At 62.2% G+C, this 55,866-nt stretch carries 49 protein-coding genes and 2 pseudogenes; 20 read left to right on the forward strand and 31 right to left on the reverse strand.

Features of this window, described 5'->3' with window-relative positions; all coding sequences use genetic code 11:
• A pseudogene (locus FBY03_RS19515) lies at positions 1–92 on the forward strand (ISL3 family transposase); the annotation flags it as partial.
• 106 nt (positions 93–198) lie between these two features.
• Here FBY03_RS19515 and FBY03_RS19520 read toward each other — a convergent pair.
• Both FBY03_RS19520 and FBY03_RS19525 read right to left on the reverse strand, forming a co-directional pair.
• The gene (locus FBY03_RS19520) at positions 199–1,140 is read right to left on the reverse strand and encodes a DMT family transporter (protein ID WP_147174018.1); all 942 of its coding nucleotides are present in this window, start codon (positions 1,138–1,140) and stop codon (positions 199–201) included.
• 98 nt (positions 1,141–1,238) lie between these two features.
• A complete protein-coding gene (locus FBY03_RS19525) occupies positions 1,239–2,450 on the reverse strand; it encodes an aromatic ring-hydroxylating dioxygenase subunit alpha (protein WP_147174019.1) in 1,212 nt (403 codons plus the stop codon).
• 402 nt (positions 2,451–2,852) lie between these two features.
• Here FBY03_RS19525 and FBY03_RS19530 point away from each other — a divergent pair, with 402 nt between their 5' ends.
• From FBY03_RS19530 to FBY03_RS19550, 5 genes are all read left to right on the forward strand, one after another.
• A complete protein-coding gene (locus FBY03_RS19530; protein WP_147174020.1) occupies positions 2,853–3,803 on the forward strand; it encodes a LysR family transcriptional regulator in 951 nt (316 codons plus the stop codon).
• Between the two features lie 309 nt (positions 3,804–4,112).
• Positions 4,113–5,003 (forward strand): dihydrodipicolinate synthase family protein, encoded by an 891-nt coding sequence (locus FBY03_RS19535; RefSeq protein WP_025165141.1) that lies wholly within the window; start codon positions 4,113–4,115, stop codon positions 5,001–5,003.
• Between the two features lie 28 nt (positions 5,004–5,031).
• Entirely contained in the window at positions 5,032–6,360 is a 1,329-nt protein-coding gene (locus FBY03_RS19540) for an FAD-binding oxidoreductase (RefSeq protein ID WP_147174021.1), read from the forward strand.
• Between the two features lie 27 nt (positions 6,361–6,387).
• Complete coding sequence (locus FBY03_RS19545; protein WP_147174022.1) at positions 6,388–7,890, forward strand: aldehyde dehydrogenase; 1,503 nt, start codon at positions 6,388–6,390, stop codon at positions 7,888–7,890.
• A 123-nt stretch (positions 7,891–8,013) separates the two neighbouring features.
• Positions 8,014–9,123, forward strand: coding sequence for a hybrid-cluster NAD(P)-dependent oxidoreductase (locus FBY03_RS19550; RefSeq protein ID WP_147174023.1), 1,110 nt, complete (start codon positions 8,014–8,016; stop codon positions 9,121–9,123).
• 42 nt (positions 9,124–9,165) lie between these two features.
• Here the strand turns inward: FBY03_RS19550 and FBY03_RS19555 are convergent, their stop codons facing one another.
• Positions 9,166–9,852 (reverse strand): type 1 glutamine amidotransferase domain-containing protein, encoded by a 687-nt coding sequence (locus FBY03_RS19555; protein WP_147174024.1) that lies wholly within the window; start codon positions 9,850–9,852, stop codon positions 9,166–9,168.
• A 234-nt stretch (positions 9,853–10,086) separates the two neighbouring features.
• Between FBY03_RS19555 and FBY03_RS19560 the strand changes: the two genes are divergently transcribed.
• The gene (locus FBY03_RS19560) at positions 10,087–11,217 is read left to right on the forward strand and encodes a M14-type cytosolic carboxypeptidase (protein ID WP_147174025.1); all 1,131 of its coding nucleotides are present in this window, start codon (positions 10,087–10,089) and stop codon (positions 11,215–11,217) included.
• Positions 11,218–11,232: 15 nt separating this feature from the next.
• On the opposite strand, the gene FBY03_RS19565 is transcribed toward FBY03_RS19560, so the two are convergent.
• The 6 genes from FBY03_RS19565 to ppc all read right to left on the reverse strand — a co-directional run bounded on the left by FBY03_RS19565 (position 11,233) and on the right by ppc (position 18,293).
• The gene (locus FBY03_RS19565; protein WP_147174026.1) at positions 11,233–12,093 is read right to left on the reverse strand and encodes a DUF72 domain-containing protein; all 861 of its coding nucleotides are present in this window, start codon (positions 12,091–12,093) and stop codon (positions 11,233–11,235) included.
• A gap of 14 nt (positions 12,094–12,107) precedes the next feature.
• Positions 12,108–12,449, reverse strand: a complete 342-nt coding sequence (locus tag FBY03_RS19570; RefSeq protein ID WP_147174027.1) for a hypothetical protein — start codon at positions 12,447–12,449, stop codon at positions 12,108–12,110.
• A gap of 262 nt (positions 12,450–12,711) precedes the next feature.
• Positions 12,712–13,392, reverse strand: a complete 681-nt coding sequence (gene tsaB, locus FBY03_RS19575; protein WP_147174028.1) for a tRNA (adenosine(37)-N6)-threonylcarbamoyltransferase complex dimerization subunit type 1 TsaB — start codon at positions 13,390–13,392, stop codon at positions 12,712–12,714.
• Positions 13,393–13,516: 124 nt separating this feature from the next.
• Complete coding sequence (locus tag FBY03_RS19580; RefSeq protein WP_218570806.1) at positions 13,517–14,575, reverse strand: haloacid dehalogenase-like hydrolase; 1,059 nt, start codon at positions 14,573–14,575, stop codon at positions 13,517–13,519.
• Positions 14,576–14,759: 184 nt separating this feature from the next.
• On the reverse strand, positions 14,760–15,407 hold the full coding sequence (adk, locus tag FBY03_RS19585; RefSeq protein ID WP_147174029.1) for an adenylate kinase: 648 nt from the start codon (positions 15,405–15,407) through the stop codon (positions 14,760–14,762).
• A 249-nt stretch (positions 15,408–15,656) separates the two neighbouring features.
• Entirely contained in the window at positions 15,657–18,293 is a 2,637-nt protein-coding gene (gene ppc, locus FBY03_RS19590) for a phosphoenolpyruvate carboxylase (RefSeq protein ID WP_147174030.1), read from the reverse strand.
• Positions 18,294–18,487: 194 nt separating this feature from the next.
• Between ppc and FBY03_RS19595 the strand changes: the two genes are divergently transcribed.
• On the forward strand, positions 18,488–18,832 hold the full coding sequence (locus FBY03_RS19595; RefSeq protein WP_025165129.1) for a hypothetical protein: 345 nt from the start codon (positions 18,488–18,490) through the stop codon (positions 18,830–18,832).
• Between the two features lie 104 nt (positions 18,833–18,936).
• Here FBY03_RS19595 and FBY03_RS19600 read toward each other — a convergent pair whose 3' ends face one another.
• The 7 genes from FBY03_RS19600 to prfB form a co-directional block, all read right to left on the reverse strand.
• On the reverse strand, positions 18,937–19,260 hold the full coding sequence (locus FBY03_RS19600) for a hypothetical protein (protein ID WP_147174031.1): 324 nt from the start codon (positions 19,258–19,260) through the stop codon (positions 18,937–18,939).
• Positions 19,261–19,460: 200 nt separating this feature from the next.
• On the reverse strand, positions 19,461–20,207 hold the full coding sequence (locus tag FBY03_RS19605) for a TIGR00266 family protein (protein ID WP_147174032.1): 747 nt from the start codon (positions 20,205–20,207) through the stop codon (positions 19,461–19,463).
• Positions 20,208–20,447: 240 nt separating this feature from the next.
• Positions 20,448–21,743, reverse strand: a complete 1,296-nt coding sequence (locus FBY03_RS19610) for a flavohemoglobin expression-modulating QEGLA motif protein (RefSeq protein ID WP_178090722.1) — start codon at positions 21,741–21,743, stop codon at positions 20,448–20,450.
• Between the two features lie 30 nt (positions 21,744–21,773).
• On the reverse strand, positions 21,774–22,325 hold the full coding sequence (locus FBY03_RS19615) for a hypothetical protein (RefSeq protein ID WP_147174033.1): 552 nt from the start codon (positions 22,323–22,325) through the stop codon (positions 21,774–21,776).
• Between the two features lie 92 nt (positions 22,326–22,417).
• Positions 22,418–23,131, reverse strand: a complete 714-nt coding sequence (locus FBY03_RS19620; RefSeq protein WP_147174034.1) for a TetR/AcrR family transcriptional regulator — start codon at positions 23,129–23,131, stop codon at positions 22,418–22,420.
• Positions 23,132–23,259: 128 nt separating this feature from the next.
• Positions 23,260–24,762: a lysine--tRNA ligase gene (lysS, locus tag FBY03_RS19625; protein ID WP_025165123.1), complete on the reverse strand. Its 1,503-nt coding sequence runs from the start codon at positions 24,760–24,762 to the stop codon at positions 23,260–23,262.
• An 81-nt stretch (positions 24,763–24,843) separates the two neighbouring features.
• Positions 24,844–25,939, reverse strand: a protein-coding gene (prfB, locus tag FBY03_RS19630; RefSeq protein WP_147174035.1) for a peptide chain release factor 2 whose coding sequence is annotated in 2 segments (ribosomal slippage) — positions 24,844–25,866 and positions 25,868–25,939 — 1,095 coding nt in all. Because the reading frame shifts where the segments join, the coding sequence is not laid out codon by codon here.
• Between the two features lie 461 nt (positions 25,940–26,400).
• Here prfB and ydcS point away from each other — a divergent pair.
• The 7 genes from ydcS to FBY03_RS19665 all read left to right on the forward strand — a co-directional run bounded on the left by ydcS (position 26,401) and on the right by FBY03_RS19665 (position 34,693).
• Positions 26,401–27,552, forward strand: coding sequence for a putative ABC transporter substrate-binding protein YdcS (gene ydcS, locus FBY03_RS19635; protein WP_147174036.1), 1,152 nt, complete (start codon positions 26,401–26,403; stop codon positions 27,550–27,552).
• 285 nt (positions 27,553–27,837) lie between these two features.
• Positions 27,838–28,881, forward strand: coding sequence for an ABC transporter ATP-binding protein (locus FBY03_RS19640; RefSeq protein WP_147174037.1), 1,044 nt, complete (start codon positions 27,838–27,840; stop codon positions 28,879–28,881).
• Between the two features lies 1 nt (position 28,882).
• Entirely contained in the window at positions 28,883–29,833 is a 951-nt protein-coding gene (locus FBY03_RS19645; protein WP_147174038.1) for an ABC transporter permease, read from the forward strand.
• Positions 29,823–30,647: an ABC transporter permease gene (locus FBY03_RS19650; RefSeq protein WP_147174039.1), complete on the forward strand. Its 825-nt coding sequence runs from the start codon at positions 29,823–29,825 to the stop codon at positions 30,645–30,647. The genes FBY03_RS19645 and FBY03_RS19650 overlap by 11 nt, the downstream gene beginning before the upstream one ends.
• A gap of 164 nt (positions 30,648–30,811) precedes the next feature.
• The gene (locus FBY03_RS19655) at positions 30,812–32,236 is read left to right on the forward strand and encodes a gamma-aminobutyraldehyde dehydrogenase (protein WP_147174040.1); all 1,425 of its coding nucleotides are present in this window, start codon (positions 30,812–30,814) and stop codon (positions 32,234–32,236) included.
• An 81-nt stretch (positions 32,237–32,317) separates the two neighbouring features.
• Positions 32,318–32,794: an ester cyclase gene (locus FBY03_RS19660; protein WP_147174041.1), complete on the forward strand. Its 477-nt coding sequence runs from the start codon at positions 32,318–32,320 to the stop codon at positions 32,792–32,794.
• A 246-nt stretch (positions 32,795–33,040) separates the two neighbouring features.
• On the forward strand, positions 33,041–34,693 hold the full coding sequence (locus FBY03_RS19665) for a GGDEF domain-containing protein (protein ID WP_147174042.1): 1,653 nt from the start codon (positions 33,041–33,043) through the stop codon (positions 34,691–34,693).
• 24 nt (positions 34,694–34,717) lie between these two features.
• Here FBY03_RS19665 and recJ read toward each other — a convergent pair whose 3' ends face one another.
• Positions 34,718–36,433, reverse strand: a complete 1,716-nt coding sequence (gene recJ, locus FBY03_RS19670) for a single-stranded-DNA-specific exonuclease RecJ (protein WP_147174043.1) — start codon at positions 36,431–36,433, stop codon at positions 34,718–34,720.
• Positions 36,434–36,521: 88 nt separating this feature from the next.
• On the reverse strand, positions 36,522–37,061 hold the full coding sequence (locus FBY03_RS19675; RefSeq protein ID WP_147174044.1) for a YaeQ family protein: 540 nt from the start codon (positions 37,059–37,061) through the stop codon (positions 36,522–36,524).
• Between the two features lie 96 nt (positions 37,062–37,157).
• Here FBY03_RS19675 and FBY03_RS19680 point away from each other — a divergent pair, with 96 nt between their 5' ends.
• Together FBY03_RS19680 and FBY03_RS19685 are read left to right on the forward strand one after the other, a co-directional pair.
• Positions 37,158–38,357: a CaiB/BaiF CoA-transferase family protein gene (locus FBY03_RS19680; protein WP_147174045.1), complete on the forward strand. Its 1,200-nt coding sequence runs from the start codon at positions 37,158–37,160 to the stop codon at positions 38,355–38,357.
• Between the two features lie 90 nt (positions 38,358–38,447).
• Entirely contained in the window at positions 38,448–39,161 is a 714-nt protein-coding gene (locus tag FBY03_RS19685; protein WP_147174046.1) for an endonuclease, read from the forward strand.
• 70 nt (positions 39,162–39,231) lie between these two features.
• Here FBY03_RS19685 and gtfA read toward each other — a convergent pair whose 3' ends face one another.
• The 5 genes from gtfA to xerD all read right to left on the reverse strand — a co-directional run bounded on the left by gtfA (position 39,232) and on the right by xerD (position 45,450).
• Positions 39,232–40,674 (reverse strand): sucrose phosphorylase, encoded by a 1,443-nt coding sequence (gene gtfA, locus FBY03_RS19690; protein ID WP_147174047.1) that lies wholly within the window; start codon positions 40,672–40,674, stop codon positions 39,232–39,234.
• Positions 40,675–40,826: 152 nt separating this feature from the next.
• Entirely contained in the window at positions 40,827–42,248 is a 1,422-nt protein-coding gene (gene thrC, locus FBY03_RS19695) for a threonine synthase (protein ID WP_147174048.1), read from the reverse strand.
• Positions 42,249–42,316: 68 nt separating this feature from the next.
• The gene (locus tag FBY03_RS19700) at positions 42,317–43,621 is read right to left on the reverse strand and encodes a homoserine dehydrogenase (protein WP_147174049.1); all 1,305 of its coding nucleotides are present in this window, start codon (positions 43,619–43,621) and stop codon (positions 42,317–42,319) included.
• 113 nt (positions 43,622–43,734) lie between these two features.
• Positions 43,735–44,460, reverse strand: coding sequence for a DsbC family protein (locus FBY03_RS19705; protein ID WP_147174050.1), 726 nt, complete (start codon positions 44,458–44,460; stop codon positions 43,735–43,737).
• 93 nt (positions 44,461–44,553) lie between these two features.
• Positions 44,554–45,450 (reverse strand): site-specific tyrosine recombinase XerD, encoded by an 897-nt coding sequence (gene xerD, locus FBY03_RS19710; RefSeq protein ID WP_147174051.1) that lies wholly within the window; start codon positions 45,448–45,450, stop codon positions 44,554–44,556.
• Between the two features lie 97 nt (positions 45,451–45,547).
• Between xerD and FBY03_RS19715 the strand changes: the two genes are divergently transcribed.
• Positions 45,548–47,416: a sodium:proton antiporter gene (locus FBY03_RS19715; RefSeq protein ID WP_147174052.1), complete on the forward strand. Its 1,869-nt coding sequence runs from the start codon at positions 45,548–45,550 to the stop codon at positions 47,414–47,416.
• A gap of 44 nt (positions 47,417–47,460) precedes the next feature.
• On the opposite strand, the pseudogene FBY03_RS19720 reads toward FBY03_RS19715, so the two are convergent.
• From FBY03_RS19720 to ffh, 6 genes and pseudogenes are all read right to left on the reverse strand, one after another.
• Positions 47,461–47,890 (reverse strand): annotated as a pseudogene (locus FBY03_RS19720) (acyl-CoA thioesterase).
• Between the two features lie 174 nt (positions 47,891–48,064).
• Positions 48,065–48,415 carry a 50S ribosomal protein L19 gene (gene rplS / locus FBY03_RS19725; RefSeq protein ID WP_147174053.1) on the reverse strand — a complete coding sequence of 117 codons (351 nt, stop codon included), beginning with the start codon at positions 48,413–48,415 and terminating at the stop codon, positions 48,065–48,067.
• A 42-nt stretch (positions 48,416–48,457) separates the two neighbouring features.
• A complete protein-coding gene (trmD, locus tag FBY03_RS19730; protein WP_147174054.1) occupies positions 48,458–49,210 on the reverse strand; it encodes a tRNA (guanosine(37)-N1)-methyltransferase TrmD in 753 nt (250 codons plus the stop codon).
• 5 nt (positions 49,211–49,215) lie between these two features.
• Complete coding sequence (rimM, locus tag FBY03_RS19735) at positions 49,216–49,752, reverse strand: ribosome maturation factor RimM (RefSeq protein WP_147174055.1); 537 nt, start codon at positions 49,750–49,752, stop codon at positions 49,216–49,218.
• 7 nt (positions 49,753–49,759) lie between these two features.
• Positions 49,760–50,011: a 30S ribosomal protein S16 gene (gene rpsP / locus FBY03_RS19740; RefSeq protein WP_025165100.1), complete on the reverse strand. Its 252-nt coding sequence runs from the start codon at positions 50,009–50,011 to the stop codon at positions 49,760–49,762.
• A 187-nt stretch (positions 50,012–50,198) separates the two neighbouring features.
• Positions 50,199–51,575 (reverse strand): signal recognition particle protein, encoded by a 1,377-nt coding sequence (gene ffh / locus FBY03_RS19745; RefSeq protein ID WP_147174056.1) that lies wholly within the window; start codon positions 51,573–51,575, stop codon positions 50,199–50,201.
• 158 nt (positions 51,576–51,733) lie between these two features.
• Here ffh and FBY03_RS19750 point away from each other — a divergent pair, with 158 nt between their 5' ends.
• Both FBY03_RS19750 and FBY03_RS19755 read left to right on the forward strand, forming a co-directional pair.
• Positions 51,734–52,534, forward strand: coding sequence for an inner membrane protein YpjD (locus FBY03_RS19750; protein ID WP_147174057.1), 801 nt, complete (start codon positions 51,734–51,736; stop codon positions 52,532–52,534).
• 10 nt (positions 52,535–52,544) lie between these two features.
• Positions 52,545–53,843: an HlyC/CorC family transporter gene (locus FBY03_RS19755; protein ID WP_147174058.1), complete on the forward strand. Its 1,299-nt coding sequence runs from the start codon at positions 52,545–52,547 to the stop codon at positions 53,841–53,843.
• Here FBY03_RS19755 and FBY03_RS19760 read toward each other — a convergent pair.
• Entirely contained in the window at positions 53,800–54,555 is a 756-nt protein-coding gene (locus tag FBY03_RS19760; RefSeq protein WP_147174059.1) for an SGNH/GDSL hydrolase family protein, read from the reverse strand. The two genes, FBY03_RS19755 and FBY03_RS19760, sit on opposite strands and share 44 nt — an antisense overlap.
• Positions 54,552–55,733, reverse strand: a complete 1,182-nt coding sequence (gene purT, locus FBY03_RS19765) for a formate-dependent phosphoribosylglycinamide formyltransferase (RefSeq protein WP_147174060.1) — start codon at positions 55,731–55,733, stop codon at positions 54,552–54,554. Before purT ends, FBY03_RS19760 begins: the two co-directional genes overlap by 4 nt.
• Positions 55,734–55,866 lie beyond the last annotated feature (133 nt).

The following is a 55,866-nucleotide window of genomic DNA, read 5'->3' on the forward strand; positions in this document are numbered from 1 at the left end:
TCAAGGTGATCAAGCGTATGGCCTATGGCTTCAGGGACTCGGACTACTTCTTCCTGAAAATCAAGGCCGCCTTCCCCGGGAAAGCGCGATGAACCATAAAAAAGCCCCCGACAGCTTCAGCTTCGAGGGACTTTTTTTGTCTGGCGATTGCCCCCTGTCCTGACTGCGCCGTTGGGCGCAAACAGGCGAGACCGAGCACTAAAGGATGTCGTCTGGTTCCTCCGCCACAGGTACAGGCACCAGGCTCGGCTCCGGCAAGGTGCCGCCCTGGCGCGACAGGATGATCGCCGCAGTCACCACCAGCAGACCGCCGCCGAGCATGCCGGCGCTGATGTGCTCGCCGATCAGCAGTACAGCGATGGTCACCGCCACCACCGGCTCCAGGGTCGACAGGGTGGAGGCTGCGGAGGAGCCGATCAGCGGCGAGCCGGCGAGAAAGGCGGCGACCGGCAGGATGGTGGCGAACAGCGCCAGGCCCAGGGTCGCCCACCAGGCCGGCGCCCCGGACGGCAGGGTCGCGCCCGAGTAGAGCGCGGCTACGCAGAAGGTCAAGGCGCAGCCCATAAGCACCATGGCCGCCGAGGCCAGCGGCTGCTCGTGACGAATACTGTGGGTGCCGTAGACGATCGCCGACCCATAGCTCAGGGCGGAGAACAATGCCCAGAGCACCCCGCTCATCTCGCCATGCAGGCTCAGGCCGGTGGCCAGCAGCACACCGCCCAGCGCCAGCACCAGGCTGATCAGCTTGAGGACACTGGTGCGCTCGCCCAGGTAGGCGATGGAGATCGCGGTGACGAAAGCCGGGAAGGAGAACATCAGAATCACCGCCAGGCTCACCGAGGTGCTGCGGCTGGCGGTGTAGTAGCCCAGCGCCGCCAGGCCGTAGCCGACGCCCACCAAGAGGTTCTGCCGGGCCAGGCGCCCTCGCGGCAGGCGTACCCCGCGCAGGCGCAGGAACAGCAGCAGGATCGCCGCGGCGATGGCGAAGCGCACCAGCAGCAGGCCCACCGGGTCGGCGCCGGCGGCATAGGCGTACTGGGCGAACAGCGGCTGCAGGCCGTAGCAGAAGGCCGACAGCAGCACGAGAATGAAGCCTCTGGCATAGCCACTGCCGAGTAGCGAGGTGGAAACAGCCTGCATCACCGCTCTCCCTTTCCAGGAAACACCGTGGAAAACCAAAAACCCCGCATGACCAGCAGTGGCCATACGGGGCGATTTTTCGACCACCAAACGCCACGCTAGTCGGCCAATTTGCGCGCCATGGTCGCGCAGTACCAATCATCGAACTGGCACACGCCGTTCTCGGCGATCGAGGAATAGGGGCCCGGCTGATAGGCCGGCGAGTTGACCCCGGCCTGGGTGCCTTCGACCAAGCGACGGTCCTGGTCGTTGGTGGCCAGCCAGACCCGGGTCAGGGTCTCCATGTCATAGTCGATGCCTTCCTGGGCATCTTTGGGCACCAGCCATTTGGTGGTCACCAGGGTTTCGTTCGGCCCCTGCGGCAGCACGCGGAAGCTCAGGGCGTGGTCGCCGAGGAAGTGGTTCCAGGTCGAGGGATAGTTGAAGTACAGCAGCGCGCCGATGTTCTCCACCCCGCTGGTATCCAGGCGCCGCGCCACCGCCGGTTTGCCGTTCATGGTGTAGCTGACAGCGCCGGACGACAGCGGAATCCGGGTCATGCGGAACTGACCGTCTTCGTCCATCACCAGACGGCTGGGCAGTCCGCCTGCTTCGCAGCGATCCCAGTGCTCGACCAGTTCAGGGTCCTCGGTACCGCCGACTCCGGCCACCGAGAGGTTCTCGACAAAGGAATTCATCAACTCGGGGTGGGTACCGTCGCAATGGAAGCATTCGCGGTTGTTCTCGAACACCAGCTTCCAGTTGCCCTTCTCCACCAGGTTGGACTCGAACGCCACCTTACAGTCATCGAGGTTGTGCGGAGCGATAAAGGGTGACACGGCGGCGCGGAACTTCTCGAAGTCCGGCGCCTGCTCGGCCACGCAGACGTAGATATAGCTGTTGACCACCTCGCAGTGGGCCGCATTGAGGCCGTACTCGGCGGTATTGAAGTCCGGCCCCATGTTGCCGGCGAACAGCAGCTTGCCATCCAGGTCGAAGGTCCACTTGTGATAGGGGCAGACCAGCTTGGCGACCTTGCCGCTGGCCTCGCTGCAGACCTTGGAGCCGCGATGGCGGCAGGCGTTGTGCAAGGCGCGGATCTGTCCGTCGCCACCGCGCACTACTACTACCGGGTAGTCGCCGATCTGCAGGGTCAGGTACTGGCCCGGCCTCTCCAGTTCGAAGGTGTGCCCGGCGAAGATCCACTCCTTGTGCCAGATCTGCTCCAGGTCCTGACGATAGACCTCGAGGTCGCTGTACAAAGCCGTTGGCAGCGCATGACGCGGCTTACGCAGCTGGATGAGTTCTGCAACCTTGGCTTTATTGTTCACTGTGTAGGCACTCCACGGTTAATCCAGGCGATCGACTAGTGGTCTGTACGGCTAGTTGGTTAACTCAAGTTCGGATGGCTGAGGTCCTGAGACAAGGCGCTGCGACGAGTCATAGCAGGCTATGGCGAGGAGCGGCAACGCAGTATCAGGGACTCAGACGCCGAAATTGACTAATTGAACCAGCCACACAGGCCACTCGGCTCTTTCCCGACTTCTAATGTCGGCGTCCTGTGCGTTAATAAATTTGGCTGCGGCAATCCAGGCTATTGCCTGGCGATGCTTTCGGATAATCTCCAGAACCAGCACCAGCTTGATCACCGCTATCACCACTGTCGAAAGTTTAGAGTGCGGGCTTATTTGGCAGAACCGACTTTTTATTCAGGATATTGAATACCTGCCGTTATGGTTAAACACACCGAACCCGATCAGTCGCTGATCAAGATGCCGTCGCTACGCGCAGTCAAATCCTTTGTCGCGGCCGCTAAATACCAGAACTTCACTCGCGCCGCCGAGGCCCTGTGCGTGACCCAGGCGGCGATCAGCCGGCAGATTCGCGAGCTGGAAACCTACCTCGGTGCCGAGCTGTTCACCCGCGCCGGCCGCGCCGTGGAGCTGACCGCCGCCGGTTCGATCTTCTACGATGCCGCGCAGCTGTCATTCGTCAACATTGCCCAGGCGGCCGAGCGCATCCGCAGCAACAACGCCGGCAAACGGGTACTGACCCTGTGCTGCTCACCGGCGTTTTCCGCGCTGTGGCTGGCCCATCGCCTGCCGAGCTTCTTCAGCAGCAACCCGGATATCGACCTCAACCTGATTACCACGCAGAACTTCCTGTCCATGGAGCCTGGCGTGCGCCCGGACATCTTCATCACCAAGATGGCCAAGATTCGTTCGGGTTACCGCAGCCTGCCGCTGTTCCACGACATCATCTACCCGGTGTGCACCCCGCATTATCTCGAGCAGCACCCGGAGTTGCGCAGCCTCGAAGGCCTGCGCGACAGCGTACTGCTCAACCTCAGCCCCTATGGCCGCTCGCAGGTGGCCGAGCATGTCGACTGGGGCGTGTGGCTGGCCTTTCATGACATCGATATCGAGACGCGCGCCCACGACAGCCCGCACTTCTTCAACGCCAACGACTACAACATGCTGGTGCAGATGGTGCTCAACCATCAGGGCGTGGCGCTTGGCTGGAACCACCTGGTCGGCCACCTGGTCGCCCAGGGCCTGCTGGTGCGGCCGGTTGAGCAGGAAGTGGTGCACAAGGAAAGCCTGCACTACCTGACCTTCAGCGAAGACAAGGAAGATGACGAGGCCTGCTGCCGACTGCGCGACTGGCTGATGCAACAGTTTTAACAGGCCGTTGAAAACTACCTACGTTGCCGATACGGCGTTAAAAACGGCCTGTTAATTACCTGCAGTTATCAATAACCCCAACATCAGGTTATTGATATTACCCTCCCTCTTTCAGGGTCGTTAATCACACACCCCCTCATTTAAAAACCTGCCCCGTGCAGGTTTTTTTATGCCTGGAATTTGTCGCCGACCCATAACCTTTGATTATGAATTGCCGCCCCTAAATGTTGCTTATTGCCACGACTAAAACGGCCGTAATCTTTTTCTCGAAATCACAACACATTCAATCTCTTCCAGTCAGGTGACCGCATGAACTTCGATGGTGTTTGGACTCCGGTAGTAACGCCCTTCAACCAAGACGGCGCGATAGATTTCTCAGCCTTGAGCGCGGTGATCGACAGCCTGATCGGTCACGGTGTACACGGCCTGATCATCGGCGGCACCACCGGCGAGTATTACGCCCTGAGCAATGCCGAACGTAAGCAGTTGTTCGACGTGGTCAGCGAACAGGCCAAGGGCCGCATCACCCTGATGGCCGGGATCAACGCCACCAGCACCGAAGAAAGCCTCGACCTGGGGCACTACGCCAAGGCCGCCGGTTTCGACGCCATCCTCCTGGCAGCCCCCTACTACTGCCAGCCGACCCAGGAAGAACTGCTGGCCCACGCCCTGTGCGTGGATGACGCCCTGGACATGCCGACCATGCTCTACAACTTCCCGGCACGCACCGGCACGCCGATGAGCTTCGAATTCATCGATGGCCTCAAGGGTCGGCCGAATTTCCAGGCGATCAAGGAGAGCACCGGCTCGGTCGAGCGCATGCACACCCTGACCCAGGACTACGCCGGCCAGCTGCAGGTCAGCTGCGGCATGGACGATCAGATTCTCGAGTTTTTCACCTGGGGCGCACGTAGCTGGGTCGGCGGCGCCTCCAACTTCCTCGCCCCCGAGCACGTGGCCCTGTACCAGGCCTGCGTGGTCGAGCAGGACATGATCAAGGGCCGTGAACTGGCCCAGCGCCTGCTGCCGATGCTCAACCTGCTGGAGCAAGGCGGCAAGTTCTGCCAGTACATCAAGCAGGGCTGCGAATTTGCTGGCCTGCCCGTCGGCCAGACTCGCCGTCCATTACTGCCACTGAATGAGGCCGAAAAAGCCGCCTTCAAGCAGACCTATGAGCAGCTGATTGCCCACCGCAGTTAACCCTTCAGGCGTCTAGGAGGCATTCTCTATGCAGCTGCACTGTAATTTCCTGCCCCAGGACGATGGGCACTGCGGTTGGTACGAGACCCTGCCGCCAGCGCCGCCAAGCACGCCGCTGCGCGGCACGGTGCAGGCCGACTGGGTGGTGCTCGGCGCCGGCTACGCCGGCCTGGCCGCCGCCCGCCGCCTGGCTGAGCTGCAACCGGACGCAAGCATTGCCCTGATCGATGCCAAGCGCGTCGGTTTTGGCGCGGCCGGGCGCAATTCCGGTTTCATGGTCGACCTGCCCCATGACCTGACCTCGCACAGCTACACCAGCAGCCAGGAGGCCGATCACAAGATCATCCGCCTCAGCCGCGGCGCCATCGACTACACCCGAGAGATCGTCCAGCGCCACGGCATCCAGTGCGACTGGCGCGAACAAGGCAAGCTGCACGGTGCGGCCAACGAACGCGGCAGCCAGGCACTGACCGAGTTCGCCAAGGGCCTCAGCGCCCTGGGCGAACCCTACCGCCTGCTCGATGCCGGGCAGATGAAGGCCGTCACCGGTAGCGACTTCTACCAGGCCGGCCTGCATGCCCCTGGCGCCGTGCTGGTGCAACCGGCGGCGCTGTCGCGCGGCCTCGGCCAGAGCCTGCCGGCCAACGTGCGGTTGTTCGAAGAAAGCCCGGTGCTGGATATCAAAGTGGGCAAGCCCCACGTGCTGACCACCGCCCACGGTAGCATCACGGCGCCACGCATGGTGCTGGCCAACAACGCCTATGCCTCGAACTTCGGCCAACTCGGGCTCAAGGGTCGCCTGTTGCCGGTCTACACCTACGGCAGCATGACCCGCCAACTGACCCCCGAGGAGCTCGCGCGTCTCGGTGGCGAGGAAAGCTGGGGACTGATTCCGGCCGACCCGCTGGGTTCCACCGTGCGCCGGCTGGCCAATGGACGCATCTGCGTGCGCAACTCCTTCACCTACAACCCCGAGGTGCAGGCCTCGGCCAGCACGCTGCAACGGGTGCTCAGGGCCCATCGCAAGTCCTTCGAGCGGCGCTTCCCGATGCTCCCGGAGGTCGACTTCGAATACACCTGGGGCGGCGCCCTGTGCATCTCGCGCAACAACGGCTCGCAATTCGGCGAGATCGCTCCCGGGGTGTTCAGCGCGGTGTGCTGCAACGGCCTGGGCCTGACCCGCAGCACCATCGCCGGCAAGTTGATCGCCGAGTACGCCCTGGGCGTGGACAGCGACCTGCTGGACATCATGCTGGAACAGCCAAAACCCTCACGCAATCCGCCCGAACCACTGCTGGGCCTCGGTGTGCGCTCGTCCATCGCCTGGAAAGAGTGGACCGCCGGCGTAGAACTCTGAAACTTTTCAACCTTCAGGAGAACCACAATGACTGACGCCCTCACCCGCAGCGCTATCGACCAGCAGGTCGAGCGCCTGGAGTACCGCAACCAGGCCTTTATCAACGGCCGCTTCGTCGCCGCCCGCTCGGGCGCCACCTTCAGCACCCTGAATCCGGCCACCGGCCAGATACTGTGCGAAGTCGCCGCCTGCGACGCCGAGGATGTCGACCTGGCCGTGCAGGCCGCCCGCGCCGCCTTCGACGCCGGTGTCTGGTCCCAGTTGGCCCCGACCGAGCGCAAGGCGACGATGATCCGCTTCGCCGAGCTGATCGATGCCAATCGCCTGGAACTCTCGGTATTGGAGTCCCTGGAAGCCGGCAAGCCGGTCGGCGAGTGCTACGCCATCGACATCCCCGACACCGCCAACACCATCCGCTGGCACGCCGAGGCCGGCGACAAGCTGTATGACGCCCTGTCGCCCTCCGCCCCCGGCAACATCGGCATGATCAAGCGCGAACCGATTGGCGTGGTCGGCGCCGTGCTGCCGTGGAACTTCCCCTGCATGATGGCCGGCTGGAAGCTGGGCCCGGCGCTGATCACCGGCAACAGCGTGATCCTCAAGCCGGCCGAGCTGACCTCCCTGGCCACCCTGCGCCTGGCCGAACTGGCCTTCGAGGCCGGCATTCCGGCTGGCGTGCTCAACGTGGTGCCGGGCCTGGGCCACAGCGCCGGCAAGGCCATCGGCCTGCACCCGGACATCGACCTGACCGCCTTCACCGGCTCCACCGAGGTCGGCCGGCTGTTTCTCGAATACTCGGCCAAGAGCAACCTCAAGCGCGTGGTGCTGGAGTGCGGTGGCAAGAACCCGCAGGTGGTCATGGGCGATGCCGGCGACCTCCAGGCGGTGGCCAGCAACGTGCTCAGCGCGGCGTTCTGGAACATGGGCGAGAACTGCTCGGCCGGCTCGCGGCTGATCGTCCATCGTTCGCTCAAGGACGCGCTGCTCGAGGAAATGCTCAGCCAGCTCGCAGACTGGGCCACCGGCGACCCGCTGGACCCGAACGTGCGCCTCGGCGCGCTGATCGAGCAGGCGCACATGGAAAAAGTCCTGGGCCATATCGAGCAGGCCAAGGCCGAAGGCTGCAAGCTGATTACCGGCGGCGTGCGCCTGCATGCCGAGAGCGGCGGCTATTTCGTCGCGCCGACCATCTTCGACGCCAGCAGCAACAGCGCTTCGATAGCGCAGGATGAGATTTTCGGCCCGGTGCTGGCGGTGATCGTCTTCGACACCGAGGAAGAAGCCATCGCCATCGCCAACGACACCTGCTACGGCCTGGCCGCCTCGCTGTGGACCGCCAATATCAACACGGCGCACCGCATGGCCGCGGCGATCCGCGCCGGCACAGTGTCGGTCAACTGCTTCTCCGAGGGCGACATCAGCACCCCGTTCGGCGGCTACAAGCAGTCCGGCTTCGGCGGCCGCGACAAGTCGATCTACGCCCACGACCAGTACTGCGAGCTGAAGACCACCTGGATTCAGCTGTCCTAGCAGGTCGTCAAACAGGGCAAGCGTAGCCCGGTCGCCGAACCGGCCGGAGCGCTGCATGATCAACCTAACCCCCTCCCCGCACCCAGCGGCGAGGGGGTTCGACCCTATTGCCGAGAATCGCTCATGAACAGTCTCGCCAGCAGTGAATACCTCAACCCGGTCAGCACCCAGACCTGGGCCAATGGCCGCCATCTGGTGCGCTGCCTCAAGGTCATCCGGGAAACCTCAGACGTCGTCACCTACTGCTTCAGCATGCAGGAGCCGGTGCTGTTCTTCTTCAAGCCGGGGCAGTTCGTCACCCTGGAACTGGAGATCGACGGCGAGCAGGTGATGCGCTCCTACACCATCTCCAGCGCGCCCTCGATCCCCTACAGCTTCTCCATCACGGTCAAGCGCGTGCCCGGCGGCCGGGTGTCGAACTGGCTGCACGAGCAGCTCAAGGAAGGCGAAGTGCTCGCCGTGCACGGCCCGGTCGGGCAGTTCAACTGCATCGACTACCCGGCCGACAAGGTGCTGCTGCTCTCCGGCGGCGTCGGCATCACTCCGGTGATGTCCATGGCGCGCTGGTTCTTCAACACCAACACAGAGGTCGACATGGTGTTCGCCCACAGCGCGCGCACCCCGGCCGACATCATCTACCGCGCCGAGCTGGACTACATGTCCACGCGAATCGACAACTTCAAGCTGCACCTGATCTGCGAGCGCAACGAAACCGGGCAGATCTGGGGCGGCTACCGCGGTTTTCTCAGTCGCGAGATGCTGCAGCTGATCGCCGCGGACTTCCTCGATCGCGAGGTGTTCTGCTGCGGGCCGGCGCCTTACATGAAAGCCGTGCGCCGTCTGCTCGGCGAGGCTGGCTACGACATGTCGCGTTACCACGAGGAGTCCTTCGGCGCGACGCCCGACGAGGACATCGCCAGCGCCGAAGAACAGGCCGCCGTGGCCTTGGTTCAGGCCGAGCAGCCGCAAGTGAGCCATTGGGTGACCTTCAGCGACTCCGGCAAGTCGGTGCAGGCCGAACTGGGCACTACCCTCTACGAGGCTGCCGCCAGCGCCGGCCTGACCATCCCCAAAGCCTGCGGCATGGGCATCTGCGGCACCTGCAAGGTGCGCGTGGTGACTGGCGAGACGGCCATGGAGCACAACGGCGGCATCTCCGAAGAGGAAGTCGCCGAGGGTTATGTGCTGAGCTGCTGCACCCGGGTCACCGGCAATGTCGAGGTGCGGTACTAGTGCCTGCGCCAGCGGCTAAGCGCTGACGCGAGGCAGCACGGGTCACTCCAGGTCGAGCAGCAGGTTGAGCAGCGCCTTGGCCGTGTATTCGGACGAGGCTGGGTTCTGCCCGGTGATCAGCAAACCATCGGTGACCACGTAGGTATGCCAGTCGTCCGCCTTGGCGTACAGGCCGCCGTTGGCCTGGAGCATGTCCTCGACCAGGAAGGGCACCACATCGGTCAGTTGCACCGCGGCTTCCTCGCTGTTGCTGAAACCGGTGACGCGCTTGCCGTTGACCAGTGGCTGGCCATCGGCGCCCTTGGTATGGCGGAAGATAGCCGGCGCGTGACAGACCGCGCTGACCGGCTTGCCGGCACCATAGAAGGCTTCGATCAGGGCGATGGAGTGAGCGTCTTCGGCCAGGTCCCAGAGTGGCCCGTGGCCGCCGGGGTAAAACACCGCGTCGTAGTCATCGGCGCTAATGCCCGCCAATTGCTGGGTATCGGCCAGCGCGGCCTGCGCCTCAGGGTCGCCGCGAAAGCGCTCGGTGGCCGGGGTTTGTGCGTCCGCTTCATCACTCTTCGGGTCCAGTGGCGGCTGACCGCCCTTGGGCGAGGCCAGGGTCAGCTCGGCGTCGGCATCCTTGAACACGTAATAGGGCGCGGCGAACTCCTCCAGCCAGAAGCCGGTTTTCTTGCCGGTGTTGCCGAGTTGATCGTGGGACGTCAAAACCATCAGAATTTTCATGCTGTCCTCTCCTTGCTACCGGCTAGTTATCGGCGCCGACGCGGATTACCAGCTTACCGAAGTTCTTGTCTTCCAGTAGGCCGATAAAGGCTTGGAGTATGGATAGCATTATGCACATGACTCGACAGGGCCACTGCTGGGAATCCATCTGTGTTTGTCGCCTTATCCGTTTTCATTCGCCAGCAGACCTGCAATCCTTGCAGCCTTCGATCGGGTATCTGCCTAGAGGTGACCATGAACATCAGCTCGGACTTCGACAGCGGCAACATCGAGGTAATCGATGCCAGTAACCCACAGCAGGTGCTGCTGGCGATGCGCCCCGACCTGAACAGCCATCATTTTCAGTGGTTCCACTTCAAGGTCGACGGCCTGAGCCCTGGCCAGCACTACGGCTTCAGCCTGAACAATGCCGGCGAATCCGCCTACAACCAGGCCTGGAGCGGTTACCACGCGGCCGCCTCCTATGACCAGGTCAACTGGTTTCGCGTGCCGAGTCGCTTCGAGCAAGGCGCCCTGCATTTCGCCATCGAACCGCGCGAAGCCCAGGTCTGGTTCGCCTACTTCGAGCCTTACAGCCGCGAACGCCACGCCTGGCTGATCGAGCAGGCGCTGAGCACGGCTGGCGCCGAATTGTTCGCCTGCGGCACGAGCATCGAGGGCCGCGCCATCGAGTTGCTGCGCATCAGCCGTAACCCGGATGCTCAGCGCAAGCTGTGGATCATCGCCCAGCAGCACCCCGGCGAGCACATGGCCGAATGGTTCATGGAGGGCGTGATCGAGCGCCTGCAGAATCGCGAAGACGCCGAGCTGAACGCCTTGCTGGACAAGGCTGATCTCTACCTGGTGCCGAACATGAACCCGGATGGCGCCTTCCGCGGCCATCTGCGCACCAACGCCGCCGGTCAGGATCTCAACCGCGCCTGGCAGTCGGCCAGCGAGGCACGCAGCCCCGAGGTCTTCTTCGTCCAGCAGCAGATGCGCCGGGTCGGTGTCGACCTGTTCCTCGACATCCATGGCGATGAGGAAATCCCCCACGTGTTCACCGCAGGCTGCGAAGGCAACCCCGGTTACAGCCCACGCCAGGAGCGACTGGAAAGCGAGTTTCGCCGCCGCCTGCTGGCGATAGGCGCGGAATTCCAGACCGAGCATGGCTACCCGCGTGACGAACCGGGCCAGGCCAACCTGACCCTGGCCTGCAACGCGGTGGGCGAGGAGTTCGACTGCCTGTCCTTCACCATCGAGATGCCCTTCAAGGACCACGACGACAGGCCCAACCCCGTGACCGCCTGGGACGGCAAACGCTCCAAGCAACTGGGCAAGGATGTGCTCAGCGTCGCCGCCAGCATGGTCGACCAGTTGCGTTAAGCCCAGGGCTGCCGCTCAGAGCAGGTCGAGTTGTTCGAGTTCGGCCTCGACCATGGGCTCGGGCAAGGCTGGCAAACCGGGTAACCGTTGCATCAACTGACCGTGAAAGCGCCGCGCCAGTTGCGGCGCCAGATGGTTATCCGAGGTGTGCAGGAAGACGTAGGGGCTTCGCCCTTCCTCGATCCAGGCCGCGACCTTATCCAGCCAGGGCGCCATGAAGCAGTCATTGGCCGCGAGTTGCGGGTGGCCGATGAAACGCAGCTGCGGCGCCTGGCTGAACGCCGTCGGGCGCAACGGCAAGCGCGGCTTCTTCGCCTGGGCATGCAGCACCGCCGGCTCGCGGGATGGGCAGCTGAACAAGGCCCGCGCATCCAGGCAGATGCGTTCGATGCCACGCCCCAGCAACAGGCGGTTGAGCGCCCGTTCCTCCTCGCCCTTGGCGAAAAAGGCCGGATGGCGCACCTCGACGGCCAGCGCCGAGTCGCCCCAGTGTTGGATAAACGCCGCCAACTCCGCCAGCCGTCCGGGGCCGAAACTGGCCGGTAACTGCAACCAGTAGGGGGCAACGCGCGGGCCCAGCGGCGCCAGCAGCGTGCGGAAGTCATCGGCGGCAGCCAGCTGCCCGCGCAAGTCCCCCGAGTGACTGATATCGCGCGGCAGTTTGGCGCAGAAGCGAAAATCCGCCGGCATGCGTTCGGCCCAGCGCGCCAGGGTCTGTGCGGAAGGTCGTGCATAGAAGGTGGTATTGCCTTCGACGGCATTGAACAGCTGACTGTAGAGCGGCAGAAAATCCGCGCTGCGGGCATCTACCGGGTACAGCGAGGAACGCCAGGCCGGTTCACTCCAGGACGGGCAACCGAGGTAGTAAGGCAGCATCAGGCTATGTTGACCTAGGCGTAGAGGTCGAGACCCAGCACCTGCTGCGCGTCGGGCTCAGCGACCAAGGACGCGGTACTGCTGTAACTGGCGATCGCCTGGGCGGCGCGACTGCTCAACCCGGGCTGATAGACCGAGTCATTCAGGCGGGCGGGCAAACTGTCGGTGCTGCCAGTGGAGGCCTGCACCCGACGCAATTGCGCGGCCTGCTCCAAACCCTGGCTGGTCGCAGGTGTTGCCGGTTGCTCACGACGTTGTTCTATCTCACGCTGGGCTTCGCGAAAAGGCGTCACCGCCGTCCCCGAGCGGGGGCCGCGGTCAAGCGAGTAAGAAGGAATGGAACCGTCGATGCGCATCTATTACTGCCCGGCGTAGTTCGCCTCGCAGGCCGTTGAAAAACTACTGCGCTCGGCTAAACGGCGTTGAAATCAGCCTCAAAATGCTCATGTACAACTCGTACACTGCGCTTTCTCAGCTGATTTCGCCTTGCCTAGCCATCGCTCGCTACATTTTTCAACGGCCTGCTAATGCGTGAGGATATTCAGACCATTTAACCCTCGTCTGCCGCACTTGGCAATCGAGGTGCCGAAACCTGGGCCCGCCAGCGACTGACGGCCTTCATGGCGCGGCTTTAGGCGTCGCGACCTTATCACGCAGATAGACCGGCTGAGCCTGGTCGGCCACCACCGCCTCCCCCCGCGCCCAGGCGAAGCGCGCCAGGCTGAGCAGGTCTTCGGCATGCGGCAACATGGCGCCATCCTGAGCACTCACCTGCGGCGCAAGCCGCGCGGCATAAGCACCCCAACCGGTACCGGCGCCGAACCAGTCGCCAGCCGCATCACGCGGCAAGCTCGCCTGCTCCGGCGGCAGCACGGACTCGACGCCAAGCAGGCGCATTTCGCCCTGCTCGGCGCGGTAGCAGCCCCAATAGACCTCATCCATGCGCGCGTCGATGGCCGCGGCCACCTGACTCGCGCCATGCTCGCGCAGCGCGCGCTGGGCCAGCACCGCGAGATTGGACACCGGCAATACCGGACGTTCCAGGGCAAAGGCCAGGCCTTGCACCACGCCAATGGCGATGCGCACGCCGGTAAAGGCGCCCGGGCCCCGGCCGAAGGCGATGGCGTCCAGCGCCGACAGCGGCACGCCGGCTTCGTCGAGCAGAGCCTTGATCATCGGCAACAGGCGCTGGGCATGCAGGCGCGGAATGACTTCGTAATGGCTGAGCACCGTGCCGTCATGCAGCAGGGCAACGGAGCAGGCTTCGGTAGCGGTATCGAGGGCCAGCAGAGTGGTCATGGCAACAGGCAGACAAACGAATGGGCGGGCATTAAACCGGTTTGCCGGCTTTTTTGCCAGCCACCGACCCGTCATTGCGACGGGCCGGGGCACGGATTCACCCGGATAGGTGAGCGGCAGAGCCTCAGTGCAGCTGGTCAGGCGTAACCACGATCCAGTTCTTGTCGGCGTTCACCGGCAGACCCAGCTCGCCCTGGCGCTTGGCCGCAGACGCCTGCCAGTCCTTGACCTGCTGGGTGTACTTGGCCTTGCGGTCGACCCAGATGCGCAGACCGCCTTTGCTGGTGTCGGTCGCATTGAACAGCATGTAGCCATCGGACAGCGGCGTGTCGCCGGCGACCAGCACTGGCATCTTCCACTGGTCGATCCAGCCGAAGATGGTGCCGAGCTTGCCTTCATACCAGGTCATCGGGTTCATCAAAAAAGGCGTCACTTCCAGGTCGAGGTTGTTCGCCGGGTCATAACTGCCCTTCTGCACCTGCAGCCGCGAGGTGGTCAGGGCCCCGCTCTTGCGATCCTTGAGCAGCATGTTGACGCCGATCACGTTGGCCGGCTTGACGTTATAGCCGTACTGCGGGTCGCTGGCGATCATCCGCACCAGCTCTTCGCTGGCCGCGCTGATCACATAGACCTCGATACCGTTTTCCTGCAGGCGGTTGTAGAGCTCCTGCATGCCGGCGAAGGGTTTCGGTGGGTTGACGCTGCCCTCGACCACCTTGTCGCCGTCGTAGTACTTCAGCGGGATCGGCTTGCCATAGGCCATGACCTCATCGACGTAGCCCTTCAGCTCACGCAGGGTGAAGCCGGAGAAAATCTGCGCCACCCAGGGGTAGCAGACCAGGTTGTCCACTTCGCACAGGCGGTAGTAGTAGCTGTTGAGGCTTTCCTTGAACTCGGCCGTGTCCTTGAACGGAATCAACTTGAGCGAGGGGTCCATCTTCTCGCGGGTGAGAATGCCCTTCATCTCCAGGTAAGGCAGCAGGGACTCTTCGATGTCGAACTGATAGGTGGTGTTGTCCATATCGAAGACCGCATAGGCGCCTTTGTTGGCATTCGCCGCGATCATCTTGTCGATCTTCGCGGCCGCTTCGGCCGGCCAGTGTTGCAGTTCGGTAGCGGCCGCGGCGCCCAGGGACGCAACGCTCATGGTCAATCCGATCATCCACGCCTGCATAGCTCTCATGTGTTCTCCTACTTCCGTTTAATGAAGAATTAGGCCTATCTGGTATAGACCAGGCACCTGAGGCTAGTCTGCCTGAACAAGATTACTGTTCTGAGAACGACCCCGACTTAACCGCCCACACCACGCCCGCGACAGAAACGAAAACGGCCCGCAAACGGGCCGTTTTTGACAAGGTGTAACCGACTCAGCTGAGCGCGGCCAGGACCTTGGCGGTGATCTCGTCCACCGAACCGACGCCGGCGATGGCGCTGTACTTCGGCGTGCCTTCAGCGGCGGCCAGCTTCTGGTAGAAGTCGACCAGCGGCTTGGTCTGCGAGTGGTAGACCGACAGGCGGTGGCGCACGGTTTCTTCCTTGTCGTCCTCACGCTGAATCAGCGCTTCGCCGGTTTCGTCGTCTTTACCGGCGACTTCCGGCGGGTTGTGCTCGGTGTGGTAGACCCGCCCGGAGCCCGGATGCACACGGCGCCCGGCGATGCGACCGACGATTTCCTCGTCGTCGACGGCAATTTCCACCACGTAATCGATGCTCACACCGGCTTCCTTCAGGGCTTCGGCCTGCGGAATGGTGCGTGGGAAGCCATCGAAGAGGAAACCCTTGGCGCAATCGGCCTCGGTGATGCGCTCCTTGACCAGATTGATGATCAGGTCATCGGAGACCAGCCCGCCTGCGTCCATGACGCTCTTGGCTTTCAGGCCCAGTTCGGTTCCGGCCTTGACCGCAGCACGCAACATGTCGCCGGTGGAGATTTGCGGAATACCAAACTTCTTGGTGATGAAACCAGCCTGGGTACCTTTACCGGCACCGGGCGCTCCCAGCAGAATCACGCGCATCGATGTGCTCCTCAAGATTTAAGTGAAAATCGTCGGACTCGCCTCATGGGGCCAATCTCTGAATGGTTCGGGCGGCAATGGCCTAAGCTGCAAGGCTGCCAAAAGGCTGACCAAGATACACAGCGCACCCCCACCACACAAGCCACCTAAAGTCGGATACGCCAGGGCCTTTCGGACGCCCTCCGATAGCCCGGCGCAGGTCGTTTTGGGCGCCTCGAATGCGCTATCCCAGGTTCCTCGCCAGGGGCGCTAGCCGGTGTTGCGCAAGCCGGCGGCAATCCCCGCGACACTGACCAACAGCGCCTGTTCCAGAGGGCTGTCGGCCTGGTTTTCACGCGTTCTGGAGCGGGCCAACAGCTCGGTCTGAAGCAGGTGCAAAGGGTCCAGATAGGTGTTGCGCACACTGATCGCCTCCAGGGTCTCGGGACTGTGCGCCAGCAGCTGCGACTGCCCGGTCAGCCCCAGCACCGCGGCACTGGCCTGCGACAATAGGTCGCGTAAATGCTCACCCAAAGGACGCAAGGAGGGCTCGACCAGACGCTCGTCGTACAGCTCGGCGATCGCCCCGTCGGCCTTGGCCAGGACCATTTCCAGCATGTCGATGCGGGTGCGGAAGAACGGCCAGTGCTCGCGCATCTGCCCCAGCAACTGGCTTTCGCCACGCTGCAAGGCGTTGGCCAGGGCGTGCTCCCAACCGAGCCAGGCCGGCAGCATCAGCCGGGTTTGGGTCCAGGCGAAGATCCACGGAATCGCCCGCAGACTCTCGACCCCACCGGCACGGCGCTTGGCCGGGCGACTGCCCAGAGGCAGACGCCCGAGCTCCTGCTCCGGGGTGGCCTGGCGAAAGTATTCGACGAACTGCGGATGCTCACGCACGACACCGCGGTAGGCGCTGACGCCATCGGCGGCCAGCCGGTCCATCAACTCCCGCCAGGCCGGTTCCGGCGTTGGCGGCGGCTGCAGGGTGGCCTCCAGCACGGCCGCCAGGTAGAGATTGAGGTTCTGTTCGGCGATGTCCGGCAAGCCGAACTTGAACCGGATCATTTCGCCCTGTTCGGTGGTACGAAAGCGCCCGGCCACGGAACCCGGGGGTTGCGAGAGGATCGCCGCATGGGCCGGACCGCCGCCACGGCCAACGGTGCCGCCACGACCATGGAACAACAGCAACTCGACCTGCTGCTCGCTGCACACCTGTACCAAGGTCTCCTGCGCCCGATACTGCGCCCAGGCCGCCGCCGTGGTGCCGGCGTCCTTGGCCGAGTCGGAATAACCGATCATCACCTCCTGCGGACCATGTAAGCGGGCTCGATAGCCCGGCAGATTGAGCAGGCGCTCGATCACCGGCCCGGCCTGATCCAGATCGGCGAGGGTCTCGAACAGCGGCACCACACGCATCGGCCGCTGCAAGCCGGCTTCTTTCAACAGCAACTGTACGGCCAGCACATCGGAGGGCGCGCCGGCCATGGAGATCACGTAGGAACCCAGAGAGGCGGCGGGGGCGGTAGCCACTTCCCGACAGGTGGCGAGCACTTCGGCGGTTTCCGCACTGGGCTTGAAGTGCGTCGGCAATAGCGGCCGGCGGTTATCCAACTCCGTCATGAGAAATTTCAGGCGCGCCTCTTCGTCCCACTCGGCGTAATGCCCGAGGCCCAGATAATCGGTGATCTCATTCAGCGCGGCACTGTGACGACTGGCATCTTGGCGCACATCCAGGCGCACTAAAAACAGACCGAAGGTCACGGCCCGGCGCAGACAGTCGAGCAACGGGCCATCGGCGATCACCCCCATGCCGCAGTCGTGCAAGGACTGGTAGCAGCACTGCAAGGGCTCGAGTAACTCGCGGTTGTCCTGCAATACCGCTGGCGATACGGCCGGCTGGCCGTGCAGTGCCTCCTGCGCCCAGCTCCGGGTTGCCCGCAGGCGCTCACGCAGTTGCTTGAGCAGGCTGCGGTAGGGTTCGGTGCTGTCGCCTACCTGCGCGCGCAACTCTGGGTTGGCCTGTTGCATGGACAACTCTGCGGCCAATTGTTCGATGTCACGCAGGTACAGGTCGGCGGCCATCCAGCGCGCCAGCAACAACACTTCGCGGCTCACCGCGGCCGTCACATTGGGGTTGCCGTCGCGGTCGCCGCCCATCCAGGAGGCGAAGCGGATCGGCGCCGCCGCCAGCGGCAAGCGCAGCCCGGTCGCAGCGTGCAAGGCCTGATCGGCCTTGCGCAGAAAGTTCGGCACTGCCTGCCACAGCGAATGCTCGATCACCGCGAAGCCCCACTTGGCTTCATCCACCGGGCTCGGCCGGCTGCGGCGGATTTCTTCGGTATGCCAGGCCTCGGCGATCAGCCGCTGCAAGCGCGCGGCGACCTGCTCGCGCTCGGCGCTGGACAAGTCGCTGTGGTCTTGCGCCGCCAGTTGCGCGGCGATGGCGTCGTACTTCTGGATCAGGGTGCGTCGCGCCACTTCGGTCGGGTGGGCGGTCAACACCAGCTCGATGTCCAGGCGGCCGAGCTGGCGCGCCAAGGCATCGGCACTGTGTCCCTTGGCCAACAGCCGCTGCAACAGTTCGGGCAGCACGCGCGACTCGAAGGGCTCGGGCTCGTTGGCGCCACGCCGACGGATGCGATGGTATTGCTCGGCGATATTGGCCAGGTTGAGGAACTGGTTGAAGGCGCGCGCCACCGGCAGCAATTCGTCGTCGTTCAATTGATCGAGGGCGGCACTGAGCTGTTCGGCACCGGCAGCCGAGCCACGTCGAGCGGTTTTTGCGCCCTTACGGATGCGTTCGATCTTGCCGAGAAAGGCCGCGCCATACTGCACATTGATGGTATTGCCCAACAGCTCGCCGAGCTGATGCACGTCCTCGCGCAAACGCGCGTCGATTTCCGCCATGACCGATCCTCCGCTGATACCTGAAAACCAAGAGTGCCCAGCGCGGCAAGTTCTTACAAGGGCACGACGCAGAGCCTCTACGCGCCGCAAAGCAGTCTAGGCTTAAAACAGGGTCTGGCCCCAAGCAAAAGGTCGGCCCGAGCAAACGGAATAGCACAAGCGCCAACTACACATAGGCGAAGGACGAGGTAGTTATGAAGATTCGCGAGCTTGTCCACCATTGGGAACAGAACTCCAAGGGTCGTCTGACCCGCAGCACCTACCAGATCCACCTCGATCTGGAAGCTGCGGCGCGTTTGGCGGCCCTGACTGAGATGTACCCCAAGCACCACACCGAAGAGTTGCTCGGCGAGCTGATCGGCGCGGCGTTGGAAGAAATGGAAGCCAGCCTGCCCTACGTCAAAGGCAGCCAGGTAGTGGCAACCGATGAACAGGGCGATCCCTTGTATGAAGACATTGGTCCGACCCCACGCTTCCTCGCCTTGTCACGCAAGTACCTGCGTGAGCTCAGCCTGCAACAGGACAGTGCCGAGCACTGAGAGGCTGTGAAAAAACTCTCGCCTACTGCGACCGCTTCCAAACGCCCGCTAGGGTGTTGATATTTTCACAACCTCTGACGGTTGCCGGTAAACACCGGCAACCGTCACTGCGCGGCGCTGGGGGTTTGTTCACCCATGCAGCGCACGGCCTGTTTTTTGTTATCCACCAGCACGCCGGTAAGCCCCTTCTGCTCAAGATCGAACAGCACCAGCACGCCATCGACGCACTGCGCCACTTGGTTGGCCGGCTTCAACGAGACCTTGTAGTCCTCGCCGGGAACGGTCTTGAGCATGGTGAAATCGGCCAACAGCAAGGCATCCTGCGGCTGGGCGAAGTGCACATAACCGTAGTACGTGAGCACCGCCACGGTCGCGCAGATGCTGCCGATACCGGTAAGAATCAAGGGGATTGCGTTACGCTCGCTCATACAGAATTCTCGAAGTTGGAAACTTAAAGCAAATAGTGCAGGCCGCTGAAACCACACGGCGGCGCAGCTTGATACAAGTGCGGGTCATTGGAAAGGGCCTGCGCCTTGTGGTCACTGAGCTGGGTCAATAACCCAGCACCTTCGAGGCCGGCCCGACTCGATTCGCATCTATCTACGCTCACTCAGCTCTCGGCAATCGCTCATTTTCCGCCGGCGCGGACTTCCTCGCGGGCCTTGAAGGTGGCCTCATAGACACGCTCGGCCAAGCGCGAGAAGGGCAGGCTCTGAATCCACACGGTACCGCTGCCCTTGAGTGTGGCCAGGAAGATACCCTCACCACCAAACAGCATGCTTTTCAAGCCGCCGGCCAGCTGGATGTCATAGTCCAGGCCGGCACTGAACGCCACCAGGCAGCCGGTGTCCAGGCGCAGCGTCTGGTTGTTCAACTCCTTGCGGATCACCGTACCACCGGCATGCACGAAGGCCAGGCCATCGCCTTCGAGCTTTTGCAGGATGAAGCCTTCACCGCCGAAGAAACCGGCGCCCAGGCGCTTGTTGAAGCTGATGCCGATCGCCGTGCCGTAGGCGGCGCAGAGAAAGGCATCTTTCTGGCAGATCAGTTTGCCACCCAGTGGCGCCAGCTGGATCGGCACCACGGTGCCCGGGTAAGGCGCGGCGAAAGCCACCCGCGCCGGTGCTTTGCCGGCGTTGGAGAAGTGCGTCATGAACAGCGACTCGCCGGTTAGCATGCGCTTGCCGGCGCCCCACAACTTGCCCAGTACACCGGTGGCCGAACCATCGCCCATGCGCGTGTCGAAGCGCACCCCCTCGGTCATGTAGTTCATCACCCCGGCTTCGGCGATCACCGTCTCACCGGGATCGAGAATGATCTCCACGCTTTGCGCCGACGTGCCGAGGATTTCATAGTCGAGTTCGTGGCTGGGCATTGCAGTCAGTCTCCTGGCAAGTCGGGCAGCGTCCCGGATTTCATCCGGGCTACGGCTCTGGCAGTTTGAATTGGGCGATTTCCCAGATGCATCCGGGCTACGGTTCATCTATTTAAGGGCTAGGAGCGTCACGAGCGAAGGGTAGGCAAGGCGCGCACGGCCTGAAAAAGCGGAGTTTACGACTGTAAATGAGCATTTTTCAGGTCGTGCGCAACGCCGCATAACCGAGCGCAGTAGCTACTAGAGGATGTTGGCGTAGTCGGCTTCGATGCGGTCCAGACTCAGGTGATTGAGGAAGTTGGAGAAGCACATCCACGCCGACAGCGAGTTGAGGTCGCGGAACTGCTCAGGGAGGTATTTCGGCGCTGCGACCAGGCCTTCGTCGACCAATTGGCGCAGGGTGCGCATGTCTTCCAGGGTGGTTTTACCGCAGAACAACAAGGGAATCTGCTCCAGCTTGCCCTTGCGCACGGCGAGCTGGATGTAGTTGTAGACCATGATGAAGCCCTTCAGGTAGGACAGGTCCTTGGTGAAGGGCAGCCCGGTCGGAGTCGAGCCACGGAACACCCGACTGGCATTGCTGTAGCCCTCCTCCAGACTGAAGCCCTGCTCGCGGTAGAACTCGAACACCTGGAGAAAGTCCGCGCCCTCCTCAGCCATGTGGATGCCACGCGTGCGGTTGGTCAGTTTGCGCAGGCGCGTCGGGTAAGAGGCGAAGGTGATCACCTCCATCAGAATCGCCAGCCCTTCCTGAGTCACCGTGGAGGACGGCGGGCCCTTGGCCAGGAAGGTACAGACCGGTTGATTCAGACCATTGAGGGTGGTCGCCACATGCACCAGCCCTTCGTGCACTTCCAGGGCCTTGACGTCACGCTGGTTGAACATCGCATCGGCGCGAATCTTGATGTAATCGGCGCCAGCGGCGGCATCGGCGAGGATGCCATCGGACTCGAACACCCGAATGGTTTCTTCCGCCTCACCGAACACCTTGTTCAGGCGGTGCTGCAGCAGATCGACGGCCTGCTTGGCGGTGAGGTCTTTGGGCTCGTCCTCGAGATCGCCACGCTTGTCGATGTTATTCAGGTAGTCGGAAAACATCAGGCCCAGGTCGGACAGAGTCGGGTCGCCGGCATGGAAGGCATCCGACGCCGCGCCATACAGTTCCTGCGAGATCAGGCCAAAGTCCTCGGTGCCGCGCGCCTCGAGCATGCGAATGACCATGCGGTATTCGCGGCACATGCGCCGCATGATCTGCCCGACCGGGTTGAATTGGCCCAACTGGCGGGTAACGTCGCGCTCGATGTTCTGGAACTCCAGCTTCTTCGCCGCCGCGTCGAAGGCCAGCGGTCGGCTGTCGTAATAAGCGCGGTCGACCACCGGCTGCTTTTTGCCTTTGTGCTTGAGAAAGCCCTCGCGAATGCTGTCGTCCCACTTCACCGCATCCAGCACGCGAATCGGCGTTTGCGCCTCGACAATCCGATCGGATAATGCGCGAACGATCAGTTGATACTCGTCCAGCTCTATTTGGCTGTTCATCGGTCCCTCTTTACCCCGCAATGGGGCAGGTTATTGGCCGTCGCGCTGATAGCGCGCAACTTCGATAAACACGTCTGAGTTGGCCTGATCGTCCAGGTAAGCAAACACCTTATATAGCGGACTGCTGATCAGCACGCCGTCGCCCTGCGGGGTCTCGACTACCTCGCCCTCAAGCCCACCCTGCTCAAGCTCTTGCAGGATACGATCGACATCCAGGTTGTAAATCACCAACTCGTTAGTGGTGGTCAACTCGAAGCCGGCGATGGCGAAATTAGCCCCCAGGCGCTTCGGTACACCGGCCGACAGGTACCAGCGGCGTCCGTGATGGGCCACGGTAAAGTCGTACTCTTCCAGGCTGTCGAGGTTGTCCAGGTTGTCGACATAGGTTCTGGCCCGGTAGACGTTGGAACCAGCACGGCTGATCAGCAGGTAGAGCTGCTCGCCCCATTCGTTCTTACGCGTCCACTCACCCAGCAGAGGAATAGGCGCCGATTCGTTGGCCGGAATCGGATCCTTGAACGTAACCAGGCAACCGCTCAACAGCAGGAAGGACATGGCGACCACTAAGCGCCAGGCATTCATTGTGCTCTCCTTGTACAAAGCATTGTGCGTAGCGCCGGCTTAATCGCGCCGGCTATTTCCTTATTGGACCGTGGGGACAAGCCCGCGACGGCTCATAACCCCAACACCAGATACATATAGCGTTTAAGAATGGTCAACATACCTTGATTGTCCAGATGTTCTATACCGTCGAGCAGGCCTTGATACTCCATTTGCACAATAATTCCGGTCAAGAGCGGAGCATCCTGCTCCGGCTGCTGCGAACCGAGCACCTCGAAGAACTGGATAACCCCCTGCAGAAGAATGCTGCGGTGGGCGCGTACCAGCTCGTGCAGGCGCGGATTAATTAACGCTTCCTGCTGGAACGCCTGCTCGGCCAACAGATGATCGCGGCGGGTGAGCAACTGGTGGCGAACATACTCCACCGCCAGCCGGGCGATTTCGTCCGCCAGGTCACGGCGCGCCTCGACGCTACCGTCGAGCTTGCCGACCTGCTCCTGCAGCAGCCCTTCGGTATTGCTCCAGAACGCCGCCATGTAAGCGGCACTGCGCTCGACGAACTGGGCGAAGGTGTCGGTGATCAAGTCGTCGATATGTTTGAAGTAGTAAGTGGTGGCCGACAATGGCACCTCGGCCTCGGCCGCCACCGAGCGATGGCGTACCGCGCGTACGCCGTCACGCACGACGATGCGCATGGCGGCATCGAGAATCGCCTGGCGTCGTAGTTCACTGCCCTGCCGACTGGCCTTGCGACCCTGGTACTGGACGCTTTCGGCGACGGTATTGGCCACACGAGTGGCACTGTCATGAGCAGGCGAAGGGGTCACGGTTGGCAAGTCCTCTCATACAATCGAAGAAACCACAGAGTGTTTGACCCTGTGGGAGCGCCGCAGTCGGCAGAATAATCTATTCCCAGACAACAAAAAGCCGCCCGAAGGCGGCTTGAGCAAGACCCTCAGGCTTCCGGGCGCATGTGCGGGAAGAGGATCACATCGCGAATGGACGGCGCATCGGTGAGCAGCATTACCAGGCGATCGATACCAATGCCCTCGCCCGCGGTCGGCGGCATGCCGTACTCCAGGGCGCGGACGAAGTCGGCATCGTAATGCATGGCTTCATCGTCCCCGGCGTCCTTGTCGGCCACCTGGGCCATGAAACGCTCGGCCTGGTCTTCGGCATCATTCAACTCGGAATAGGCGTTGGCGATCTCGCGGCCACCGATAAACAGCTCGAAACGGTCGGTCACGCTCGGGTCGTCATCGTTGCGCCGGGCCAAGGGCGACACTTCGAACGGGTACTTGGTGATAAAGGTCGGCTGCTCCAGCTTGTGCTCGACCAGCTCCTCGAAAATCATGGTCTGCAGCTTGCCCAGGCCTTCGAAGCCTTTCACGTCGGCACCGACGGTCTCGGCTATTTCCCGCGCCTTGTCGATATTGCGCAAGTCGTCGGCGCTGATCTGCGGGTTGTACTTGAGGATCGAGTCGAACACCGACAGGCGGGCGAACGGCTCGCCGAAGTGGAACACCTTGCCCTGGTAAGTCACGTCGGTTTTGCCGAGTACCAGTTGCGCCAACTCGCGGAACAGCTCTTCGGTGAGGTCCATCATGTCTTCGTAATCGGCGTAGGCCTGGTAGAACTCGAGCATGGTGAACTCGGGATTGTGCCGGGTCGAAACGCCCTCGTTACGGAAGTTGCGGTTGATCTCGAAGACTCGCTCGAACCCCCCCACCACCAGCCGCTTGAGGTACAGCTCCGGGGCGATGCGCAGGAACATCTGCAGGTCCAGGGCGTTGTGATGGGTCTCGAAGGGCTTGGCCGCGGCGCCGCCTGGAATGGTCTGCAACATCGGCGTTTCCACTTCGAGGTAGTCGCGCTGCATGAGGAAGCTGCGGATGTGGGCGATCACCTGGGAACGCACACGGAAGCTCTGGCGCACCTCTTCATTGACGATCAGGTCGACGTAGCGCTGACGGTAGCGCTGTTCGGTGTCGGTCAGGCCGTGGTGCTTGTCCGGTAGCGGACGCAGCGACTTGGTCAGCAGACGTACGCTGGTCATCTCGACGTACAGGTCACCCTTGCCGGAACGGGCCAGGGTACCTTCGGCGGCGATGATGTCGCCCAGGTCCCAGTGCTTGATCGCTTCCAGCGTCTCGGCCGGCAGGGTCTTACGGTTGACGTAGACCTGAATGCGCCCGCTCATGTCCTGAATCACCATGAAGGAGCCGCGGTTGAGCATGATGCGACCAGCGACCTTGACCGGGATAGCCGCTTCGGCCAGCTCTTCCTTGGTCTTGTCGACGTACTGTTTCTGCAAGTCCGCGCAGTAGCTGTCGCGGCGGAAATCATTGGGGAAGGCGTTGCCCTGCTCACGCGCGGCGGCAAGCTTTTCCTTGCGCAGGGCAATCAGCTTGTTTTCTTCCTGTTGCAGTTCGTGCTGGTCGAGTTGCTGGTCGCTCATGTCTTTAAATTTTCCATCACAGGTTCGTTGCACTCGCCAAGGCGAGGGGCTTGCTTCGGCAGCCGCGTTGTCAGGCCAGGCTTACAGCCCTTGCTTGAGGCTGGCCACAAGGTAATCGTCGATATCGCCGTCGAGCACGTTGCCGCAATCGCTGCGTTCGACGCTGGTACGCAGGTCTTTGATGCGCGACTGGTCGAGTACGTAGGAGCGGATCTGATGGCCCCAGCCGATATCCGACTTGGTGTCTTCCAGCGCCTGCGAGGCAGCGTTGCGCTTCTGCACTTCCTGCTCGTACAAGCGCGCCCGCAGCATCTTCATCGCGGTGTCTTTGTTGGCGTGCTGGGAGCGTTCGTTCTGACAGCTGACCACGGTGTTGCTCGGCACGTGGGTAATCCGCACCGCCGAGTCGGTGGTGTTGACGTGCTGACCACCGGCCCCAGAGGAACGGTAGGTGTCGATCCGCAGATCCGAGGGATTGATGTCGATTTCGATGTTGTCATCGATCTCCGGCGAGACGAACACCGCGGTGAACGAGGTGTGCCGACGGTTGCCGGAGTCGAACGGGCTCTTGCGTACCAGGCGGTGGACGCCGATCTCGGTACGCAGCCAGCCGAAGGCGTATTCGCCCTTGATATGCAAGGTCGCGCCCTTGATCCCGGCAACTTCGCCAGCGGACAGTTCCATGATGGTGGCTTCAAAACCGCGCTTGTCGGCCCAGCGCAGGTACATGCGCAACAACATGTTGGCCCAGTCCTGAGCCTCGGTGCCACCGGAACCGGCCTGGATATCCAGGTAGGCGTTATTGGGGTCCATTTCGTTGCTGAACATGCGGCGGAATTCGAGCTTTTCCAACGCTTCGCGCAGGCGCTCGACTTCGGCGGCGACATCATCAACGGCGGCCTGGTCTTCTTCCTCGGCCGCCATTTCCAGCAGGTCGCGCGCATCGGCCAGACCGCTGGACATCTGTTCCAGGGTCTCGACGATCTGCGCCAGGGCGGCGCGTTCACGCCCTAGTTCCTGGGCGTAATCCGGGTTGTTCCAGACGTTCGGGTCTTCGAGTTCGCGGTTAACTTCGATCAAACGATCACTTTTGTGATCGTAGTCAAAGATACCCCCGAATAGTCAGGGAGCGTTCGGACAGGTCCTTGATGCTGTTAAGGATCGGGTTGATTTCCATGGCTGGCGACACTCGCAGGTAAAACTTTCGGAAAAGCCGGCGAGTATACCCCAGTCGATTCGACTCTTGCAGCCCGCAATCGGCGCGATGCGGCTACCTGCAGCGCACGGAACGCACGGCTGGCAAGCGCCGATGGCGGCACTAACCCTCGGTCGACGCCCTAGTTCCCAGCGCAACGTACCGAGGCGCAGAGCCGAGGTTCAATGCGGCTGACTCTGCCGCCAGTCTCCTAGACTGACTTGCCGATCTGGATTGCACTGGCGCCCGCTCCATCTATGCTCAAACAATAGTCATGGCCATTTAGTTGCAGGGTTGCTGATGCCGTGAACTGCCTGTTGTTCGCTTGTCTGCGCGAGGCTGCCCGTCAAAGCCAGTAACTGACCAGCTTCATCGACCGCGCACTCGAGCCGCCGCTCGACAGCCCGCGGCCCTGATAACGAGGTCAACCAGAGGGAATCACCATGTCCGTGCACAGAACCACAGTGCTCAGCGCACTGACCACCGCCTTGCTGGCTACCAGCGCAGTACAGGCCGCCGAACCACTGCAAGCCCTCGGCAAGGCCGAAGGCCAGCTCGACATCATCGCCTGGCCCGGTTATGTCGAACGTGGCGACACCGACAAGGCTTACGACTGGGTCTCAGGCTTCGAACAGCAGACCGGCTGCAAGGTCAACGTCAAGACCGCCGCCACCTCCGATGAAATGGTCAGCCTGATGGCCAAGGGCGGCTACGACCTGGTCACTGCCTCCGGCGACGCCTCGTTGCGCCTGGTTGCCGGCAAGCGCGTACAGCCGGTCAACATCGACCTGATCCCCAACTGGAAGAACGTCGACGAGCGCTTGAAAAATGGCCCCTGGCACACCGTCGACGGTAAGCACTATGGCACGCCCTATCAGTGGGGGCCGAATGTGCTGATGTACAACGCCAAGCTATTCAAGCAAGCCCCAACCAGCTGGAAAGTGTTGTTCGAGGAGCAGACCCTGCCAGACGGCAAGAGCAACAAGGGTCGGGTCCAGGCCTATGACGGCCCGATCTATATCGCGGACGCCGCGCTCTATCTGAAAAGCGCCAAGCCCGAACTAGGTATCCAGGACCCTTATTTGCTCAACGAAAAACAGTATGCCGCCGCCCTCGATCTGCTGCGCCAGCAGCATGGGCTGATTCACCGTTATTGGCACGACGCCACGGTGCAGATGAGCGACTTCAAGAACGAAGGGGTGATGCTTTCCGGCTCATGGCCGTACCAGGTCAACGCCTTGCAGCTGGAGAGCCAGCCAATCGCCTCCACGGTGCCCGCGGAAGGGGCCACCGGCTGGGCCGACACCACCATGCTGCACGCCAAGGCCAAGCACCCGGTGTGTGCCTACAAGTGGATGAACTGGTCGCTGGAGCCCAAGGTACAAGGTGATCTAGCCGCCTGGTTCGGCTCAGTGCCGGCCGTGCCGGCCGCCTGCCAAGGTAACGAACTGCTCGGCGCCGAAGGCTGCAAGGTCAACGGTTTCGACAACTTCGACAAAATCGCCTTCTGGAAGACGCCGGAATCCGAAGGAGGCAAGTACGTGCCCTACAGTCGCTGGACCCAGGACTACATCGCCATCATGGGCGGCCGTTGATTCTGTAATCGCGCGGGCTGCGCAGCCCCTGGACGGCGCGGCGCTCTCGCTCGAAGCTCGCCTGGCAGGCGGTTAGTCGTGCCTCGTGCTGCGCGATGCCTGGTCCGGGAACCGCTCGCTCAGTGCTGGACCGCGCGAGGCAAGATCCTGGTCGGCCGTTTCCCGGATGTTGAGCCCTGAGTTCTGTTTTACCGCTACACGTCTCACCTGCCCCCGCTTGTCTCATGTCGGCAATCACCGGCAGCCGGGGCGGGTGGAATGGCTGTCCTCCTGGAGCTTGTTGAAATGACCCTTGCAGTACAGTTTTCTGGCGTATCGCGACTGTTCGGCAGTATCACAGCCGTCGACCGGGTGTCGATCGATATCGAGGACGGCGAGTTCTTTTCCATGCTCGGTCCCTCGGGTTCGGGAAAAACCACCTGCCTGCGCCTGATCGCCGGTTTCGAGCAGCCCAGCACCGGCTCCATCCGCATTCACGGCGCCGAAACCATTGGCCTGGCGCCCTACCAACGGGACGTCAACACGGTATTCCAGGACTACGCGCTGTTCCCGCACATGAACGTGCTCGACAACGTCGCCTACGGCCTGAAAGTCAGAGGCATCGGCAGGCGCGAACGCCACGGCCGCGCCGAAGAAGCGCTGGAGATGGTCGCCCTCGGAGGCTACGGCGAGCGCAAGCCGGCGCAGCTCTCCGGCGGTCAGCGCCAGCGCGTGGCCCTGGCCCGCGCGCTGGTCAATCGGCCGCGGGTGTTGCTACTGGATGAACCGCTCGGCGCACTGGACCTGAAGCTGCGCGAGCAGATGCAGGGTGAATTGAAGAAACTGCAACGCCAGCTTGGCATCACCTTCATCTTCGTCACCCACGACCAGACCGAAGCCTTGTCGATGTCCGACCGCGTGGCGGTGTTCAACAAGGGCGCCATCGAACAGGTCGACACCCCGCGCAACCTCTATATGAAACCGGCGACGGCGTTCGTCGCCGAGTTTGTCGGTACCTCCAACGTCCTACGCGGCGAGCTGGCCAAACGCCTGACCGGGAGCGACCAGCCCTTCTCCATTCGCCCGGAACATATCCGCTTTGCCGACGACCAGCCCGCCGTAAGCGGCGAAGTGGAAATCAGTGGGCTGCTGCACGACATCCAATACCAAGGCGCGGCAACCCGCTACGAGCTACAGCTGGAAAACGGCCAAAGCCTGAGCATCAGCCAGGCCAATGATCAGTGGCAGGAATCCACACCCGCGCACCAGCCGGGCCAGCGCGTCACCGCACGCTGGGCGCGGCACGCCATGATCGCGCTGCGCGAAGACCTGCTGCACAAGGGTCGCTGAGATGGATCACTCGCCGAATGCCCGGGCGCCACGCCTCCACACCGGCCCACTGCACCGTCTGGCCAGCCTGCTGTACCGCAAACCGAACCTGTACCTGGCGCTGCTGCTGATACCGCCACTGCTGTGGTTTGGCGGGGTGTACTTCGGCTCGCTGCTGACCCTGCTCTGGCAAGGCCTGTACACCTTCAACGACTTCAGCATGACGGTGACGCCGACGCTGACCCTGGCCAATCTGGCGGCCCTGTTCCAACCGGCCAACTACGACATCATCCTGCGCACCCTGGCCATGGCGCTTGCGGTGTCACTGGCCAGCGCCCTGCTGGCCTTCCCCATCGCCTACTACATGGCGCGCCACACTCAAGGCAAGACCAAGGCCTTTTTCTACATTGCGGTGATGATGCCGATGTGGGCCAGCTACATCGTCAAGGCCTACGCCTGGACCCTGCTGCTGGCCAAGGGCGGCGTGGCGCAATGGTTCGTCGATCAGTTCGGCCTGGCCGCGGTACTGCAGCTGATTCTCGGCATACCGGGCGTCGGCGGCAGTACCCTGTCGACCTCGCACCTGGGGCGCTTCCTGGTGTTCGTCTACATCTGGCTGCCGTTCATGATCCTGCCGATCCAGGCCGCGCTGGAACGTTTGCCGCCGTCCCTGCTGCAGGCGTCCGCCGACCTCGGGGCGCGGCCCTGGCAGACGTTTGTGCAGGTGACGCTGCCGCTGTCGATTCCAGGCATCGCCGCCGGGTCGATCTTTACCTTCTCGCTGACCCTGGGCGACTTCATCGTGCCGCAGCTGGTCGGCCCGCCCGGCTTCTTCATCGGCAGCATGGTCTACGTGCAGCAGGGGGCGATCGGCAACATGCCCATGGCCGCCGCCTTCACCCTGGTGCCTATCGTGCTGGTCGCCTGCTACCTGGCCATCGTCAAACGCCTGGGGGCCTTCGATGCACTCTAATCCTGCAGCGTCTGGACAGGCCTCCTGGGGCCTCAAGCTGGCGGCCTGGGGCGGACTGCTGTTCCTGCATTTCCCGATCCTGATCATCTTCGTCTACGCCTTCAACACCGAAGACGCAGCCTTCAGCTTCCCGCCGCAGGGCTTCACCCTGAAATGGTTCAGCGTCACCTTCGCCCGCCCGGACGTGCTCGAGGCAATCAAGCTGTCGCTGCAAATTGCCTGCGTCGCCACCTTGATCGCGATGTTCCTCGGCACCCTGGCCGCCGCGGCGCTGTACCGCCGCGACTTCTTCGGCAAGGAAGGCATCTCGTTGATGCTGATTCTACCGATCGCCCTGCCCGGCATCGTCACCGGCATCGCCCTGCTTTCGGCATTCAAGACCCTGGGCATCGAGCCGGGGATATTCACCATCATCGTCGGCCACGCCACCTTCTGCGTGGTGATCGTCTACAACAACGTGATCGCGCGCTTCCGCCGCACTTCCTACAGCCTGATCGAGGCGAGCATGGACCTGGGCGCCGACGGCTGGCAGACCTTCCGCTACATCATCCTGCCCAACCTCGGCTCGGCCCTGTTGGCCGGCGGCATGCTGGCCTTCGCCCTGTCGTTCGACGAGATCATCGTCACCACCTTCACCGCCGGCCACGAGCGCACCCTGCCGCTGTGGCTGCTCAATCAGCTGTCCCGCCCACGCGATGTGCCGGTGACCAACGTGGTCGCCATGCTAGTGATGCTGGTAACCATGCTGCCGATTCTCGCCGCCTACTACCTGACCAAGGGTGGTGAAAGCGTCGCCGGCAGCGGCGGCAAGTGAGGACAGGGGAAACGTCGGCTGGATAGAGCGCAGCGAAACCCAGCTCGATTGCCTTTAGCTGGGTTTCGGCAAAAAACGCCTCTAGCCAGCCTACGGCTCAGGCCCCAAAGCGCCAGCCACGCGTTCATCCGCGTTCGTAGCAACCCTAACCGGAGGATTTCGCCATGCAAACCAAACTGTTGATCAATGGCCAACTGCTGGCCGGCGCAGGCGCCAGCCTGCCGGTGCTCAACCCGGCACTCGGCGCGCCGCTGCTGCAGGTAAACGAAGCCAGCGCCGAGCAGGTCGACGCGGCGGTCTGCGCGGCCGAGGCGGCTTTCGCCAGCTGGTCGCAGACCGCGCCGAAAGACCGCTCGCTGCTGTTGCTGCGTCTGGCCGACAAGATCGAGGCGCATGCCGAAGAACTGGCCAAACTTGAATCGGACAACTGCGGCAAGCCCTACGCCGCGGCGCTGAACGACGAAATCCCGGCCATCGCCGATGTGTTCCGCTTCTTCGCCGGCGCCAGCCGCTGCCTCATCGGCAGCGCCGCCGGCGAGTACCTGCCCGGTCACACCTCGATGATCCGCCGCGATCCCATTGGCGTCGTGGCATCGATCGCGCCGTGGAACTACCCACTGATGATGGCCGCCTGGAAGCTCGCCCCGGCCCTCGCCGCGGGTAACTGCGTGGTGCTCAAGCCGTCCGAGCAGACGCCGCTGACTGCGCTGAAACTGGCCGAGTTCATCGCCGAGTTGTTCCCCGCAGGGGTGGTCAATATCATCTTCGGCCGTGGCGCCAGCGTCGGCAGCCCACTGGTGACCCACCCTAAGGTGCGCATGGTGTCGCTGACCGGTTCGGTGGCCACCGGCTCGAACATCATCGCCAGCAGCGCCGCTACGGTGAAACGCCTGCACATGGAACTCGGCGGCAAGGCGCCGGTGCTGATTTTCGACGACGCCGATATCGCCGCTGCAGTCGACGGCATCCGCACCTTCGGCTTCTATAACGCCGGGCAGGACTGCACTGCGGCCTGCCGCATCTATGCGCAGAAGGGCATCTACGAGAAGTTTGTCGCCGAATTAGGCGCCGCCGTCGGCTCCATCAAGTACGGCCTGCAGCACGACCCGAGCACCGAACTGGGGCCACTGATCACCGCCGAACACCGTGCGCGCGCCAGCGGCTTCGTCGAGCGCGCCAGCGCGCAGGCGCATATCGAGGTGGTCACCGGTGGCAAGAGCGTCGCCGGCCCCGGTTTCTTCTTCGAGCCCACGGTGCTGGCCGGCGCGCGCCAGGACGACGAAATCGTCCGCCGCGAAGTGTTCGGCCCGGTGGTCTCGGTCACCCCATTCGAGGATGAAGCGCAGGCCCTGGCCTGGGCCAACGACTCCGACTACGGCCTGGCCTCATCGGTGTGGACCCAGGATGTCGGCCGCGCCCATCGCCTCGCCGCGCGCTTGCAGTACGGCTGCACCTGGGTCAACACGCACTTCATGCTGGTCAACGAAATGCCCCATGGCGGGCAGAAACTCTCCGGTTACGGCAAGGATCTGTCGATGTATGGGTTGGAGGATTACACGACGGTTAGACACGTGATGTTCAAACACTGACCTGAGCTACTGCGCTCAGCTATTCGCCTCACCCCCGAGCGGCCTGTACCGGGCCGCTCCTTCAGCGCTGGAGCAATAACGATGAAAAGCACCCTACGTAGTTTCAGCTTCATTCTGCTCTGCACCCTGGCCGGTCTGGTCCAGGCCGCGGATGATGCCAAGGCCATAGTCGACGGCTACATGGCCGCGTGGAACGCCCACGATGCCGACAAGGCCGCCAGCTTCCTCGCCGAGGATGCGGTGTACTTCGACGCCACCGTCGGCACCCCGCAGAACGGCAAGGCGGCCGCGCGCGACAACGTGATCAAGGTGTTCATCAATGCCGTGCCGGACCTGATCTGGAAGATGACCAGCGCCCCCATCGTCAGCCCCGACGGCATCGCCTTTCAGTGGGTCTTCAGCGGCACCAACAGCAGGGCCTGGGGCGTGGACACGCCGGCCACCGGCAAACCGCTGAGCTTCGAAGGCGTGAGTTTCGTGCGCATCAAGGATGGCAAGATCGTCTACCAGGGCGATTACTACGACGCGCTCGGCTTCAACAAGCAGCTCGGCTGGTAAGCACCAGCAAACCACCCGGTGTCCCGCCCAGAGACGCCGGGCAGGCGGCACACCCAGGGCGCGCGACCCTCAAACAGACTGAATGGCCTGATTATTGCTCGTACACCCACGCCATATGCCAACGCCGAAAAACAGGCACTAACGGCATGCGTGTGCAAATATTCTGAAAAGTCATGCTCGACCCAACAGAGCAGGCGTTACAGCAATTGCAATCCAGCACTGCATGCCCATTAACGGATTACGACCATGCATCGCTTCTGCATTCGCCTCGTAACGCACCGCCAAAAATTTCGACAGCGCTATTTCACGCTGCGCATCTGCAGCGTGCTGCTGGCATTGCTGCCCGCCTGGAGCCTGGCTGCGCCGCCCAGCACCGATCAGCCCCTACAGGTCATCGATTTCCAGTTGCGCTGGAAACACCAGTTCCAGTTTGCCGGCTACTACGCGGCCATTGCCCAGGGCTACTACCAGGAAGAAGGTCTGACAGTCCGCCTGCACGAAGGCGGCCCTGGCAAAACCCCGGTTGATGAGGTGCTTGCGGGGCGCGCCCAGTATGCCGAGTCCAACAGTGAGCTGCTGTTTGAGCGCCTCAGAGGTAAACCCCTGGTCGCCTTGGCGGTGATCTTCCAGCACTCCCCGTCGGTACTGCTGGCCCGCGCCGATGCCGGTATCCGCACGGTACATGACCTGATCGGCAAGCGCGTGATGCTGATGAACGCGCATACCGATGCGGACTTCCACGCCATGTTTCGCAGCGAAGGGATAGACCCCGCGAGCATTCAACTGCAGCCCAGCAGCTACGCCATAGAAGACCTGACCTCAGGCAAAGTCGACGCCTTCAACTCCTACCTGACCAACGAGCCGTTCTATTTGCGCCAGCAAGGGGTCGACTATGTAACGATCTCGCCGAGCACCTACGGCATTGATTTTTATAGCGATATATTGTTCACCAGCGAAGCCGAACTGCAGCAAAACCCGCAGCGGGTCGAAGCCTTCCGCCGCGCCAGCTTGCGCGGCTGGGGCTACGCCATGGACCACCCCGAAGAGATCATCGACCTGCTGATCGATCAGTATCGGGTCAGCAAACCCCGTGCCCACCTGCAATTTGAGGCCCAGGCCATGCGCGAGCTGATCCTCCCCGAGCTGATCGAGATCGGCCATATGAACCCGGGGCGCTGGCAACGCATGGCCGAAGCCTTCAACCAGCTGGGCATGACCGGCGACACCCAGGCGCTGGACGGCTTTATCTACAACCCCAACCCACCCCAGCAAGTCGAAAAACTGCAGAAAATCATTGCCCTGATCAGCCTCGGCAGCGCCCTGGTGCTGGTCGCGGTCTTGGCCCTGCTGGCCACTCAGCGCCGCCTCAGGCTGGAGATCCAGCGCCGCAAGGTGGCCGAAGAAGAGGTCCGCGCACTGGCCTTTCGCGACAGCCTGACCGGCCTGCCCAATCGCAACAGCTTCATCCCCTACGTCAATCAGAAACTACTCAGCGCCAAACGCAGCGGCGAGCACTTGGCGCTCTGCTATATCGATCTGAACAAGTTCAAGGAGATCAACGACTCCTTCGGCCATCAGGCCGGCGATGCCGTGCTGATCCACGCCGCCCGCGCCATCAGTGCCAGCATCCGCGAATCGGACATGGCCGCGCGCATGGGTGGCGATGAGTTCGTCGTGTTGCTCGATGGCGTCCACAGCGGTGTCGATAGCGAACGCCTGACCACGCAGATTTGCCAGGCCATCGCCCGCCCGCTGCACTGGCAGGGCCACTGCCTGCACGTGACTGCCAGCCTGGGCGTGGCCCTGTGCCCGCAGGACGGCGAGCACCTGGATGACCTGATGTCGAAGGCCGACGTCGAGATGTTCACCAAGAAAGCCGTCATGCTGGTGCTGCGCTAAACGCAGGCAGCCGCATGACCGCGCTTAACGGGCCGCCAGATGGGCAACCATCAGCTGCACGCTTTCCTTGCCGCGGTACTCGTTGACGTCGAGCTTGTACGCCACCTCGACCCAACGCACGGTTGGGTTGGGCCACTGCTCACGGTCGATATTGAAGGCGATGGCGTCCAGGGTCTGGCCGCCGCACTCGGTCTTCAGCACCAGCTTCAAGTGCCTGTCGCCGACCAGCCGCTGCTGGACGATCTGGAACACGCCGTGAAACAGCGGCTCGGGAAAGTGCTGCCCCCAAGGACCGGCATGCCGCAGGGCGCGGGCCAGTTCCAGGTGAAACTCCTCGACCGCCAGACTGCCATCGGAGAGCAGGCGCCCGGTGAGGTCGTCTTCTGCCAACTGACGGCGCACCTCGGCGTCGAATGCCGCGGCGAAGGCGCCGAAATGCGCCTGCGGCAGGGACAGCCCAGCTGCCATGGCGTGTCCGCCAAACTTGCTGATCAAGCCCGGATGCTTGGCCGCCACCGCGTCCAGCGCATCGCGAATATGAAAACCCGGCACCGAACGCGCCGAGCCTTTCAACACCCCTTCACCGGCATCGGCGAAGGCGATGGTCGGGCGGTGGTAACGCTCCTTCATCCTCGAGGCGAGGATGCCGATCACCCCCTGATGCCAGTCCGCCTCGAACAGGCACAGGCCGAACGGCATATCTTCCAGCGGCAGGTCCTTGAGCTGGGCCAGCGCCTCGCGCTGCATGCCCTGCTCGATGGCCTTGCGGTCCTGATTGAGCTGGTCCAGTTCGACCGCCATGTCCCGCGCCAGGGCCTCGTCCTCGCAGAGCAGGCACTCGATACCCAGGGACATATCGTCCAGCCGCCCGGCCGCGTTCAGTCGCGGACCGATGATAAAGCCCAGGTCGGTCGAGGTGATGCGCCCCGGTTCACGCCCGGCCACTTCGAGAATCGCGCGCAAGCCCGGGCGCGCTCGGCCGGCGCGAATCCGCGCCAGGCCCTGATGCACCAGGATGCGGTTATTGGCATCCAGCGGCACCACGTCGGCGACGCTGCCCAGCGCCACCAGGTCGAGCAGCTCGGCCAGGTTCGGCGCCGGACGCTGGGTCTGTGTGAACCAGTCCAGCTCGCGCAGGCGCGCGCGCAGCGCCAGCAATACATAGAAGATCACCCCGACCCCGGCCAGCGCCTTGCTCGGGAAGTCGCAACCATGCTGGTTGGGATTGACGATGGCATCCGCCGCCGGCAGTTCATGACCGGGCAAGTGGTGATCGGTGACCAGCACCTTGAGCCCCGCCGCCTTGGCCGCCGCCACCCCTTCGACACTGGAAATGCCGTTGTCCACGGTGACCAGCAGCTGCGGCGCCTTTTCCAGGGCCACGGCGACGATCTCCGGGGTCAGGCCATAGCCGTACTCGAAACGATTGGGCACCAGGTAATCGACATGCGCCGCACCGAGCTGGCGCAAGCCCAGCACCCCGACCGTGCTGGCGGTGGCGCCGTCGGCATCGAAGTCACCGACGATGAGGATGCGTTGGCGCTGTTGCAAGGCCTGCACCAGCAACTCGACAGCCGCCTCGATGCCTTGCAACTGCGTATAGGGCAGCAGCCGGGCCAGCGCCTTGTCCAGCTCGGCCTCCGACTGCACGCCACGGGCGGCATACAGGCGGGTCAACAGCGGTGGCAGGTTGCCCAGGTTCGGCAGGGTAGCGGGCAGCGGGCGGGGTTCGATGCGCATCGGGATTCCAGTTGTCCTTCTAGATTAGCCGGCAGTAACGCCTAGCAGAGACCGGGGGGATGCGCGCGGCACCCACCCTTCTCAGTCATCAGCGTTCGCCGGCCAGCCACTCCAGCGGAATTTCGTGCTGGCCGCGCTCATCGGTGACGAACAACTCGCCGTCGCTGATCATCACGCTCCAGCTCAGCGCCCGCGGCATATCCAGGGCAAGACTGGCCAGGGCCTCCTGATCCAGCGCGACCACGTTGAGGTTCTTCAGGCTGCGTACCGGGTCGAGCGCCTTGGCCTGCCACACGCGCAGGTTGCCGTAAGCGACCAGACTGAAGCGCTCGGTGCGCCGCGAGCACCAGGTCATGCGATCGCTGTCCGGCTGGCCGACTTCGATCCAGTGCAGTACGCGGTCGTCGAGGCTCTTTTCCCACAACGCCGGTTCGTCCACATCCGACAGGCCGCGGCCGAAGGCCAGCTGCTCGTCATAGAACAGCGCATAGGCAATCAGCCGTGCAGCCAGGCGTTCTTCGGTTTCCGAAGGGTGCTTGGCCACGGTAAAACGCAGGCTCTGGTAGACGCTGCGATCGATATCGGTGAGGTTCAGGTCGATTTTGTAGGTCGTGGCTTGCAGGGCCATGGGGCGGCTTCTTGACTGGGCGAATTAGCCGGCAAGTCTACCCGATGCCGCCCACTCACGTTAGAGTCGCGGCCAATGCCTGATGGATGGAAGCCCATGAACCTGCCCAGCAAACCCCTCGCCGGCTTGAAAGTCATCGAACTCGGCACCCTGATCGCCGGCCCCTTCGCCTCGCGCATCTGCGCCGAGTTCGGCGCCGAAGTGATCAAGGTCGAGTCGCCGGACGGCGGCGACCCGCTGCGCAAGTGGCGCAAGCTGTACGAGGGCACTTCGCTGTGGTGGTTCGTGCAGGCGCGCAACAAGAAATCGCTGACCCTCAACCTCAAGCATGAAGAGGGTCGCGCGGTGCTGCTGAAGCTGCTCGGCGAGGCCGACATCCTGATCGAGAACTTCCGCCCCGGCGTGCTGGAAAAGCTCGGCCTGGGCTGGGACGTGCTGCATGCGCTGAACCCCAAGCTGGTGATGGTGCGCCTCTCCGGCTTCGGCCAGACCGGGCCGATGAAGGATCAGCCGGGCTTCGGCGCGGTGGGCGAATCCATGGGCGGGCTGCGCTACATCACCGGTTTCGAGGATAGACCGCCGGTGCGCACCGGGATTTCCATTGGCGACTCGATCGCCGCGCTATGGGGGGTGATCGGCGCCCTGATGGCCCTGCGTCACCGCGAGGTGAACGGCGGCCAGGGCCAGGTGGTCGACGTGGCACTGTATGAGGCGATCTTCGCCATGATGGAGAGCATGGTGCCGGAGTTCGATGTGTTCGGCTTCATCCGCGAGCGCAGCGGCAATATCATGCCCGGTATCACGCCCTCCTCGATCCACACCAGCAGCGACGGCAAGCATGTGCAGATCGGCGCCAATGGCGATGCCATCTTCAAGCGCTTCATGCAGGCCATCGACCGCCAGGATTTAGCCGATGACCCAGAGCTGACCACCAATGACGGCCGCGATGCACGGCGTGACGAGTTGTACGGGGTGATCGACCGCTGGGTCGGCTCATTGCCGCTGGAACAGGTGCTGGCGCTGTTGAACCAGGCCGAAGTGCCGGCCAGCCGCATCTTCTCGGCGGAAGACATGTTCGCCGACCCACAGTTTCTGGCGCGTGAGATGTTCCTCAGCGCCAAGCTGCCGGACGGCAAGGCCTGCAAGATGCCCGGCATAGTACCCAAGCTGTCGGAGACGCCTGGCTCGGCCGACTGGGTCGGGCCGGAGCTGGGCGAGCATAACTACGAGGTGCTCGACGCCCTGGGTTATAGCGCCGAGCAAATCGCCGCACTGCAGGCCTGCGGAGCGCTGTGACGCAACAGCGCACGCGCCCTGGCCACTAGTTGGCTAGCCTTGGCAAATGGCTCTAGGCCGGTATGATGCGGCGCTTTTGGAACACGCCGCATGCTTCTGCGCGTCACCCTCGCTCTCCTCTGCCTGACTCTCTTTACCCCCGCCCTCGCCGAGCCACCGCGCAGTTTCAGCGCAGCCAAGAAAATTGGCTGGAGGCTGTATGCCCGGCAATCGGTGGAGTTCTACTGCGGCTGCAAATTCAGCGGCAAGCGCGTCGACCTGCGCAGTTGTGGTTATGTGCCCCGCAAGAACGCCAAACGCGCCGCCCGCATCGAGTGGGAGCACATAGTCCCGGCCTGGCAGATCGGTCATCAGCGCCAATGCTGGCAGCAGGGCGGACGCAAGAATTGCACGAAGCACGACTCGACCTATCGCCGCGCCGAATCCGACCTGCACAACCTGGTGCCCGCCATAGGCGAGATCAATGGTGATCGCAGCAACTTCGCCTATGGCTGGTTACCTCAGCAGCCCAGCCAATACGGCGCCTGCCCGATGGTGGTCGACTTCAAGGCGCGCATCGCCATGCCGCGCAAGGCCGTGCGCGGCATGGTCGCGCGCACCTACCTGTATATGAGCGATCGTTACCGCCTGCGCCTGTCCAAGCAGAAACGCCAGCTGTATGCCACCTGGCACAAGCAGTACCCGGTGAAGACCTGGGAACGCCAGCGCAATCAGCTGCTCGGCTGCGTGATGGGCTGGGGTAACCCCTACGTCGCTAGCCTGGACCAAAGCGCCTGCCACACCCAACTGGCTGGCACTCGCTGAGCCACACCGCGGGCGTTAGATCAGCGGACGGCTTGAACTTGACCGGAGGAGGCATGCCCCCTGCATTCGGTCAGCACAGCAACTGCCGTTCGCAGCCAGCCTCCACGTCGCGGTAGTCGATCTGCGCCCGCTTGAGCGGCAGGTCGATGCTCAAGCGGCAGTAGTGATCGCCGTGACGCCAGGCCATGACCACGCAGGAATCGCTCGAGGAGTTGAGTTCGAAGCGCCCTTCAAACGCCGGGTAGTGACTGCGAAAGCGCATCAAGGCCAACAGACGACGTACCACCGGCTTGCTCATGGCAGTGTCCACCTCGGCCAGGCTGAACGAGTGGCGATTGATATCGCGCGCCTCGCCGGTGCTGTCCATCAACTCGTAATCGTTGCCGCCGGCCAACAAGCCGACGTAGTACACCTGGGGAATACCGGGGCAGAAGAACTGGATGGCGCGGGCGACTATGTAGGCATCGTCATCGCACAGCAGCGCCTCGTAGAAGGTGCAGGTCAGCTGATAGATCGCACCTACGCTGTGCACATTGGCCGCCGAGCGACGCAATATCGGGTCGGCACTGCGCTGAGAAACGTCCTCGACCAAGGCCTTGATCCGATCATCCGGCAGCACACCTTCGACATCCGGAATGCAGATGCCGTCATGGGTATCGAGCACCGTGATCTGGTTACGCGGGCACATCCGCAGCCAGTGCTTGAGGTAACGACTGCTGACCTCCAGCAGGCTGTGCAACAGCAGCGGCGGCAGGGCGAAGGCGTAAGGGCGCATGCCACGCCGCGAGATCGCGTACTGATAGCTGTTGTGATCGTGCACTTCCGGCAGGGTTTCGGCGCCGTATTTCTGCGCGGTATCCCTGAACCACTCGAGGATGCGATACACCTCGGGCTCGACTAGGAAGCAACTGGTGCCGATCCGCTTGGTGGTGTAACCGAAGGCATCCAGGCGAAACAACTTGACCCCGCGCGCCGCGAGAAAGGCGATGTAACGCTCCATCAGCTGGTAGGTATGCGCCGAGCTGTAGTCAAGATCGATCTGTTTCTCGGTGAAGGTGCACCAGACCCGGCCCTGCTCGCCATTGGCAAAGGTCACCTGGCGAAACGGCTCTTTTTCTTTGCGAATGTGAATAAGCGCCAGATCCTCGGGGCTTATGTCCCCCAGCGGGTCTACTTGCACGAACAGATCCGCATAGACAGACGCCGGCCCATGGCGCAGAAAATCCTGGAACTCCACCGACTCGTCGGAAATATGGTTGATGGTCAGGTCGAGGCAGAGATCGTAACGGGCGGAAATCCGCTCGACATCGGCCCAGCTGCCGAATGCGGGATCGACCTCGGTATGGGTCAGCGGGGAAAAGCCGCTATCGGCATTGGAAGGATAGAGCGGCAGGATATGCACGCCGCCGATGGCATCCCCCACATGCTGGTCCAACACCTGGTAAAGATCACTCAGGTCATTGCCCATACGGTTGGGGTAACAGATCAACTGGACGGCATTACGCAGTGACATGGCAGCCCCTCTGGCTTGGTTGTGTTTCAAGCAACCCTAGCAAGAATCGACAAGCCTGCCGGAAAAAACCCTATTCAGCGTATGTCACCGCGCCAACAAAAAGGCCGGCACCTTTCGGTTGCCGGCCTGTTCTGCTGCGCCTTGAGCTGCGCTTACAGCGGCTTGCCGCGGTTACCATGCTGGCTGACGAAACCCTGAACGGTTTTCAGATCATTGGCCAGCACAGTGCAACGCTCCTCGCGCTCGAACAAGTCGGCCAGGTGCGCCGGCAGTGCAGGCGCCTGGCCGACACCGGCCTTCTCCACCGCTTCGGGGAATTTCACCGGGTGCGCAGTACCGAGAATCACCATCGGCACCGCCAGGCTGCGACGGCAGTCGCGCGCCGCCTTGACGCCGATGGCGGTGTGCGGGTCGAGCAACTCGCCGCACTCCTGGTACACCTCGGCAATGGTTTCGCAGGTCTCGGCATCATTCACCGCCAGTGAGTCGAACAGCTTGCGCGCCTCGACCCAGCGGTCCTCTTCGACGCTGAAACCCCCGCCCTGCTTGAAGGTGCTCATCAGTTCGGCAATCGCCGCGCCGTTGCGCCCGTGCAGGTCGAACAACAGACGCTCGAAGTTCGACGAGACCATGATGTCCATGGATGGCGACAGGGTCGGATGCAGATCGCCCTTCACATACTGATTGCCGCTCATGAAGCGGTGCAGGATGTCGTTGCGGTTGGTCGCGACGATCAGCTGGCTGATCGGCAGGCCCATGTTGCGCGCCAGGTAGCCGGCGAAGATGTCGCCGAAGTTACCGGTCGGTACCGAGAAGGCCACCGAGCGCGCCGGGCCGCCGAGCTGCAGCGAGGCATGGAAGTAGTAGACGATCTGGGCCATGATCCGCGCCCAGTTGATCGAGTTCACCGCCACCAATCGCGTACCCTTGAGGAAACTCTGGTCAGCGAAGCTGTCCTTGACCATTTCCTGGCAGTCGTCGAAGTTGCCTTGCACGGCGATGTTGTGGATGTTCTCGCCGAGAATGGTGGTCATCTGCCGACGTTGCACCTCGGACACACGGTTGTGCGGGTGCAGGATGAAGATGTCGACGTTGTCGCAACGGCGGCAGCCTTCGATGGCCGCCGAACCGGTGTCGCCGGAGGTGGCGCCCATGATCACCACGCGCTCTCCGCGCTTTTCCAGCACGTAATCGAGCAGGCGGCCGAGCAATTGCAGGGCGAAGTCCTTGAACGCCAGGGTCGGGCCATGGAACAGTTCGAGCACCCACTCATTACCATTCAGCTGACGCAACGGCGCTACGGCGTTATGGGCGAATACCCCCCCACCTGCAGCATAGGTTTCCTCGAGGATCTTCTTGAACTCGGCATCCGGGATGCTGCCGGTGACGAACGGACGCATCACCCTGAAGGCCAGCTCGTGGTAAGGCAAGCCGGCCCAGGAGGCGATTTCCTCTTGAGTGAAGCGCGGCAGGTTTTCCGGTACGTAGAGGCCGCCATCGCTGGCCAGGCCAGCCAGCAGCACGTCTTCGAAATTCAGGGCCGGTGCCTGGCCGCGGGTACTGATATAACGCATGGTTGCAAACCTTCGGTGTGAGCTGTGGGCGGCACGCTTGCCTTAGGCGAGGCGCCGCTGGCTGCGACTTAATTCAACTGTTCGACGCGAATCCGCACGACATTGCCGACGACATCGCCCAACGCCTCCAGGGCGACGATCGCATCATTCATGTGCTGCTCGGTCACCCGGTGGGTCACCAGAATCATCGGCACCAAACCATCATGCTCTTCGACTTCCTTCTGCATGATCGACTCTATATTGATGCCGCGCTCCGACAGGATGCTCGCCACCTGCGCCAGCACACCGGGTTGATCCTTGGCCTGGATACGCAGGTAGTAAGCACTCTCGCAGGCGCCGATAGGCAGAATCGGGTGATCGGACAGCGAATCCGGCTGGAAGGCCAGGTGTGGTACGCGGTTGGTCGGGTCGGTGGTCAGCGCGCGCACCACATCGACCAGATCGGCGATGACCGAAGAGGCCGTCGGTTCCATGCCGGCGCCGGCGCCGTAATACAGCGTGCTGCCGGCGGCGTCGCCATTGACCATCACCGCATTCATCACCCCGTTGACGTTGGCGATCAAGCGATCGGCCGGGATCAGCGTCGGGTGCACGCGCAGCTCGATACCGGCATCGGTACGTCGGGCCACGCCCAGGTGTTTGATGCGGTAGCCCAGGGCCTCGGCATAGTTGACGTCGGCCGTGGTCAGCTGGGTGATGCCCTCGGTATAGGCCTTGTCGAATTGCAACGGAATGCCGAAGGCAATGGAGGCGAGGATGGTCAGCTTGTGCGCGGCGTCGATGCCTTCGACGTCGAAGGTCGGGTCGGCCTCGGCATAACCCAGGGCCTGGGCTTCTTTCAGCACATCGTCGAAGGCCCGGCCCTTCTCACGCATTTCGCTGAGGATGAAGTTACCAGTGCCGTTGATGATGCCCGCCAGCCAGTTGATCTGGTTGGCCGCCAACCCCTCACGGATCGCCTTGATCACCGGAATACCGCCGGCCACGGCGGCTTCGAAGGCAACGATCACGCCCTTCTCGCGAGCCCTGGCGAAAATCTCGTTGCCGTGCATGGCGATCAACGCCTTGTTCGCGGTGACCACATGCTTGCCGTTGTCGATGGCTTTGAGCACCAGTTCGCGGGCAATACTGCTACCGCCGATCAATTCGATGACGATGTCGATCTCGGGATTGTCGACCAGTTCAAACACATCGTGGGTAATCGCGGTGCCGGTAATGTCGCAGTGCGGGTTCGGCGAACGCAGCGCAATCTGCGCCACTTCGATGTCACGCCCAGCACGCCGCGCAATTTCTTCGGCGTTACGCTTGAGCACATTGAATGTACCGCCACCGACGGTACCCAGCCCACAGATGCCTACTTTGACCGGTTTCACACTGAACTCCCCATCTGCACTGCGAAAAACGGCCGGGGCAGGCCCCGGCCGCAGAAAAAGAGCCGCACATTACGAAGCGGCTGTTTATTAGTCAATCAGCTCGACACCACCCGTTACTTGGCGTCGAGGGCCAGCTTGGCCAACTGTGGCGCCGGCTGGTAGCCCGGAATCATCTTGCCATTGGCCAGGACGATAGCCGGGGTGCCATTGACGCCAATCATTTGCCCCAACTGGTATTGCTTGGCCACCGGATTGTCACACTTCGCCTCGGGCACTTCCTGCCGTGACTTGGCGGTATTCATTGCCGCCTGGCGGTCCTTGGCGCACCAGACGCTCACCAGCTCGTTGTAGGCCGGGCTCGCCAGGCCCTGACGCGGGAAGGCGACGTAACGCACTTCAACGCCCTGGCGATTGAGCTCCGGCACCTCACTGTGCAGTTTCTGGCAGTAACCACAATCGGTGTCGGTGAACACGGTGATATGGGTCTTGGGCGCCTTCGGGGCGAACACCACCATTTCCTCGGTTGGAATGCCGTTGATTTCCTTGGCAATCGCTCGGCTTTCTTCCTGCTCGGTCAGGTTGATCGCCTGACCATCCTTGAACTGGTAGAGATAGCCCTGCATGACGAACTGGCCATCGGCACTGGCATACAACTGACGCCCGCCCTTGAGCTGAACCTGGTACAGACCGGGCATCGGGCTTTCCGCGATGGCCTCGATCGGCATGTCGGGCTGGATCGACTGCAGGTTCTTGCGGATGGCCTGATCGGCATCGGCAGCCAGACTCAGGCTGCTGACCACACTCAAAGCCACAGCGGCGAAAATTCGGGTTACGCGCATGGTTACTCCTGTTGAGTATTAGACGCTTTAGCGTTGCACGAAGCCTACCATAGAAGCCCGCAAAGGCCGACTGCGGCAGGCCGGACGGACCACTCAGCCGCGCGGATGGTGCTCGGCATGCAGCGCTTGCAGGCGGGCCTGGGCGATGTGGGTATAAATCTGTGTAGTCGACAGATCGCTGTGCCCCAGCAACATCTGCACCACGCGCAAATCGGCGCCATGATTGAGCAGGTGAGTGGCAAAGGCATGGCGCAGGGTGTGCGGCGACAGGGCCTTGACGATGCCAGCGACCCTGGCCTGGTGCTTGATTCGGTGCCAGAAGGTCTGTCGGGTCATTTGCACGCCGCGCAAGCTGGGGAACAATACGTCGCTGGGCTTGCCGTCGAGCAGAAAGGGGCGCGCCTCTTTGCTGTAGCGCTCGATCCACAGGATCGCCTCCTCGCCCAACGGCACCAGACGCTCCTTGCTGCCCTTGCCGAACACCCGCAACACGCCCTGGCGCAGGTTGACCTGCTCCAGGGTCAGGCCAATCAACTCACTGACGCGCAGGCCACAGGCGTACAGCACCTCGAACATGGCGCGATCACGCAAGCCAACCGGGTCATCCAGTTCGGGGGCTGCCAGCAACGCCTCGACATCGGCCTCCGACAGGGATTTCGGCAACGCTCGACCGAGCTGCGGTAATTCGACACGCAGCGTAGGATCGACCTCGATAACCCCTTCGCGCAGAAGGAAACGGTACAAACCGCGTAGCGCAGAGATCAGTCGCGCCGTAGAGCGCGCCTGACAGCCGGTACTCAGGCGCCAGCTAAGATGATCGAGCAGCACTTCGCGGCCAACCTGTTGCAACTCCACCCCCCGCTCGACCAGCCAGGCATTGAAGTGAACCAGATCGCTGCGGTAGGCCATACGGGTATTCTCCGACAAGCCCTTTTCCAGCCAGAGAGCTTCGAGAAAACGATCAATCAGCGGATGGTCGATGACAGTCATGCGGGGCTCATGCGAGGACTATGGCGGCGATTGAAAGCGGGTTAGTCTTTCACACCCAGGTCATGTACGACCAGCGGCATGCACACAAGGACACTCGATGAACGAGCAGCAAATTCTCCTCGCCTTCGCCGCCATTGGCACGGCCGCACTCGCCTGCCAGTGGCTGGCTTGGCGCCTGCGCCTACCGGCGATCCTGTTTTTGCTGATTGGTGGCATCCTCGCAGGGCCGATCTTCGGCTGGCTTGATCCACAAGCGCTATTCGGCCCGCTGTTGTTCCCCATGGTATCGATGTCCGTGGCCCTGATTCTGTTCGAGGGCAGCCTGACCCTACACCTGTCCGAGTGGCGCGAAATCGGCAGCGTGGTCAGACGCATGGTCACAGTCGGCGCGCTGTCCACCTGGGCGGTCATCGCCATCGCCACCCACTACCTGCTCGACTTCGCCTGGGACATGGCCCTGCTGTTCGGCACCCTGACCCTGGTGACCGGGCCCACGGTGATAGTGCCGATGCTGCGCGTGGTGCGCCCGAAAGCCTCGGTCGCCAACATCCTGCGCTGGGAAGGCATCGTCATCGACCCGATCGGCGCCCTGCTCGCCGTTGTGATCTACAGCTTCATCATCGCCAGCGGCGAAGGCGGCGGCTGGAACCACAGCCTGGGCACCTTCGCCGGAGTCATCCTCTGCGGCAGCCTGTTCGGCATTGCCGGCGGCTGGGCACTCGGTCAAGTGCTGCGGCGCCAGTGGCTGCCCGACTACCTGCATAACCTCGCGGTACTGGCGACGGTGCTCGGCATCTTCATCGCCTCCAACGAGGTCATGCACGAGTCCGGCCTGCTCGCGGTCACGCTGATGGGCATGTGGCTGGCCAACATGAAAGGCGTGGATGTCAGGCACATCCTGCACTTCAAGGAGAACCTCAGCGTGCTGCTGATCTCCGGGCTGTTTATCCTCCTCGCCGCCCGCCTCGACCTGGCCGCCCTGCTCGCCCTGGGCCCGGCAGTTCTGATACTGCTCGCCATCATTCAGTTCATCGCTCGCCCGATCAATGTGGCGCTGTCGACATTTGGCTCCAACCTCAACTGGCGCGAGCGCGCCCTATTGGCCTGGATCTCCCCGCGCGGCATCGTTGCCGCAGCAGTCTCGGCGATCTTCGCCATTCGCTTGAGCGAATCCGGCCACGATGGCGCCCAACTCCTGGTACCGCTGACATTTGCCGTGATCATCGGCACCGTAGTCCTGCAAAGTGCCACCGCACGCCCACTGGCCAGCCTGCTAAAAGTCGCCGAGCCGGCACCCAGCGGCTTCCTTATCGTCGGCGCCAACCCTGTCGCCAGGGCAATAGGCAAAGCCCTGCAGCAACTGGGTTGCCGCGTACTGCTGACCGATTCCAGCTGGGAAAATATTCGCGCCGCGCGCATGGAGAACCTACCGACCTACTTCGGCAACCCGGCGTCCCAGCATGCCGAGGCGCACCTCGACCTGGTCGGTCTCGGCCACTTATTGGCACTGTCCCCGGCGGGCGAGCTGAATACCCTGGCGAGCATGCGTTTTCGTCATGAATTTGGTGCGACACACCTGTTCAGCCTGGCCAGCGGTCAGGAAAGCCGGCGCACCGACAAACACCGTGCCAGCGACGAGCATCGCGGCCGACCGCTGGGTAGCCAAGCCATGACGTACCCACACGCGGCCAGTCGCCTTTCCCATGGCGCCGAGTTGTACAGCACCACATTGACCGACACTTTCGACTGGAACGACTACCAGTCGCTGCATGGCGTACGGGCAACCTTGCTATTCGCCCGTGATCGGGAGGGCTGGGTACATGTGGCGACGCCAGACAACAGCGTGCAGCCGAAGACGGGCTGGACCCTGGTATCCCTGATCGAAGCACAGAAGGAAAATGCGGCTATCGCCGAGCAGGACAGTCTGGCTGAGAACAAGCCTGAAAGCGCAAAGCACTCGGCCTAGGGCCTAGGCCGGCACCTGGGTCAGCGTCTTTAGGTGCGCCTGACTCAGGTCGCCGATGCCAACGCAAAGGCCGGGAGCACGGGCACCGGCTTCTTCTCGTCATCGATGGCGACGAAGCTGAAGACGCCATTGATGGCCCGTTCGCGGCCATCGCTGTACATGCTCTCGACGAACACCTCGACTTCGACCTTGAGGCTGGTGTTACCCACCTTGATCACCCGCGCGACCAACTCGACGATCGAACCCGCCGCAATAGCATGATTGAAGTCGATCCGATCAGAGGACACCGTCACCAGCGGCAAACGACAGAATCGCGTGGCCGCCCGCGATGAATGACACTTCGTCCATCCACGCCAGCGCGGTGCCGCCGAACAGGCTGTTGTGATGGTTGGTAGTGAGCGGAAAAAACGCCTGGGTCACGCGGGTTTCCGACAGTTCGGTGCGCCGCAGGATCTCTTGCTCTCGCGAGGTCATACCACTACCCATATCCATCGATGTGGCTGTCTCCAGAATGCAAGGCCGCATGCTTACCGCCTCTCTGCAGACGCACAGCATGTCTCTATGCCGAACCACCGACACCCATCGATCAGCCAGCTCCATAAACGAAAAAAGCAGCCCGAAGGCTGCTTTTTTGCTGGGAAGCTTGGCTTAAACCAGCTTTTCCTTGATACGTGCTGCCTTACCGGACAGAGCGCGCAGGTAGTACAGCTTGGCTTTGCGCACATCGCCGCGACGCTTGACGGCCAGGCTGTCAACCAGCGGGCTGTAGGTCTGGAAAGTACGTTCAACACCAACACCGTTGGAGATCTTGCGAACAGTAAAGGCGCTGTTCAGACCACGGTTGCGCTTGGCGATGACAACGCCTTCGAATGCCTGCAGACGCTGACGGTCGCCTTCCTTCACTTTTACCTGAACGACAATGGTGTCGCCCGGCGCAAAAGGAGGAATCTCTTTACCCATCTGCTCAGCTTCGATCTGCTGAATAATTTTGTTGGTCATGCTGCGCTCCTAAGACAGGCCGTCTGGCGTGTCATCGATACATTAACTATCGTCCTGCTGGCGGATGTATTCCTCCAGCAATTTCTTCTCTTCTCCAGAAAGCGAGCGGCTTTCCAGAAGATCAACGCGACGTTGCCAGGTCCGACCAAGGGACTGCTGTAAACGCCAGCGCCGGATGTGTTCGTGATTGCCACTGAGCAACACTTGTGGAACACATTTATCCGCATACACCTCCGGGCGGGTGTAGTGCGGGCAGTCGAGCAGGCCATCCGTAAAGGAGTCCTCCTCGGCCGAGTCTGCATGACCCAATGCACCAGGCAAAAGGCGCGTTACCGCATCGATCAGCACCATGGCCGGCAGCTCACCGCCAGACAGGACATAATCCCCGATCGACCATTCTTCATCGACATGCGCCTCAATGAAGCGCTCATCAATACCTTCATAGCGTCCAGCGATGAGGATTAAAGCCTCCTCGTTCACCAGTTCACGCACTGCTGACTGAGTCAGCTGGTGACCTTGCGGCGACAGGTAAATTACCTTCGCTTTTACACCTGCGGCCTGCTTGGCATCGAGCAAAGCATCCTCAAGCGGCTTGATCTTCATCACCATGCCAGGACCACCACCAAAGGGACGGTCATCCACGGTGTGATGACGGTCTGTGGTGTAGCTCCTTGGATTCCAGCAGGTCAGCTGTAACAGCCCCTGCTTTACCGCGCGGCTAGTGATGCCGTAATCACTGATAGCGGCAAACATTTCCGGAAATAGCGTAATGACTTCAACGCGCAAGCTAGGCATGTCGCTTAGAAGTCCGCATCCCAGTCGACTCGCATTTCGCCAGCGGCCAGATCAATCGACAACACGCATTGCTCGGTATAGGGCAACAGGCGTTCACGCTGATCCAAGCTGTCGGTGCAAGGTTTGACCACCATCACATCGTTGGCACCGGTCTCGAATAACTGGTCGATCGTGCCGAGCAACTGCCCAACCTGATCAATCACCTTCAGACCTACCAACTGCGACCAGTAGAACTCACCAGGCGCGAGTTCGGGCAGCTCACTGCGGGGGACAAGAATTTCAAAACCGGCGAAGCTACGAGCCACTTCGCGATCATCCAGTCCTTTCAGCTTTGCTACTACGACCTTGCCTTGCAAGCGGCCACTGACCAACTCAACTTGCTTTACCTCGTTGTCACGCTTGAGCGTCCAACGCGGGTAATCGAGCACATTGTCGATCGGGTCGGTAAAGGAATACACCTTCACGTCACCTTTCACGCCATGCACCGAAACGATCTTGCCGAGTACCACTAGGTCCTCGGCTGGAGCTGGCGTTGTGCTCATAAATGACTTAGGCAGCAGCCTTAGCCGATTCCTTGAGCAGCTGAGCAACACGCTCAGACGGCTGTGCACCCTGGCTCAGCCAGTAGGTGACGCGCTCTTGGTTAACAGACAGCTTGATTTCAGCGCCCGAAGCAACCGGGTTGAAGAAACCAACACGCTCAACGAAACGACCGTCGCGCGCATTGCGGCTGTTGGTCACGGTGAGGTGGTAAAAAGGGCGCTTTTTGGAGCCGCCACGGGCAAGACGGATGGTTACCATTGAACTTCGTTCCTGTAGTCGGTGCTGCAAAACAAAAATGCGAGCATAGGGCACTAGGCCCGAAAGGCCGCATATTCTAAGGATTATCCAGCTTTTTGCAAATCTCTTTTTCGCCAGCCACGTGACTAGCGAATAGAGCACACATCGCCAGCGGCAAGACTGCTGCGCCACTGGCAAGGCATTAGGTTTAAAACTTCGGCATGCCGCCGCCTGGGAGCATTCCACCCATGCCGCGCATCATCTTGGCCATACCGCCCTTGGCAGTAAATTTCTTCATCATCTTTTGCATTTGCTTGTGCTGCTTGATCAGCCGCCCGATGTCCTGCACCTGAGTGCCGGAACCCATGGCGATACGCCGCTTGCGCGAGCCACTGATGATTTCCGGATCACGACGCTCACCCGGGGTCATCGAGTTGATGATCGCTTCCATCTGCTTGAACTGCTTCTCGGCCGCGCCCTGCGCATTGCCCATCTGCGCCAGATTGACGCCACCCATCTGCGGCAGCTTGTCCATCAAGCCGCCCAGACCACCCATGTTTTTCATCTGCTGCAACTGATCGCGGAAGTCTTCCAGGTCGAAGCCCTTGCCCTTCTTTAGCTTCTTCGTCAGTTTCTCGGCTTTATCCCGATCGAGGGTCTGCTCGGCCTGCTCGATCAGGCTGAGCACATCCCCCATACCCAGAATGCGCGAGGCGATACGCTCGGGGTGGAAAGGCTCCAAAGCCTCACTTTTCTCGCCCATACCGATGAATTTGATGGGCTTGCCGGTAATGGCGCGCACCGAGAGCGCCGCACCACCACGGGCATCGCCGTCGACCTTGGTCAGCACCACACCGGTCAACGGCAGGGCATCGGCGAAGGCCTTGGCCGTATTAGCCGCATCCTGACCCGTCATCGCATCGACCACGAACAGGGTCTCAGCCGGCTTGACCGCAGCATGCAGCGCCTGTATCTCCGCCATCATCTCGGCATCGATAGCCAGGCGACCCGCGGTATCGAGAATCACCACATCGATGAATTTGAGCTTGGCCTCCCGGATCGCCGCCTCGGCAATGGCCACCGGCTTTTGGCTGATATCGGAGGGGAAGAAGGTCACGCCAACTTCGCTGGCCAGGGTTTCCAGCTGCTTGATCGCCGCAGGGCGATAGACGTCCGCCGAGACCACCAGCACGCTCTTCTTCTTACGCTCCTTGAGGAAGCGCGCCAACTTGCCCACGGTGGTGGTTTTACCTGCCCCCTGCAAGCCCGCCATCAACACCACCGCCGGTGGCGTGACGTTCAGCACCAAGTCTTCGTTGGCCGCGCCCATCAGCTCTTCCAGCTCGGCCCGCACGATCTTCACGAAGGCCTGGCCCGGCGTCAGGCTTTTCGAGACTTCGGTGCCGACCGCGCGCTCCTTGACCTTGTTCACGAAGTCCTTGACCACCGGCAAGGCAACATCGGCCTCGAGCAACGCCATGCGCACTTCACGCAAGGTGTCTTTGATGTTGTCCTCGGTCAGTTTGGCTTTGCCGGTGACGTTACGCAGGGTCTGCGAGAGGCGATCAGTTAGATTTTCGAACATGCGCGTTCCTTTCAGGCTCTATGGAGCCGAGGGGTGGGCTTGCAGCAGACCGCGGATTATAACCAAGACTCGACAGCACCGACACCGCCGGTGGTCTTTCGTGAAATGTCCTTTGTATGCCACACTCAGCGCCTTTCGGGCTTGCCTAATCAGGATTTATGCACCCTCTGTTGACCAGCCTTGCAGCCGCCGGCCTCTACCTTGGCGCCACTGCCTACCAGAGCTTCCAACTTAACCGGCGCGCCACTCCGGATAAACGTCTGCTAATTGCGCTCGGCCTGCTCGCCCTGGTCGGCCATGCGCTCAGTCTGTTTCATCAGCTGCTTGGCCCGAGCGGGCTGAACATAGATTTTTTCAGTGCCGCCAGCCTGATATCTGCCGCCGTTATCTTGCTGACGCTGCTGGCCTGCCTGCGCATACCCGTGGAAAACCTGCTGTTACTGTTTTTTCCACTGGGCTGCGTGACGGTTCTGCTGGCGCAGTTCATGCCTGCCGGCGTCATCCGCCCGATCGACGAAGAACCGGGCATTCTCGCCCATATCCTGCTGTCGATCACGGCCTACGGCATGCTCACCATTGCCGCGTTCCAGTCGCTGTTGCTGCTGCTGCAGGACCATCAACTGAAACACAAACATCCCTCCGGATTGATCAAGAACTTCCCGCCACTGCAGACCATGGAAAGCCTACTGTTTGGCTTCCTCTGGGCAGGCTGGGCGCTGCTCTCGCTGTCACTGCTGTCCGGCGCGCTGTTTCTCGAAGATCTGTTTGCCCAGCATCTGGTACACAAAACCATCCTCTCCTGCTTCGCCTGGGTGGTGTTTGCCGTACTGCTATGGGGGCGTTATCAGCTTGGCTGGCGCGGTCACAAAGCCATCCGCTGGACCCTGGCAGGCTTTTGCCTGCTAATGCTGGCCTATTTCGGCAGCAAACTGGTCCGCGAATTCATCCTGCATCTCTAGGCAAATCCCCGTGGACAATGTGCCCCCTGGCTTCCTGATTGGCCTGCTGATATTCCTGCTCGCCTGCTCGGCGTTTTTCTCCAGTTCGGAAACCAGCCTGCTCAGCCTCAACCGCTACCGCCTGCGCCACCTCGCCAAGCAAGGGCATCGCGGCGCCAAGCGCGTCAGCGCCCTGCTGAGTCGCCCGGACCGGCTGCTTGGCACCATCCTGATCGGCAACAACTTCGTCAACATCCTCGCCTCATCCATCGCCACCGTTTTGGCCATCCAGTTGTGGGGCGAGGCTGGCATCGCCATTGCCACCATAGGCCTGACTCTGGCGCTGTTGATTTTCGGCGAAATCACCCCGAAAACCCTGGCCGCCCTGCGCCCGGAAACAGTCGCCTACCCGTTCAGCCTGCCGCTGATGCTGCTGCTCAAACTGTTCTACCCCCTGGTAGTCGTGCTGAACTGGATCAGCAATGGCCTGCTCAAACTACTGGGAGTAGACCCTGCCAGCAAAACCAGCGACAGCCTGACCACCGAAGAGTTACGTAGCGTGGTGGGAGAGCCGGGCCATGAGCTACCGAAGAATCGCCAGGACATGCTGCTGGGCATTCTCGACCTGGAAAAGGTCACGGTAGACGACATCATGATCCCGCGTAACGACGTCACCGGCATCAATCTGGAAGATGACATCGAAACCATTATCAGTCAGCTACGCACCACCCCCCATACCCGACTGCCGGTGTTTCGCAATGACATCAACCAGGTCGAGGGTGTTGTGCACATGCGTCAGATCGCCCGCCTGCTGACCCATAACCAACTGACCAAGGACAGCCTGCTCGCGGCCTGCAGCGAGCCTTACTTCATCCCGGAAAACACCCCGCTGTCGACCCAGCTGATCAACTTCCAGAAGCACAAGCACCGCATAGGCATCGTCGTCGACGAATATGGCGACGTGATCGGCATCGTCAGCCTGGAAGACATTCTCGAAGAGATTGTCGGCGACTTCAGCAACCAGAGCGCCCTGCGCAGCCCAGACATTCACCCTCAGGAAGACGGGACCCTGGTGATAGATGGCGCCGCTTACATTCGTGAAGTAAACAAGAGCCTCGACTGGCACCTGCCCTGCGATGGACCCAAGACCCTCAACGGCCTGATCACCGAAGCCCTGGAAACCATTCCAGACAGCGCCGTGTGTCTGAAGATAGGGCCTTACCGCCTGGAAATCCTGCAGTCCTCGGAAAACCGCGTGAAAAGCGTACGAGTCTGGCAGTCCGCACCTAAAGCGCAGCCAGAGCCGGAACAGGAATCGGCGACAGACTAAGCTCCGCTGCCAAGCTCTGCGCCCAGACGCTATAGCCCAGGCTCGAGGGGTGAAAACCATCGAGCGCCAGGTACGCGGCGGAAAACCGCAGGCGCAACGGGTAATAGCCGGCACCCGAGCGCTCGGCGACTTGACGCAAGCGCGCATCCAGCAGCGCCGCCCGCGCACCCAGCAAACGCCGCAGCAGCCAGGGCAACGCGGTGAAATGCTGCAACGGCGGCACGCCGCAAAACGCCACCCGAGCGCCACCCGCGGCCAATTCATCAGTCACTCGGGTCAGTGACGATTGCCAACGCCGCATCGAGGTGAAACCTGTGGTGTCGTTGACCCCGAACAGCAACAACGCAAGGTCTACATGGTCATCCAGCACCTGCGGCAGCAGACGCTCACAGGCTTGGGTGACGCGGATGCCATTCTCGCCGCAGGCACGCCACAGCACAGGCCGGCCATGACGCGCGGCCAAGGCCTGCGCCAAACATCCGACCAAGGCATGCTGCAGACAGCCGGCGCCAACACCGACGACCGTGGACTCGCCTAACAGCAGTAAGCGCAAGGGCTCACCGGGCAAGTCGGCACCCACCACACCACGCCGAGGGCCAGCGGCGGGCGCCAGTCGTAACGCCGTGCGCCGCGCGAGAATCGCCAAGGGCACTGCCAGCGGCAATGACGGCAGTGCCGCCAGCCACCAGAGCAACCCGCGCCAGCGACTCACAACTCGATGCTGACCGCCTGCGCCACGCGGGCAGCCTTGGCCCGCGCAGCCTGCAGCGACTCATCGCGGGCCAACGCCACGCCCATGCGGCGCTGCCCGCTGACCTCCGGCTTGCCGAACAAACGCAGCGCGGTATCCGGCTCAACCAGGGCCGCGCCCAGGTTAGCGAAACTGACCTGGCGTGACTCGCCTTCAGCCAGCAACACCGCCGAGGCCGACGGGCCCAGCTGGCGGATCGCCGGAACCGGCAGGCCGAGGATGGCCCGCGCATGCAAGGCGAACTCGGACATATCCTGGGAAATCAGGGTTACCAGACCGGTGTCATGGGGACGCGGGGAGACTTCGCAGAACCACACCTGATCACCCTTGACGAACAACTCGACGCCAAACAGCCCGCGACCGCCCAATGCGTCGGTCACGGCCAAGGCGATGCGCTCGGCCTCGGCCTGGGCCTTTGCGCTCATCGGCTGCGGCTGCCAGGACTCCTGATAATCGCCCTTGACCTGACGATGCCCGACTGGCGCGCAGAACGTAGTGCCGCCGGCATGGCGCACGGTCAGCAGCGCGATCTCGTAGTCGAAATCGATGAAACCCTCGACGATGACCCGCCCCTTGCCAGCACGCCCGCCGGCCTGCGCGTAATCCCAGGCCGCCTGCAGATCATCCAGGCTCTTCAATAACGACTGGCCCTTGCCGGATGAACTCATGATCGGTTTGATCAGGCAGGGAAAGCCCAACGCCTGCACCGCCGCGCGACAGGCTTCGAATGAGTCGGCAAACTGGTAAGGCGAGGTCGGCAAGCCCAGCTCTTCGGCCGCCAGACGGCGAATACCCTCGCGGTTCATGGTCAACTGTGCGGCGCGCGCACTGGGAATCACGGTAAAGCCCTCATTCTCCAGCGCAACCAGGGTCGCCGTGGCGATCGCCTCGATCTCCGGAACGATGTAATGCGGCTGCTCCAGCTCGATCACCGCGCGCAGCGCGGCATCGTCGAGCATATCGACCACATGGCTACGATGCGCCACCTGCATGGCCGGCGCATTGGCGTAGCGATCCAGCGCAATCACCTCAACACCGAGGCGCTGCAGCTCGATCACCACTTCTTTGCCCAGCTCGCCAGACCCACAGAGCAAGACTCGAATTGCGCTCGGCGACAACGGGGTTCCTATACGGGGCATAGCAGGTCCTTAGAGCAACGAGGAAAAGGGAAATAAATGGATCTTCGCATTGTCGCGGGGAAGAGAGGATTGACAGTCAGGGATGCAGGTAAATTGGCAGTCGCCAAACACACCAGCCCCTGCACCCTGCTGT

Source organism: Pseudomonas sp. SJZ079 (genome assembly GCF_007993865.1).
Lineage (GTDB): Bacteria > Pseudomonadota > Gammaproteobacteria > Pseudomonadales > Pseudomonadaceae > Aquipseudomonas.

Excerpts from the sequence above, each read along its gene's own strand:
- rpsP (WP_025165100.1), bottom strand. The coding sequence starts at position 50,011 with ATGGTAACCATCCGTCTTGCCCGTGGCGGCTCCAAAAAGCGCCCTTTT.
- FBY03_RS19615 (WP_147174033.1), bottom strand. The coding sequence starts at position 22,325 with ATGAATGCCTGGCGCTTAGTGGTCGCCATGTCCTTCCTGCTGTTGAGC.
- FBY03_RS19650 (WP_147174039.1), top strand. The coding sequence starts at position 29,823 with ATGCACTCTAATCCTGCAGCGTCTGGACAGGCCTCCTGGGGCCTCAAG.
- FBY03_RS19545 (WP_147174022.1), top strand. The coding sequence starts at position 6,388 with ATGACTGACGCCCTCACCCGCAGCGCTATCGACCAGCAGGTCGAGCGC.
- FBY03_RS19610 (WP_178090722.1), bottom strand. The coding sequence starts at position 21,743 with ATGAACAGCCAAATAGAGCTGGACGAGTATCAACTGATCGTTCGCGCA.
- recJ (WP_147174043.1), bottom strand. The coding sequence starts at position 36,433 with ATGCGCATCGAACCCCGCCCGCTGCCCGCTACCCTGCCGAACCTGGGC.
- ffh (WP_147174056.1), bottom strand. The coding sequence starts at position 51,575 with ATGTTCGAAAATCTAACTGATCGCCTCTCGCAGACCCTGCGTAACGTC.
- FBY03_RS19660 (WP_147174041.1), top strand. The coding sequence starts at position 32,318 with ATGAAAAGCACCCTACGTAGTTTCAGCTTCATTCTGCTCTGCACCCTG.
- FBY03_RS19570 (WP_147174027.1), bottom strand. The coding sequence starts at position 12,449 with ATGCGCATCGACGGTTCCATTCCTTCTTACTCGCTTGACCGCGGCCCC.
- tsaB (WP_147174028.1), bottom strand. The coding sequence starts at position 13,392 with ATGACCACTCTGCTGGCCCTCGATACCGCTACCGAAGCCTGCTCCGTT.
- FBY03_RS19550 (WP_147174023.1), top strand. The coding sequence starts at position 8,014 with ATGAACAGTCTCGCCAGCAGTGAATACCTCAACCCGGTCAGCACCCAG.
- FBY03_RS19605 (WP_147174032.1), bottom strand. The coding sequence starts at position 20,207 with ATGCCCAGCCACGAACTCGACTATGAAATCCTCGGCACGTCGGCGCAA.
- FBY03_RS19555 (WP_147174024.1), bottom strand. The coding sequence starts at position 9,852 with ATGAAAATTCTGATGGTTTTGACGTCCCACGATCAACTCGGCAACACC.
- FBY03_RS19675 (WP_147174044.1), bottom strand. The coding sequence starts at position 37,061 with ATGGCCCTGCAAGCCACGACCTACAAAATCGACCTGAACCTCACCGAT.
- FBY03_RS19655 (WP_147174040.1), top strand. The coding sequence starts at position 30,812 with ATGCAAACCAAACTGTTGATCAATGGCCAACTGCTGGCCGGCGCAGGC.
- gtfA (WP_147174047.1), bottom strand. The coding sequence starts at position 40,674 with ATGTCACTGCGTAATGCCGTCCAGTTGATCTGTTACCCCAACCGTATG.
- FBY03_RS19680 (WP_147174045.1), top strand. The coding sequence starts at position 37,158 with ATGAACCTGCCCAGCAAACCCCTCGCCGGCTTGAAAGTCATCGAACTC.
- FBY03_RS19640 (WP_147174037.1), top strand. The coding sequence starts at position 27,838 with ATGACCCTTGCAGTACAGTTTTCTGGCGTATCGCGACTGTTCGGCAGT.
- adk (WP_147174029.1), bottom strand. The coding sequence starts at position 15,407 with ATGCGCGTGATTCTGCTGGGAGCGCCCGGTGCCGGTAAAGGTACCCAG.
- ydcS (WP_147174036.1), top strand. The coding sequence starts at position 26,401 with ATGTCCGTGCACAGAACCACAGTGCTCAGCGCACTGACCACCGCCTTG.
- FBY03_RS19530 (WP_147174020.1), top strand. The coding sequence starts at position 2,853 with ATGGTTAAACACACCGAACCCGATCAGTCGCTGATCAAGATGCCGTCG.
- ppc (WP_147174030.1), bottom strand. The coding sequence starts at position 18,293 with ATGGCGGAAATCGACGCGCGTTTGCGCGAGGACGTGCATCAGCTCGGC.
- purT (WP_147174060.1), bottom strand. The coding sequence starts at position 55,733 with ATGCCCCGTATAGGAACCCCGTTGTCGCCGAGCGCAATTCGAGTCTTG.
- FBY03_RS19595 (WP_025165129.1), top strand. The coding sequence starts at position 18,488 with ATGAAGATTCGCGAGCTTGTCCACCATTGGGAACAGAACTCCAAGGGT.
- FBY03_RS19705 (WP_147174050.1), bottom strand. The coding sequence starts at position 44,460 with ATGCGCGTAACCCGAATTTTCGCCGCTGTGGCTTTGAGTGTGGTCAGC.
- FBY03_RS19560 (WP_147174025.1), top strand. The coding sequence starts at position 10,087 with ATGAACATCAGCTCGGACTTCGACAGCGGCAACATCGAGGTAATCGAT.
- FBY03_RS19600 (WP_147174031.1), bottom strand. The coding sequence starts at position 19,260 with ATGAGCGAGCGTAACGCAATCCCCTTGATTCTTACCGGTATCGGCAGC.
- FBY03_RS19665 (WP_147174042.1), top strand. The coding sequence starts at position 33,041 with ATGCATCGCTTCTGCATTCGCCTCGTAACGCACCGCCAAAAATTTCGA.
- FBY03_RS19750 (WP_147174057.1), top strand. The coding sequence starts at position 51,734 with ATGCACCCTCTGTTGACCAGCCTTGCAGCCGCCGGCCTCTACCTTGGC.
- trmD (WP_147174054.1), bottom strand. The coding sequence starts at position 49,210 with ATGCCTAGCTTGCGCGTTGAAGTCATTACGCTATTTCCGGAAATGTTT.
- rimM (WP_147174055.1), bottom strand. The coding sequence starts at position 49,752 with ATGAGCACAACGCCAGCTCCAGCCGAGGACCTAGTGGTACTCGGCAAG.
- FBY03_RS19715 (WP_147174052.1), top strand. The coding sequence starts at position 45,548 with ATGAACGAGCAGCAAATTCTCCTCGCCTTCGCCGCCATTGGCACGGCC.
- FBY03_RS19540 (WP_147174021.1), top strand. The coding sequence starts at position 5,032 with ATGCAGCTGCACTGTAATTTCCTGCCCCAGGACGATGGGCACTGCGGT.
- xerD (WP_147174051.1), bottom strand. The coding sequence starts at position 45,450 with ATGACTGTCATCGACCATCCGCTGATTGATCGTTTTCTCGAAGCTCTC.
- FBY03_RS19520 (WP_147174018.1), bottom strand. The coding sequence starts at position 1,140 with ATGCAGGCTGTTTCCACCTCGCTACTCGGCAGTGGCTATGCCAGAGGC.
- FBY03_RS19645 (WP_147174038.1), top strand. The coding sequence starts at position 28,883 with ATGGATCACTCGCCGAATGCCCGGGCGCCACGCCTCCACACCGGCCCA.
- FBY03_RS19685 (WP_147174046.1), top strand. The coding sequence starts at position 38,448 with ATGCTTCTGCGCGTCACCCTCGCTCTCCTCTGCCTGACTCTCTTTACC.
- FBY03_RS19535 (WP_025165141.1), top strand. The coding sequence starts at position 4,113 with ATGAACTTCGATGGTGTTTGGACTCCGGTAGTAACGCCCTTCAACCAA.
- FBY03_RS19565 (WP_147174026.1), bottom strand. The coding sequence starts at position 12,093 with ATGCTGCCTTACTACCTCGGTTGCCCGTCCTGGAGTGAACCGGCCTGG.
- FBY03_RS19580 (WP_218570806.1), bottom strand. The coding sequence starts at position 14,575 with ATGAGAGCTATGCAGGCGTGGATGATCGGATTGACCATGAGCGTTGCG.
- lysS (WP_025165123.1), bottom strand. The coding sequence starts at position 24,762 with ATGAGCGACCAGCAACTCGACCAGCACGAACTGCAACAGGAAGAAAAC.
- thrC (WP_147174048.1), bottom strand. The coding sequence starts at position 42,248 with ATGCGTTATATCAGTACCCGCGGCCAGGCACCGGCCCTGAATTTCGAA.
- rplS (WP_147174053.1), bottom strand. The coding sequence starts at position 48,415 with ATGACCAACAAAATTATTCAGCAGATCGAAGCTGAGCAGATGGGTAAA.